Origin of the sequence: Bacillus bruguierae (assembly GCF_037104725.1) — a bacterium.
Lineage (GTDB): Bacteria > Bacillota > Bacilli > Bacillales > Bacillaceae_G > Bacillus_A > Bacillus_A bruguierae.
This window is the reverse complement of record NZ_JBAWSX010000015.1, coordinates 1-57,671: the sequence shown is the minus strand read 5'-3', so window position 1 is coordinate 57,671 and position 57,671 is coordinate 1. Positions and strand designations below refer to the sequence as shown.

Annotated in this window: 47 protein-coding genes, 9 tRNA genes, 2 rRNA genes and 3 pseudogenes (1 of these 61 running past the window's edge); 8 read left to right on the top strand and 53 right to left on the bottom strand. The window is 37.6% G+C overall.

Annotation, left to right across the window (positions count from 1 at the left end; all coding sequences use genetic code 11):
- From WAZ07_RS20400 to WAZ07_RS20385, 4 genes are all read right to left on the bottom strand, one after another.
- On the bottom strand, positions 1 to 887 hold the 5' portion of the coding sequence (locus tag WAZ07_RS20400; RefSeq protein ID WP_336473900.1) for a YhgE/Pip domain-containing protein. The gene continues 259 nt to the left of window position 1, outside the view; 887 of the gene's 1,146 nt are visible here — the first part of the coding sequence; its start codon is at positions 885 to 887; its stop codon lies beyond the left edge, outside the window.
- Positions 888 to 940: 53 nt separating this feature from the next.
- Positions 941 to 1,522, bottom strand: a complete 582-nt coding sequence (locus WAZ07_RS20395) for a TetR/AcrR family transcriptional regulator (protein WP_336473899.1) — start codon at positions 1,520 to 1,522, stop codon at positions 941 to 943.
- An 87-nt stretch (positions 1,523 to 1,609) separates the two neighbouring features.
- Complete coding sequence (locus tag WAZ07_RS20390; RefSeq protein WP_336473898.1) at positions 1,610 to 2,140, bottom strand: hypothetical protein; 531 nt, start codon at positions 2,138 to 2,140, stop codon at positions 1,610 to 1,612.
- Between the two features lie 20 nt (positions 2,141 to 2,160).
- Positions 2,161 to 3,015 (bottom strand): helix-turn-helix transcriptional regulator, encoded by an 855-nt coding sequence (locus WAZ07_RS20385; protein ID WP_336473931.1) that lies wholly within the window; start codon positions 3,013 to 3,015, stop codon positions 2,161 to 2,163.
- A gap of 355 nt (positions 3,016 to 3,370) precedes the next feature.
- Between WAZ07_RS20385 and WAZ07_RS20380 the strand changes: the two genes are divergently transcribed.
- A complete protein-coding gene (locus WAZ07_RS20380) occupies positions 3,371 to 3,832 on the top strand; it encodes a YusW family protein (protein WP_336473897.1) in 462 nt (153 codons plus the stop codon).
- A gap of 163 nt (positions 3,833 to 3,995) precedes the next feature.
- Here the strand turns inward: WAZ07_RS20380 and WAZ07_RS20375 are convergent, their stop codons facing one another.
- Positions 3,996 to 4,520: a hypothetical protein gene (locus WAZ07_RS20375; protein ID WP_090917193.1), complete on the bottom strand. Its 525-nt coding sequence runs from the start codon at positions 4,518 to 4,520 to the stop codon at positions 3,996 to 3,998.
- A gap of 229 nt (positions 4,521 to 4,749) precedes the next feature.
- Between WAZ07_RS20375 and WAZ07_RS20370 the strand changes: the two genes are divergently transcribed.
- Complete coding sequence (locus tag WAZ07_RS20370; RefSeq protein ID WP_336473896.1) at positions 4,750 to 5,397, top strand: glycosyltransferase; 648 nt, start codon at positions 4,750 to 4,752, stop codon at positions 5,395 to 5,397.
- 407 nt (positions 5,398 to 5,804) lie between these two features.
- Here WAZ07_RS20370 and dctP read toward each other — a convergent pair whose 3' ends face one another.
- From dctP to WAZ07_RS20355, 3 genes are all read right to left on the bottom strand, one after another.
- Positions 5,805 to 7,082: a C4-dicarboxylate transporter DctP gene (dctP, locus tag WAZ07_RS20365; protein WP_336473895.1), complete on the bottom strand. Its 1,278-nt coding sequence runs from the start codon at positions 7,080 to 7,082 to the stop codon at positions 5,805 to 5,807.
- 120 nt (positions 7,083 to 7,202) lie between these two features.
- Positions 7,203 to 7,901, bottom strand: coding sequence for a response regulator (locus WAZ07_RS20360; protein WP_336473894.1), 699 nt, complete (start codon positions 7,899 to 7,901; stop codon positions 7,203 to 7,205).
- Complete coding sequence (locus WAZ07_RS20355) at positions 7,891 to 9,492, bottom strand: sensor histidine kinase (protein WP_336473893.1); 1,602 nt, start codon at positions 9,490 to 9,492, stop codon at positions 7,891 to 7,893. Before WAZ07_RS20355 ends, WAZ07_RS20360 begins: the two co-directional genes overlap by 11 nt.
- A 233-nt stretch (positions 9,493 to 9,725) precedes the next feature.
- Here WAZ07_RS20355 and WAZ07_RS20350 point away from each other — a divergent pair, with 233 nt between their 5' ends.
- Entirely contained in the window at positions 9,726 to 10,796 is a 1,071-nt protein-coding gene (locus WAZ07_RS20350; RefSeq protein WP_336473892.1) for a TRAP transporter substrate-binding protein, read from the top strand.
- A 152-nt stretch (positions 10,797 to 10,948) separates the two neighbouring features.
- Here WAZ07_RS20350 and WAZ07_RS20345 read toward each other — a convergent pair whose 3' ends face one another.
- The 19 genes from WAZ07_RS20345 to WAZ07_RS20255 form a co-directional block, all read right to left on the bottom strand.
- Positions 10,949 to 12,061 (bottom strand): cupin domain-containing protein, encoded by a 1,113-nt coding sequence (locus WAZ07_RS20345; RefSeq protein ID WP_336473891.1) that lies wholly within the window; start codon positions 12,059 to 12,061, stop codon positions 10,949 to 10,951.
- Positions 12,062 to 12,075: 14 nt separating this feature from the next.
- Positions 12,076 to 12,576, bottom strand: coding sequence for a DinB family protein (locus tag WAZ07_RS20340; RefSeq protein ID WP_413788930.1), 501 nt, complete (start codon positions 12,574 to 12,576; stop codon positions 12,076 to 12,078).
- A complete protein-coding gene (locus tag WAZ07_RS20335; RefSeq protein WP_336473889.1) occupies positions 12,573 to 13,517 on the bottom strand; it encodes a fumarylacetoacetate hydrolase family protein in 945 nt (314 codons plus the stop codon). The genes WAZ07_RS20340 and WAZ07_RS20335 overlap by 4 nt, the downstream gene beginning before the upstream one ends.
- 245 nt (positions 13,518 to 13,762) lie before the next feature.
- Entirely contained in the window at positions 13,763 to 14,320 is a 558-nt protein-coding gene (locus WAZ07_RS20330) for a hypothetical protein (protein WP_336473888.1), read from the bottom strand.
- A gap of 68 nt (positions 14,321 to 14,388) precedes the next feature.
- Positions 14,389 to 15,618 (bottom strand): FAD-dependent oxidoreductase, encoded by a 1,230-nt coding sequence (locus WAZ07_RS20325; protein WP_336473887.1) that lies wholly within the window; start codon positions 15,616 to 15,618, stop codon positions 14,389 to 14,391.
- 69 nt (positions 15,619 to 15,687) lie between these two features.
- Positions 15,688 to 16,104, bottom strand: a complete 417-nt coding sequence (locus WAZ07_RS20320) for an acyl-CoA thioesterase (RefSeq protein ID WP_336473930.1) — start codon at positions 16,102 to 16,104, stop codon at positions 15,688 to 15,690.
- Between the two features lie 26 nt (positions 16,105 to 16,130).
- On the bottom strand, positions 16,131 to 17,687 hold the full coding sequence (locus WAZ07_RS20315) for a class I adenylate-forming enzyme family protein (protein ID WP_336473886.1): 1,557 nt from the start codon (positions 17,685 to 17,687) through the stop codon (positions 16,131 to 16,133).
- Positions 17,688 to 17,821: 134 nt separating this feature from the next.
- Positions 17,822 to 19,000, bottom strand: coding sequence for an acetyl-CoA C-acetyltransferase (locus WAZ07_RS20310; RefSeq protein WP_336473885.1), 1,179 nt, complete (start codon positions 18,998 to 19,000; stop codon positions 17,822 to 17,824).
- Between the two features lie 15 nt (positions 19,001 to 19,015).
- Positions 19,016 to 19,795, bottom strand: coding sequence for an enoyl-CoA hydratase/isomerase family protein (locus WAZ07_RS20305; protein WP_336473884.1), 780 nt, complete (start codon positions 19,793 to 19,795; stop codon positions 19,016 to 19,018).
- A gap of 18 nt (positions 19,796 to 19,813) precedes the next feature.
- A complete protein-coding gene (locus WAZ07_RS20300) occupies positions 19,814 to 20,668 on the bottom strand; it encodes a 3-hydroxyacyl-CoA dehydrogenase family protein (protein WP_336473883.1) in 855 nt (284 codons plus the stop codon).
- Between the two features lie 259 nt (positions 20,669 to 20,927).
- Positions 20,928 to 22,313, bottom strand: coding sequence for a glycoside hydrolase family 1 protein (locus WAZ07_RS20295; RefSeq protein ID WP_336473882.1), 1,386 nt, complete (start codon positions 22,311 to 22,313; stop codon positions 20,928 to 20,930).
- A 73-nt stretch (positions 22,314 to 22,386) separates the two neighbouring features.
- Positions 22,387 to 22,707, bottom strand: a complete 321-nt coding sequence (locus WAZ07_RS20290) for a PTS lactose/cellobiose transporter subunit IIA (RefSeq protein ID WP_336473881.1) — start codon at positions 22,705 to 22,707, stop codon at positions 22,387 to 22,389.
- A 41-nt stretch (positions 22,708 to 22,748) separates the two neighbouring features.
- The gene (locus WAZ07_RS20285; RefSeq protein WP_336473880.1) at positions 22,749 to 24,050 is read right to left on the bottom strand and encodes a PTS sugar transporter subunit IIC; all 1,302 of its coding nucleotides are present in this window, start codon (positions 24,048 to 24,050) and stop codon (positions 22,749 to 22,751) included.
- A gap of 28 nt (positions 24,051 to 24,078) precedes the next feature.
- Positions 24,079 to 24,867, bottom strand: coding sequence for a histidine phosphatase family protein (locus WAZ07_RS20280; RefSeq protein ID WP_336473879.1), 789 nt, complete (start codon positions 24,865 to 24,867; stop codon positions 24,079 to 24,081).
- Positions 24,868 to 24,955: 88 nt separating this feature from the next.
- Positions 24,956 to 26,173 (bottom strand): prolyl oligopeptidase family serine peptidase, encoded by a 1,218-nt coding sequence (locus tag WAZ07_RS20275; RefSeq protein WP_336473878.1) that lies wholly within the window; start codon positions 26,171 to 26,173, stop codon positions 24,956 to 24,958.
- Positions 26,174 to 26,380: 207 nt separating this feature from the next.
- On the bottom strand, positions 26,381 to 26,683 hold the full coding sequence (locus tag WAZ07_RS20270; RefSeq protein WP_336473877.1) for a PTS sugar transporter subunit IIB: 303 nt from the start codon (positions 26,681 to 26,683) through the stop codon (positions 26,381 to 26,383).
- 267 nt (positions 26,684 to 26,950) lie between these two features.
- Positions 26,951 to 27,772, bottom strand: a complete 822-nt coding sequence (locus WAZ07_RS20265; protein ID WP_336473876.1) for a MerR family transcriptional regulator — start codon at positions 27,770 to 27,772, stop codon at positions 26,951 to 26,953.
- Between the two features lie 477 nt (positions 27,773 to 28,249).
- The gene (locus tag WAZ07_RS20260; protein ID WP_336473875.1) at positions 28,250 to 30,463 is read right to left on the bottom strand and encodes a helix-turn-helix domain-containing protein; all 2,214 of its coding nucleotides are present in this window, start codon (positions 30,461 to 30,463) and stop codon (positions 28,250 to 28,252) included.
- A 134-nt stretch (positions 30,464 to 30,597) separates the two neighbouring features.
- On the bottom strand, positions 30,598 to 31,956 hold the full coding sequence (locus WAZ07_RS20255; RefSeq protein WP_336473874.1) for an MFS transporter: 1,359 nt from the start codon (positions 31,954 to 31,956) through the stop codon (positions 30,598 to 30,600).
- A gap of 338 nt (positions 31,957 to 32,294) precedes the next feature.
- On the opposite strand from WAZ07_RS20255, the gene WAZ07_RS20250 reads away from it, so the two are divergent.
- The 3 genes from WAZ07_RS20250 to scfB all read left to right on the top strand — a co-directional run bounded on the left by WAZ07_RS20250 (position 32,295) and on the right by scfB (position 35,957).
- Positions 32,295 to 33,974, top strand: a complete 1,680-nt coding sequence (locus tag WAZ07_RS20250) for an amidohydrolase (RefSeq protein WP_336473929.1) — start codon at positions 32,295 to 32,297, stop codon at positions 33,972 to 33,974.
- A 311-nt stretch (positions 33,975 to 34,285) separates the two neighbouring features.
- Positions 34,286 to 34,435 carry a six-cysteine ranthipeptide SCIFF gene (scfA, locus tag WAZ07_RS20245; RefSeq protein WP_081625642.1) on the top strand — a complete coding sequence of 50 codons (150 nt, stop codon included), beginning with the start codon at positions 34,286 to 34,288 and terminating at the stop codon, positions 34,433 to 34,435.
- A gap of 130 nt (positions 34,436 to 34,565) precedes the next feature.
- Entirely contained in the window at positions 34,566 to 35,957 is a 1,392-nt protein-coding gene (gene scfB / locus WAZ07_RS20240; RefSeq protein ID WP_336473873.1) for a thioether cross-link-forming SCIFF peptide maturase, read from the top strand.
- A gap of 67 nt (positions 35,958 to 36,024) precedes the next feature.
- Here scfB and WAZ07_RS20235 read toward each other — a convergent pair whose 3' ends face one another.
- Complete coding sequence (locus WAZ07_RS20235; protein WP_336473872.1) at positions 36,025 to 36,624, bottom strand: undecaprenyl-diphosphatase; 600 nt, start codon at positions 36,622 to 36,624, stop codon at positions 36,025 to 36,027.
- Between the two features lie 421 nt (positions 36,625 to 37,045).
- On the opposite strand from WAZ07_RS20235, the gene WAZ07_RS20230 reads away from it, so the two are divergent.
- The gene (locus tag WAZ07_RS20230) at positions 37,046 to 37,546 is read left to right on the top strand and encodes a mismatch-specific DNA-glycosylase (RefSeq protein WP_336473871.1); all 501 of its coding nucleotides are present in this window, start codon (positions 37,046 to 37,048) and stop codon (positions 37,544 to 37,546) included.
- Between the two features lie 28 nt (positions 37,547 to 37,574).
- Here WAZ07_RS20230 and WAZ07_RS20225 read toward each other — a convergent pair whose 3' ends face one another.
- Positions 37,575 to 38,420, bottom strand: a complete 846-nt coding sequence (locus WAZ07_RS20225; protein ID WP_336473870.1) for a putative protein N(5)-glutamine methyltransferase — start codon at positions 38,418 to 38,420, stop codon at positions 37,575 to 37,577.
- A 284-nt stretch (positions 38,421 to 38,704) separates the two neighbouring features.
- Entirely contained in the window at positions 38,705 to 39,901 is a 1,197-nt protein-coding gene (locus tag WAZ07_RS20220) for an FAD-dependent monooxygenase (protein WP_336473928.1), read from the bottom strand.
- Positions 39,902 to 40,013: 112 nt separating this feature from the next.
- Between WAZ07_RS20220 and WAZ07_RS20215 the strand changes: the two are divergent.
- Positions 40,014 to 40,229 (top strand): annotated as a pseudogene (locus WAZ07_RS20215) (DUF2314 domain-containing protein); the annotation flags it as partial.
- Positions 40,230 to 40,262: 33 nt separating this feature from the next.
- Here WAZ07_RS20215 and WAZ07_RS20210 read toward each other — a convergent pair.
- From WAZ07_RS20210 to WAZ07_RS20100, 23 genes and pseudogenes are all read right to left on the bottom strand, one after another.
- Positions 40,263 to 40,952 carry an MBL fold metallo-hydrolase gene (locus WAZ07_RS20210; RefSeq protein WP_336473869.1) on the bottom strand — a complete coding sequence of 230 codons (690 nt, stop codon included), beginning with the start codon at positions 40,950 to 40,952 and terminating at the stop codon, positions 40,263 to 40,265.
- A gap of 192 nt (positions 40,953 to 41,144) precedes the next feature.
- Entirely contained in the window at positions 41,145 to 42,647 is a 1,503-nt protein-coding gene (locus tag WAZ07_RS20205) for a malate:quinone oxidoreductase (RefSeq protein WP_336473868.1), read from the bottom strand.
- An 868-nt stretch (positions 42,648 to 43,515) separates the two neighbouring features.
- Positions 43,516 to 44,361 carry a DUF2785 domain-containing protein gene (locus WAZ07_RS20200; protein ID WP_336473867.1) on the bottom strand — a complete coding sequence of 282 codons (846 nt, stop codon included), beginning with the start codon at positions 44,359 to 44,361 and terminating at the stop codon, positions 43,516 to 43,518.
- 540 nt (positions 44,362 to 44,901) lie between these two features.
- Entirely contained in the window at positions 44,902 to 46,875 is a 1,974-nt protein-coding gene (locus tag WAZ07_RS20190) for a S9 family peptidase (RefSeq protein ID WP_336473866.1), read from the bottom strand.
- Positions 46,862 to 47,065, bottom strand: a pseudogene (locus WAZ07_RS26310) (hypothetical protein); the annotation flags it as partial. The pseudogene WAZ07_RS26310 and the gene WAZ07_RS20190, both read right to left, overlap by 14 nt.
- Before the next feature lie 42 nt (positions 47,066 to 47,107).
- Positions 47,108 to 47,493: pseudogene (locus WAZ07_RS20185) on the bottom strand (TnsA endonuclease N-terminal domain-containing protein); the annotation flags it as partial.
- A gap of 167 nt (positions 47,494 to 47,660) precedes the next feature.
- On the bottom strand, positions 47,661 to 49,463 hold the full coding sequence (gene glmS / locus WAZ07_RS20180) for a glutamine--fructose-6-phosphate transaminase (isomerizing) (protein WP_336473865.1): 1,803 nt from the start codon (positions 49,461 to 49,463) through the stop codon (positions 47,661 to 47,663).
- 480 nt (positions 49,464 to 49,943) lie between these two features.
- Positions 49,944 to 51,290 (bottom strand): phosphoglucosamine mutase, encoded by a 1,347-nt coding sequence (glmM, locus tag WAZ07_RS20175; protein WP_336473864.1) that lies wholly within the window; start codon positions 51,288 to 51,290, stop codon positions 49,944 to 49,946.
- A 2-nt stretch (positions 51,291 to 51,292) separates the two neighbouring features.
- Positions 51,293 to 52,606, bottom strand: coding sequence for a CdaR family protein (locus tag WAZ07_RS20170; RefSeq protein WP_336473863.1), 1,314 nt, complete (start codon positions 52,604 to 52,606; stop codon positions 51,293 to 51,295).
- A complete protein-coding gene (gene cdaA / locus WAZ07_RS20165) occupies positions 52,599 to 53,423 on the bottom strand; it encodes a diadenylate cyclase CdaA (protein ID WP_090917155.1) in 825 nt (274 codons plus the stop codon). The genes WAZ07_RS20170 and cdaA overlap by 8 nt, the downstream gene beginning before the upstream one ends.
- Positions 53,424 to 53,841: 418 nt before the next feature.
- Complete coding sequence (gene rocF, locus WAZ07_RS20160) at positions 53,842 to 54,735, bottom strand: arginase (protein ID WP_336473862.1); 894 nt, start codon at positions 54,733 to 54,735, stop codon at positions 53,842 to 53,844.
- Positions 54,736 to 55,043: 308 nt separating this feature from the next.
- Positions 55,044 to 56,195, bottom strand: a complete 1,152-nt coding sequence (locus tag WAZ07_RS20155; RefSeq protein WP_336473861.1) for a glycerate kinase — start codon at positions 56,193 to 56,195, stop codon at positions 55,044 to 55,046.
- Positions 56,196 to 56,467: 272 nt separating this feature from the next.
- Positions 56,468 to 56,540 (bottom strand) — tRNA-Ala (locus tag WAZ07_RS20150).
- A gap of 4 nt (positions 56,541 to 56,544) precedes the next feature.
- Positions 56,545 to 56,619, bottom strand: a tRNA-Gly gene (locus tag WAZ07_RS20145).
- A 6-nt stretch (positions 56,620 to 56,625) separates the two neighbouring features.
- Positions 56,626 to 56,701 (bottom strand) — tRNA-Lys (locus tag WAZ07_RS20140).
- A 5-nt stretch (positions 56,702 to 56,706) separates the two neighbouring features.
- Positions 56,707 to 56,781: transfer RNA gene (locus WAZ07_RS20135), tRNA-Gln, on the bottom strand.
- A 63-nt stretch (positions 56,782 to 56,844) separates the two neighbouring features.
- A tRNA-Tyr gene (locus WAZ07_RS20130) sits at positions 56,845 to 56,928 on the bottom strand.
- A 16-nt stretch (positions 56,929 to 56,944) separates the two neighbouring features.
- Positions 56,945 to 57,020 (bottom strand) — tRNA-Val (locus WAZ07_RS20125).
- Positions 57,021 to 57,025: 5 nt separating this feature from the next.
- Positions 57,026 to 57,100: transfer RNA gene (locus WAZ07_RS20120), tRNA-Glu, on the bottom strand.
- Between the two features lie 23 nt (positions 57,101 to 57,123).
- Positions 57,124 to 57,196 (bottom strand) — tRNA-Thr (locus WAZ07_RS20115).
- Positions 57,197 to 57,199: 3 nt separating this feature from the next.
- A tRNA-Asn gene (locus WAZ07_RS20110) sits at positions 57,200 to 57,274 on the bottom strand.
- 9 nt (positions 57,275 to 57,283) lie between these two features.
- Positions 57,284 to 57,399, bottom strand: a 5S ribosomal RNA gene (gene rrf, locus WAZ07_RS20105).
- Positions 57,400 to 57,491: 92 nt separating this feature from the next.
- Positions 57,492 to 57,671, bottom strand: a 23S ribosomal RNA gene (locus WAZ07_RS20100); the annotation flags it as partial.

Genomic DNA, 57,671 nt, shown 5'->3' with positions numbered 1-57,671 from the left:
GATAACGTAAGAATATTAAATAGCATCCCCGCATTTCCAAATAAATTAAGAAACATTTGCGTTAAGGAAAGAAAAGCAAAAAAGACAATGGTTTGAAACAACCAAACCGTAAATATCGGTTCCTGTATTGGAATCTGAAAGAACTTCATCAAAACAATTGTAATAATTGCCAATACTACAGCAACAGCCATATTAATAAGTTGCCTTGAAAAGAAATTCCCCAAACCTCTTTCAACAAGTTGCGATACTTTATATAACTCCATGCTCATAATCATCGCTCCTACAAATGAAGCTAACACGATCATAAGCGGTACCATGTTGACAGAAAATCCTTTCGCATCATTTACTTTATAAATCGTAAATCCAACTGAGTCTTCAGTTAAGCCTTTTATTGCTTCTACACTTCCTGGTCCCATGGCTTGTAATTTTCCAGCAACTGCTTGCTGCTTATAATTTGATATTTCTTTATTTACATTGTCACGAACTTGTTTCGCAACTCCTTCCATCATCTGCTTTGCCATCATAGCGTTTGCTTGGTTAATATGAAAGATTAAATCTGTTTTTCCTTTTTCACTTACATCCTTTGAAAAAGAAGTCGGAATTTCAATAATCATATCGTATGCATGTGCATTCATTTCTTCTTTTGCTTCTTCCATAGATTTTTCTTTTGTTACTTGAAAAGGTAAGTTCTTCTGTAAACCTTCTGTTACTTTACTTCCCATGTTCGTATCCTGATTCACAATAGCAATGTGCATTTGATCCGCTCTTTCATTTACTCCATCATACGCTGTCAGCCAAACGCAAAAGAAAATAAGTTGAAACGCTAACGCTACTACACCCCCTACATACGTACCCGGTATTTTTAAAAATTGTTTTAATGTATTCATCTTCTCACCCTTCCGCAAGCAAGTGCATGCTTGCATTTAATTTTAAATAAATACTAGGGTCTTAATGCCCTAGCATATAAGGTTATATTATTTTCAATAAAATTTTCATCATTTATCTCTATAAGTCGATTTTCAAAACGTAATTTAGATAGAAAATAACCAAAATTAATCCATATAAAGTTCATGACTTGTGCTTCAATATTTGTATGAATAATTTTCCCGTCTTGCTGCATCTTTTCAAAATAAATCATCAATTCTTCTTTTAGGCCTTTTGGTATCTTAGCGATTTCATCATCTAATTCAGGAAATTCACCTGTTTCACGTATACCAATAGAAATCATGTCTTTCACTTCATTCAAAAATTTATGATAATGCCTTGCTAAATTCTTCAAATCCGTTTCTAATTCCCACACAATTTCTGTTTGTAAAAACTGTTTTAAATGCGGTACGTATGAAAATTCATAAACGGCTGCTTCAATGATACCCTTTTTGTTTTTGAAATTACGAAATATTGTTACTTCATTGACGCCAGCACGCATTGCGATTTCTTTCGTTGTTGCTGATTTATATCCTCTTTCTTTCACTAACTCAATTGTTGCTTGAATAATTTTCTCTGCTGTCTTTGAGCGCGCCATATAATCCTCTCTTCCCAATGCAAGTGATTACTTACATTTAGATTATATAACTTTTCTAATTATTGTCAATCTGTTATTTGTAAATACTTAAGAACGATACTCGTATAAACAACCAAGAAACTGGAATACAGTTAATATAGAACTAAATAAAAGTATGACTAGCAGACTCATATGTAAAGATGGCTGAAAAATAGTAATTGCTCCCCAAACACTTATACTAAACAGGAAAAATTGAGCAATGACTCCCGTTGGTTTCAACCATATCCTTGTTTTTTGTTTTGTAATCTTCACTAAAAATCCGATAACTGAAAATAAGGTTAATGCAATAAATGCTAGCCACCTTCCATAAGCAACATCATAAGGTTCAATTTGACCCGGGCATATGAAATGAATAATACGAAATAATAGAATACCAATACCGATACAAATAATTAATCCAAGTAAACATTCTATACTAGCCTTAAATAGAGATTTTAAAATTGGCTTGTTTTTCCCTATTACTTCTAATATTTCACTCAACACGCCAAGTATAAATAGTGCAAAAAACCATATAAAGAAGTAAAAAGGGGTTTCTAATTTCAATAATTCTGATATTGAGTAGAATAACATTTTCCACATGTGTTCTTTCTCACCCTTTCTTATTCTTCTATGTCTTCAAGCTGCAAATTCGTAGGTTCTTCAGAAAGAGTATCATAAAAATTTTCCGCTAAGTCCGTTGACGGCACCTTTTCATCGACTTCATCCAATCGAAAACTATCCGCCCATATGCAGCCTTCTCCTGATAATAAAATGCCAAATGCAATTCCGAGCGCCTCTTCTTTTATATCCAGCACAACTGAATAAGGTTCCCAGTTTTTCGTATTTTTAATTGGACGATTTTGCATATTATCCATAGCTAATGGCTCTGTATCTTTTCCGTCCACACGCATCCACAGTCCTGCCCAATCTTTCACACTTTTACTTTTAATAAATGCCGTTAGGCGCAAACGCTTTCCCCTGTATTTATCTGCTTTAAACATTTGCATAAGCGTTGTGAATCCACCATGAGTAACATCTTCTTTCGCTTTTATATAAGCTGACACTTTTCCTTGATGAACAACCTCATAATCTAAGCCCATCTCATATTCTGCTGGATGGCTTCCGCTTAATACCCAGCCTTTCGGTAATCCTTTTTGCATTGAAACGCCCTCCCTTTCTATATAAAAAGCTTGGAAATATGTCCGATACCTTTTCGGTGGTAAGTGAAACATACCTTTAAACGCTCTCGTAAATGCTTCTTGTGAAGAAAACCCGTACTGCACTGCAATATCTAATACAGGTCGATTTGTCATCACCAATGCCTGCGCTGCATATGTTAATCGTCTCTTCCGAATGTATGAGTTGACGCTCATTCCAATATTATCTTGAAAAACCCGGTGAAAATGATACATAGACATAGCACAATAAGAAGCTACTTCTTCTAAAGTCAGTTCTTCCTCAATATGCTTTTCCATATAATCAATTGCACGTTTTAATAGATCACCATACCTCTGCACACTCATCATTCCTCCTTACATTTCCAATTTAACACAAATATTCTATCTATTTTTTGATTTAAATTGCGATATTTCTCTCTTCGACACATAGAAATTAGAAAACTTTTTCGTACTCATGCCGTTCCCTGCAATAACAGGTGTCTAGCAAAAAAGAAGTGATTGCTCCCAAAAGCATGACATTTGTCAGCCTTTTGGAACAACCACTTTTTCTTTATATTTCATTTTCCTATTATAAAAAATTATTCCTTTCCCTTACATAAAAAGATAAAAATTGGAAAAGCTTTTATTGAAAACTACTAAGGAGGCACACAAAATGAAAATTTTATTTTCAATCCTTTTAGCATTTATGCTATTACCTGCAATGACAGGGTGTACACCTAAAAAACAGGATACAACTACTAACAAGAAGACAACAGAAGAAACAAAAAAGGAAGTAAATCAAGATTTAAAACTAAGTTTTAATGAATTCGATTTAAGGGCAAATTATCAAGATACAAAGAAGGACTACGAAGCAGACTATAAACATAAAAAAGCAAATGAAAAACCAGAAGCAAAACTAGACGATAGTAAAACAAATGAAAAGTTGGCTGGAAATGAAGCAATGAATAAATTGGCTCCACTCTTACAGCAACTAAAATTTGATAAAGACACAAAAGATGAAGATGTCATAAATCAAGTAGTAGATATATTCCAACTAGATAAAGACTATGAAAAATTCGACTTAAAAGTTGTCTTTACAGATGGAACGAAAAAAGAATATAAAGTACCAAAGTAAAAAGCAAACTCTAAAAGTACACCTATATTTATCATGAAGATCCAAACAACTAAAAATAAAGTAGCCCTTTTAACTTTCGTCTAAAAGGGCTACTTTATAATTTTTTTTATTTTTCATTAAAACATTTTTTATGAAATAAAAATAACTTTGTTTAAAAACAAAGTTATTTCGCTGATTTCTCTTCTTTTTTAAACCGGTCATAATAGTTAACGGCTGTAGACAGGTGTACCTCAATATCGCGAATGAATGAAGAATTTTCTTCTTTCGCTACTCGTTCTAATTTTTTCATCGCTTGTTCTGTTTCGTTTAAAAAACCTGCGTATAATTCATTTTCTCTTTCTTTTGACTTTGGAACCCGAATTTCTTTACGCACATTCTCAATATCTGCTAACGTATTATCCGTTAACTTTTGGACCTCTTCTTTAAATCTCGGAAGTTTCATTGCCTTTCCAGATTTCTCTTCCGCTTCTTTCCAAAGCTTCATAGCCTCATTTACTTCTTTATTAATTTTTTCTTCATACTGACTATGTACAGATTGGTACACTTTCAGATCTTCGGGATTGTCTTCTTTATGATTTGTTTGCTCTACTTTTTCTTTCGTTTCTTGTTTTGTTTCTTTATTACTAGTACATCCTGTTAATAGTAATGCACTACTAAGCAGAATCGCACCCCAAGCTTTTTGCTTCATTTCAAACTGCTCCTTTTATTCACTGTATGTTTTCTATCATTATTATAACGATAACGAGTAAAAATTCACACGTATCTGCTCTCATTTATACTTACAGCCATATTCTGTTCACAATATCGTCACTTTATCCACTACATGCTAAAACGATTAAATTAACCAGAATAAAATGAACGAAATAATACAAACTAACAATGGAACATTTATGTAAATCAAAAAGGAGAAGATACCCATGAAAAAGCTACTCTTGAAACTCACACTGCTCGTTATGTCTTGTACTTTCCTCTTGTCACCAATAAAAGTAGGCGCAGAAGAAAACGTACGTATCCAAAATCCTTGTCCTAGCCAATCAGCAATACAACTGAAAGATGATTTAAGAAGACTTTGGATTGACCATACAATATGGACAAGGAATTATATTATAAGCGCCTTAGCAGGGCTGAAAGATCAAGATAAGGTATTAGCAAGACTGTTAAAAAACCAAGATGATATCGGGAATGCAATAAAGCCATATTATGGGGAAGCAGCTGGCAATAAACTTACCAAACTATTAAGAGAACATATTCTCCTTGCAGGAAAAGTAGTAGTTGCAGCAAAAAGCGGTAATCAAGCAAATTTAAAAAAGTTTAACAAACAGTGGTATAAAAATGCCGATGATATCGCTCAGTTTCTTAGCAGCGCCAATCCAAATTGGTCAAATGATGCATTAAAAGACCTATTGTATACCCATTTAAAATTCGTTGCAGATGAAGCTGTAGCGAGAATTAAAAAAGATTGGGATGCAGATATTCTTGCTTTCGATAAAGGGGAAGACCATATTATTAAAATGGCCGACACACTTGCAGAAGGTATTATAAAGCAATTTCCAAATAAATTTTAATAGGAAAAGCTCCTTCCTAAGTATGAAGGAGCTTTACTTACAACATGACCTGTACTCGCTTTCTCCCTTTGTTTTAAACTTCGCATGTGGCAGAAAAAGGCCCTGACCGCTTATATGCACGGCCAGATGCTCTCGTCCTCCCCTGAAATGTCGTTTTTTACTTATGTATATAGCAAAGAATTCTCTCCATGAAACACTACTAAAAAATACGTCTACAGATTGTGTTTCAGAATTCCAGTCTAATATTAAAAATGGGGCATTTCATGTAATGATGTTGTGACTGGTGAGGTCTTACTTCCCCAAAATAACAGGTTAAAAAACTATCCACCTATTCTAGTGGATAGTTCCTTTTCCCATCAAACTCTTCATTCCTTTGAAAACAAATGATCCTTCTTACTACTTATGCATTATACAGCTTCCTTCGCCTCTGTTAATGCTTTTGTACCAGAAAGGGCTTCTGCATGCTTTGCTTCATCAAATTCATTTTCACTCTTTGCGACAACGATTGTCGCAATCCCATTTCCAATTAAGTTTACAATGGCTCTTCCTTCACTCATAAAGCGATCGACTCCAAGAAGTAACGCTAATCCTTCTAAAGGAATAACCTTTAACGCAGCTAACGTCGAAGCTAATACAATAAATCCACTTCCTGTGACGCCTGCCGCACCTTTAGACGTTAACATAAGCACTAAAATAATGGTAACTTGCTGCCCAATTGTTAGATCAATACCAAATACTTGCGCTAAAAAGACAACTGCCATGGATAAATAAATAGACGTACCATCAAGATTAAAGGAATAACCTGTTGGAATCACGAGACCAACAACAGATTTTGAACATCCAAATTGCTCCATCTTATTCATCATTCTTGGCAGTACAGATTCAGAAGAACTTGTTCCTAATACAATTAATATCTCATCTCGAATAAACTTTAAATAATTCCATAAACTGAATCCATACATCTTACAAATAATATTTAAAACTACAAAAACGAATAAGAACATCGTTATATATACTGACATCATTAATTTTCCAAGTGGTACAAGCGACGCAAGTCCAAAGTGACCAATTGTATATGCCATAGCACCAAATGCCCCGATCGGTGCAGCTTTCATTACATAGCCAATAATTTTAAAGAATACGTGTGAAAGTTTGTCTAAGAAATCAATTACTGAGTTTCCTTTTTCTCCAAGAGCCGCCAACCCTACACCAAATAAAATCGAAAAGAATAATACTTGTAAAATATCACCTTTCGCAAACGCATCAACCATATTAGACGGAACGATATGGGTTACAAACTCAATCCAGTTCATGCCATGTCCACCGTTTTGGGTATACTTTGATACGTCTCCTTTTGCAAGTTCATTAAAGTTAAGGCCTTCTCCTGGCTTCATAACATTTACAACAACTAAACCAACAATAAGGGCAAATGTCGTTACTACCTCAAAATAAATAAGAGCTTTTCCACCGACCTTGCCAACCTTTTTCATATCTCCCATTTTGGCAATACCGAGTACAATTGTTAAGAAAATAATCGGTGCAATTACCATTTTTACAGCATTGATAAAAGTGTCACCTAAAGGCTTCATTTCTTTACCAACACTTGGCCAAAGTATTCCAACTAACACCCCAAGTACAATAGCCGTTAATACTTGAAAGGTTAAATTTTTAAAAAGTCGTTTCACCTTTCTTCTCCCCTTTGATTTTTCTAAATTTTCTATCTGTTAGTTTATAACATAATGATAGCGTTTACATCAAAAAGAGAGAAGTTTATGGTCATAACGGATATTTTGTTCATTTTGGTCTTAACTTTTTGTTTCTCGAAACACATAACGATTAATCGGTCTTCCAACTCCGCCATACTGAACTGCCAAATGAATAACACCTCTTTTTTCTAAATAGTCTAAGTAACGACGAGCCGTCACTCTAGCTATCCCAATGGCACGCGCCACATCTTCAGCGGAGCGGGGTTCTTCTTGCTGTTTTACATACGTTACAATTTCATTTAGTGTAAACTCGTTCAAACCTTTTGGTAAATTACTCACCGTCCTCTCAGAGCGCCCAGAATATAATAATAAATCCAGCTGCTCCTGTGAAATAGACCCAGAGTCTCTCAAACTTATTCTATATTGGCGATACTTCTCTAATGCTTGCTGAATGCGGTGCAACTTAAAAGGTTTAATAATATAATCTATTGCTCCATTTTGCAGCATGAGTTTAATTGTTTCCCTATCTTTAGCAGCAGAAACAACAATTACATCCGTTTCTAATTGTTGTTTTCGAAATTCCTGCAATACCTGAATACCATCCTTTTTAGGCATAAAGATGTCCAAAATAACAAGATCTGGCTTCATTTTTTTAACAAAGCTAATCCCCTCCTCACCATTGCTGGCGATAGCGATTACTTGAAATCCTTTTACACTTTTTATAAACTCCTTATTTACTTCCTGAACCATTGGATCATCTTCTATTAACACTACTTTAAATTCCTCTTTATACGCCATACAATTCCGCCTCCATCTCCATTGGAAAAGTAATGATAAAGCTAGTTCCTTCACCTTCAAAAGATGAAATTCGAATTTCTCCTCTCCCCTTCTCAACAATTTGTTTTACTAGAAAAAGACCATAACCTGTCCCATCACGTTTATTTACAGTAAAGCCTTTCTCATATAACCTTGGTAAATATTCTTCTTTTATCCCGCATCCATTATCTTCGATTAATATTGCACACACGTCCTCTGACTGCTCAATACTAATATCAATTCTTTTATTGGTGACCTCAATTCGTTCAAATGATCCAAATGCATTTTCTATTAAGTTCCCTAATAATACAACGAAATCATGTTGATCTACTTGGTACGGAAATGCCTCCAAATAACTATTTTGATCAATACTCACTTGAATTCCAAGCTCTTTCCCTCTACTTACTTTACTTAAAAGAAGCCCTGCAACGGCATCATTTTTAATGGTCTCATTTAAATAATTAGTTACACTCTCCTGCTCCTCTGAAGTGTTATAAGCAAGTTGTAATGCCTTATCAGCTTTACCGAGCTGAATTAGTCCTGCTATTGTATGAAGTTTATTCATATGCTCATGACTTTGTACACGCAGTGCTTCAACAAAGTTCTTCACTCCAGTTAATTCTTCCGCAAGCTTTGTTACCTCTGTACGATCTTGGAAAATTGCCACCGCTCCAATTAATTCATTATCTTTCTTAATAGGTATACGGTTACTTAAAATGACCTTTCCGCTTACTTTTATTTCTTCATTGTATACTGCTTGATTTTTCTCCACGATTTCCGGAAGCCTTGTATCCTGTAATATTTTACGAATAGGCTGTCCGACAACATCTCCAGTTACATGAAAAACTTGCTTCGCTTTCTCATTAAAAACCGTAATCATTTCTTGATTATCGATCGCAATCACTCCCTCATTCATTGAATGAAAGGTTGCTGTTCTTTCTTCGAGTATTCTTTTAATCTCATAGGGCTCTAACTGAAACATCTGTTTTTTTATATGATTAGCGAGCATTAATGATCCTATCAATCCAAGTATTAAAGTTAAGATAACTATAAAAAGAATTTCTCCTCTTAATTCGCTCATAATCTCAAAAAAGTTTGGTATTTTATTTCCAACAACAACAACACCAATTTGGTTTAAATTTTGATCTTTAATGGGCATAAAAGCACGAATAACAGTACCTATTTCTCCCTTTGCTTTTGAAAAATAAATATGCTCTGCAAATGCTGCTTTTTCATCTACTCCTTTCGAACGTTTTCCAATCATCTCCTTCACGGGATGCGAATACCGAACTCGTTCCATATTCATGACAACAATATAATCTGTTTCATTAATGACTCTAATATTTTCAATAACAGAATTTAATGTAACCCATCCATTTGTTTCTTGAAGGGACTTCTTTACATCTGACATTTCCGCTACCGTTCGCGCTGTATTCATAGATCTAATTCTTAATTCTTTTTCTTCTTTTTGTTGAATATTTGCGACTATAATCCCTCCACCAATCATGAGGGAAACGATAACAACTGCATAAGAAAGAATCGTAATCTTCCAACGGATTGGTAAATTCCTCACACTTGGCCCTCCTCTCCCCTAAAAGCATCTTTACGAATAGAAATCTTCTCGGTATGCTTACAATAAAGTGAAACTTCCATCAGTGACGCATTTCTCACTGATGGTTAGTTAAACCAATCGGGCTTTTACGGGCAGTTTTCCCCCACCTAACTTCCTTGCTTCTCTCTGAATCTTGAGGTGGGGGCTTTACTGCCCGTTAATAGCGGGATAACAACTTCAAAAGGAGAACGACGATGAAAAAAGCAGCTACTTTTATACTCCTTTTTACCACTTTCATTGCAAGCGCTTTACTTATTAATTATCAGAGGCATTCTCCTCAAAATGAACTCTCATATGACGATGACCAAGAAGGACTAAAAGACCAGATCGTCTTTAAATTTAGCCATGTTGTTGCAGAAAACACACCGAAAGGACTTGCTGCCAACAAATTTGCGGAACTCGTGAATGAAAAATCAAATGGTAAAATAAAAATAGAGGTCTTTCCTAACGGAAGTTTATATTCTGATATAGAAGAATTTCGTGCTTTAAAATCTGGACAAGTACAAATGATTGCTCCTTCCACATCAAACCTTGGAACGTTCTCCCCTGAATGGGGTGTACTTGATTTGCCATTTGCTTTTTCAAATTATGAAGCCTTACAAGAAGGCTTAAACGGAAAAATTGGGGAACAATTACTTCAATCCTTACAAAAAGATGGAATACAAGGGCTTGCCCACTGGTCCAACGGCTTTAAACAAATTACTTCAAACAAAGGACCCATTTATACACCAAAAGATATACAAGGACAATCTTTTCGCATTATGCAAAGTAATGTCATCCAATCCCAATTCGATTTATTAAAAGTTAACGCGCATCAAGATTCATTTAATTCTACATATCAATTAATTGAATCAGGAAAAGTTGACGGTGAAGAAAATACCATTTCAAATATCTACTCTAAAAAATTCTATAACGTTCAAAACTATTTGACAATTAGTAACCATGGATATTTAGGATATGTTGTCATGATGAATCAAAAAACTTGGAACCAGCAAACCCCAAAAACGAAGCAAATATTAACGGAAGCAATGGAAGAAGCTACCGCTTGGAATAATCAACAAGCCGAGCAAATAAATAAAGAACAACTTGAACTTATTAAACAAAATTCATCGATTCAAATTCATGAACTAAACAATGAACAACGAAAAGATTGGGAAACAGCACTATTACCCATATATGATAAACTTGCGCCTACGATTGGAGAAGATTTGGTAGAAGAGTTGAAGGAATTACAAAGGAAGTATCACGCACAAGCACCGCAATAGCAAAACCTATGAAATAAAAAAATCCGTCCGTTCTTAAGATCATACTTAAGAATGGACGGATTTACTATTATAACTTAGGATTATAAGTGTTATCTGTTCAGAAGAACAAATTGTTTATGCAGCACCACCGCTATCAGCCACATACTACAAAATCAAGGCAGTGCTGGCTCAAATTCTCCTATTATCGTTTGATTTCCATTATTGTTCTCATATTCCTGTTTACGTTCTAACCCGAACTTTTCTAAAATCGGAAGGTCATTTGTCGAAAATAAATAGCTGTTTTCTAGCGCTCCGTGTTCGTGCCATGCCCAGTTTGGTATAACGAAGAAGTCACCTTTAGACCAATTAAAGCGAATGCCATTAATAATCGTGTAGCCTGCCCCCTCATGAACATGGTAAATGGATGCATGTGTATGGCGATGCGCTTTTCCTCTGAATCCTTCCGGTAATTTTTGCATCCAAGCTGCAATAGTTGAGCATGCTGTCTCTCCGTTCGATGGGTTTATGTATTCAACAGCATAACCATCGTAAGGATCTGGCTCAAAACGACTTAAGCCGTTAAGCGCTGCTTCTGTTCCTGCCCACTTGTAGGAACTAAGAGGAGCTTTTTTTGTATATCGGTCTGAAATAGGACGAACCATTCCACCTTGATAGCGCTGTGCAGTATAATTGTCTGGAACCTTTGACTGCTCAATTTTTTCTGGATGTGGCTCAAAGAACGTCCCGCCGAGGTAATAAATTGTCGGAATATCAAGGCAATCCATCCAAATCATAGGTTTATCACCAGGGTGGCCGTGGCCGTGCCAAAGTCCATTTGGAGTCGTTAGGAAATCTCCTCGTTCCATGAAAATACGCTCTCCTTGAACAATCGAGTAAGCACCTTCTCCTTCCATGACGAAACGCAAAGCATTCTGAACATGCCGATGAGATGGAGCTGTTTCTCCAGGTTGTATTAATTGAACGGCAGCATATAACGTTTGTGTGGTCGACGCCCAGCCCCACGGTTTTCTATAATTCAGTCCAGGGTTTTGTAAATAGATGGCCCGACGTTCTCCCCCGCGGTCCGGTGTAAATATTTGCGTCGCCTCCATCAACTTCTTATGAAGTAATTCAGATTTCCAAAGGTATGCTTGTGCATGTGGTTCAGGTGTATGTTTCATTAAATCCGGAATCGCGTTCCACAATGGACCGAGATGGTATCGCTCGATATCACGATTAAAATCTTGTACGAGTGTACTTTCATAAAAAGCATTTTTTTCTGCCATTTTATTTTCCTCCTTTATCGCTCGTTATATAAAGATAAATTTCGTTGAATTTGGTTGTAATGTTTTTCTGCATGCTCTACGATGAGGTGATTAACAATGAATTCAATTGGCTTGTTGTCGAAACGAGGGTTGCGGCTTGGAGCCTTAATAGCTAAATCTTCGTCTGTTAATGTCTTGAGCACATTTTCTATTATGGAAGGGATGGAAGATAGTTGTTGAATGACTTCGTCTACAGATAGGTTATTTATATTCTCTTCTGACACTGTCTGTAGTCGCACTTCATCTGTCAAGCCGCGGCCCCATGGGTTTTCAGGTTGTCCTTTAATATTGTTAATCTCTTTTGCCCAATAAGGAATTGCTTCCACTATATGTGTAATAATTTGCATGATAGACCATTCGTCTTTCGAAGATTTCCAACGAATCGTTTCCTCCGACAGAGATTTAACAAGAGTTTCTATTTTATCGATCGATTCACGGATAGATTCGACGGCATTAACCTGCAAGTTTTTACTCATAGCGCCGGCACCTCTGATGTTTGTTTTACTCTATTTTCGAGTACACCTACTTGATCCACCTCGATGCGCACGATATCTCCATCTTTAAGAAATGCTTGCGGATTACGCGCTACGCCTACACCACCTGGAGTACCTGTTAAGATGACATCACCTGGCTCTAGCGTCATTAAATCAGATAAGAATGCAACAAGATATTGAACAGAGAATACGAGATTTGCGGTATTAGACTGTTGACGTTTCTCTCCATTGACTGTTAAGACAATATCCAAACCAGATGGATCTGTTAATTCATCCGATGTAATTAACCAAGGACCCATTGGAGCACTTCCTTCAACCGTTTTACCTTGAAGCCACTGAATTGTACGGCGTTGAATGTCACGGTAAGTAACATCATTAGCAATCGTGTACCCCGCCACATACTCAAGGGCGTCTGCTTTTGAAACATTCCGGGCACGCTTCCCGATCACAAAAGCAAATTCCGCTTCGTAATCTAGCTGTTCAGAAATTGGATAAAACGGAATATTATCTTGCGGGCCAACTACAGTATTAGCAAACTTTGCAAAGATGACTGGATATGGAGGTAACTCCCGTTTCATTTCCAAAATATGCTCACGATAATTGTGACCTACACAAATAATTTTCCCTGGGGAAGGGACTGGAGCTTCAATTTTGACTTCATCTTCTTCAAATATCAATTTAGCTTCACTTTTATTCGTAAGTGCATAAGCAATAGCATCTTTTACTAGATTCATACTTTCTGTTCCGCCTTGCAAGAAACCATTCATATCCTTTGGGATATAGGCTTCAGCAATTTGAGCGGCGCGAAGTTTCCCCTCTGACGTCAGTTTCGCTTTAAAGGCTGCATGTAGATCAATCAATTTTCGATTTTCTAAAGCTGCAATTCTGGATTCTCCGTTATGAGTAAAAGTAACAAGTTTCATATTGATCTTCCTTTCCTAAAAATGTTTATTAGCGAATTAGATTCGTAAATATATAACCCTAACATAAAAAACCTCTTTCTTTTTAGGCGGGCAAGAGCATCAGGGCCTGTTTCTACCACATGCAACGTTTAAAAAAAGGAGAAAGTAAGTAGCAATCATGTTGTATTCTGAATGCATATATAGAGAAAGAAGAACTCTCGCTAATAACCTTGTCCGTGCATTTTTATCTACTCTTATCTTTTAACTTATAGAAGATAAAAGGTATTACCTCTTGGACCAAGAGGTAAATGCCCCGCTTCAAGTAACTCTACAACTGAAAGAAAAGCGTTATCCCCTTCAGCTAATTCAGCCGCACACGCAAGAACACTGACGTACATCGCATGTCCTATGAGAAATCTGATCGCCTTCTCATCACCAAATATATGGAATGCTTGTTTATAAACTCCGTGGAATATTACTTCTGGCACTTTATCTACTACATCCGCTAGAAGTTTTTCGTTTCCTGCACGTACAATTTGCTCTTTTAACTGATCTGGTACTTCCTTTAGTGCTTCCCAAAAAGCACTTCCTTCAAATGAGAGCCGTTCGATTGTTTCTGATAATTGTTTTCTTGAAATCCACCTTATATCATATTCGCTAATGTTAAGAGAACTCATGAATCGATCTACTTTCTTCTCGGCTTCTATATTCTGCTGTCCAACGTTCTCGTACCAGTCCATAGTCGTTAATCGTTTAATCATTTCATTAGCAGAACGAGCACCTGAACCATACTTTTCTTCATTAATTAATTGAGATAAAGCCATTCCATTCCGCTCCTTTCATTTTGTCCACGCTACTAATCTAGGTGTTTTTTCTTACGATTCCACCAAGATTAATATTTCGTTGTCAGTTCAGGAGGTCCGAATTTTGGTCCGTACGGTCCTTCATCAAGCCATCTTCCCAATCTTGGAACGATAGACACCATTGAAGCTGCAATTTCTCGTTTCATGTTCATTTCAGGAGAATTCCCCTGAAGGTGATGCAGCGCAGTGGTTGAAGCGTCGCGGTTCCATTTAGCTGCAATTCGACGTTCCTTTGCCGCTGTTTCAATAGCTTCTATCCGCTCATCCTCAGAATGAGATTGTAATGCTTTCTCGATACCTCGCACGGCAATAACGGCATCTGGCACCCCAGAATTTAATCCGCGCGCACCGAATGGAGCAAATAAATGTGCAGCTTCCCCAGCAATAAAAATGCGGCGTTTTACGTCAGTAAACGAATTTGCCACTACTTGATGGAAACGGTATGAAGACACCCATGTAATCCGCTCAGCATACTTAGCATCCATCACTTTTGGCAACCACGACTTAGCACTTTCAATATTTGTATAATCCTCTGGGTTGTCTGACTCAAGCAACTGTAGATCAATACGCCAGCCTCCTTTAAATGGAACAAACATTACGTTTCTTCCCCCCATAGCTGGATGTTGATAATGGAATATCCTCTCTAAAGGAAGTGGATTCTCTTCATCTTCCTTTGCATCCACAACGATAAAAGTGTCTGCGGTGCGCGGACCTTCGAATTTTAATCCGGCCTGCTCTCTTACGACTGAACGCGCTCCATCACAACCAATCACATACTGTGCCTTCAAGGTTTCGCCAGATGAAGTAGTTAATTGCACTCCGGAGTCTGTAACATCTAACTTCTCTACCGCAGCATTCCAGAGGAATTCAACCCCTGCTTCCATGCAAGCTTCATACATATACTTTTCAATCTTATCCTGATGGAGAGCTGTAAAATGAGGCAATTTGTTTGATTCAAGATTGTTGTCTTTGCCGTAATTGCGCACATATACTTCTTTTCCCTTGTAGAATGTTCGTTTGACCGGCCAGATGATTCCGTTTCTAGCAAGTGTAAAACCAAGGCCTTCAGCAGTTTCCTCAAGAAGATTCAATGAGGCACTGTGCAAATAAATAGCTCTACTTCCTGGGCGCGGCCGGTCGAATGGATCTGCTTCCATTACTAAAGTTGATATCCCCTTTTTTCGTAATGCAAGTCCCGCTACAAGGCCTACTGGACCGGCGCCAACGACAATCACATCATATTTCTTTTCTTTTGCCATGGATAACTCCCCTTTATCAATAAATTTCTATTCGTTGAAACGACATGCCCTATCATTGTTCGTACGTCTTCATCCCTCCACTTCCTCTATCTGTGGCATCATCTTCTGCCTGATGTCCTCAGGGATTGGATGCGCTTTCACTTTTCCTTTAAAAGAAGTCCATGCACGAATTTCATAGCCTTCTGCCACCGCCAGTTCCCCTTTTACAAAAACATGCTGAATTTTAAAGACTTTATTATGCAATTCTTTGACCGTGCTTTGCACAACTACATGATCTTCAAAACAAAGCGGCGATATGAATTTGCATTTTGCCTCGAGTAACGGCAAACCAATCTGTTGTTCTGTGTAAAGTTTGGAAGAAGGAGAACCAATTTTTTTAAAATATTCATGAGTTGCTTCATCCATCCATTTATAAAAATTGGGATAAAATACAATGCCAGCTGCATCTGTATCCCCCCATCTTACCTGAAATGTATATTCTTCCATCATCTCTTTCACTCCTATGCTATCTTTCAAACCGTTGGACTAATGTTTGAGGCTACTTGCTCTCGCAATTTCAACTTCTGAATTTTCCCGCTGGCTGTTACAGGAAATTCATCTGTGAATACAACTTTTGCTGGTATTTTGTAAATCGCCATTTGCTCTTTGAGATACGATTTCATTTCTTCTTCCGAACTTACGTCTCCATTTTTAAGTCGAATGACTGCACATACCACTTCTCCGAGGACCTTATCGGGAATACCGACGACCGCTGCTTCCATCACTTTCGGATGTTTCATCAGCACCGCTTCAATTTCTTGAGGATAAACGTTTAAACCTCCGCGTATAATCATTTCCTTTTTTCGTCCTACGAATCTTAAATATCCCTCATGATCGAGAGTGCCTAAGTCTCCTGTGTAATACCAGTTTTCATTATCCAGAACCTGCTTTGTCTGTTCGGACATATTATAATAACCTTTCATCACACCAAAGCCCTTCACTGCGATTTCTCCTACTTCCCCGGGAGGAAGTACAGTTCTATTTTCATCTACAATTTTTATCGTTACCCCTGGAATTGCCCTTCCGAGAGTTTCTGTTATGTTCTGTTCCGTATCACCGTAAGAAGTCATCGTCACAGAAACCGTTTCTGTTATCCCGAATGACTGACAGAGATTGATGCCCATGCGTTCTCGTATCTCTTTCACCTTTTTCGCTGAAATAGGAGCAGCACCAACAAGTCCAGCACGCAATGTAGATAAATCATAATGATCAAAATCCTCTAATTCTAGTTCTTTTATAAACATCGTTGGCACGCCTTGCTGGATGGTCGCTTTTTCTTGTTCAATTAACTCTAGGGTTTCTCGTGGATGAAATTTTTCCTGTAAGATCATTCGGGCACCGACAGCTACTGCACAAAGCATGTTAATTGCCATACCAAAAATATGGAAAAGAGGAGCAGAAATAATGAACACATCGTCTTGCGTGCAAAGTAACTCTCTCCCTATTGTTTGTGCAGATTGTACAACAGCGCGGTGTGTAACCATTACCCCTTTAGGAGTACCCGTTGTCCCTGAGGTATACAATATACAAAACAAATCGTTGTTTACATCTATATAAGCCGTTTCCGTTTCATTTATCCCAGAACAGATTAGCTCCTCATACGAGTAGAGATCTGCTTGCTGAAACCTTACAGTAACAGCTTTTTGCACCATATGAAGCGCTTTTTCAAAACCAAAATTTTGTTCAAATTCTTCTGCGGCTATCAATAGCTTTGGCGCGGAATTTTTCAGTATATATTCAATTTCATGTGACTTATATTTTGGATTAAAAGGAATGACTACCGCTCCTACTTTAGCTGCTGCAAAGTATATAACTACTGTCTCGTACCAGTTTGGTAAAGAAACAGCGATGCGGTCTGCTTTCCTTATACCTAGCCTCTTCAGTCCCGCAGCCAAACAATCTGCATCGTCTTTCAATTGTTGATATGTGGTTCGTTTACTTAAATCATATATTGCTTCTTTTTCACCATAAGCTGAAACAACATGTTCTAACAACTCATACACCGCCAATAGATTTTGATCCTTTTCCATTCTCTCACTCACTTTCTATGGTCTTACTAACCGGATCGATCCTATCTTATAGATAAAGTGAAACTTCCCTCTATTGGAGGGATAAACGATGAAGGAAAACCAGGAAGACCTCTCCCTGGTTTCCTATTCTCTATTTAGTGCAACGCTTCCCATATTGCTGCAATCCCTTGGCCTCCACCAATACAAACAGCCGATACACCATACCTCTTATTCCGTCTTCTTAATTCATAAACCAGAGATATAGAAATTCTTGTTCCGCTCGCAGCAAGTGGATGCCCTATTGCAATTGCTCCCCCGTTTACATTCGCCTTGTCAAGATCGAACCCTAATTCCTTCTGACAAGCTAAGTACTGGGCGGAAAATGCTTCGTTAATTTCAATCAAGTCTAAATCTGCCAAGGTTAGATTCGCTTTTTTTAATGCACTTTGAATAGCAGGAACCGGACCGATTCCCATATACTTTGGTTCTACTCCAATAACACTCCAAGAAACTAGGCGGGCAATCGGTTTTAATCCTCTATCATTGGCGTAATCACTTGATGCCAAAACAACGGCTGCTGCACCGTCCACCATGCCGCTTGCACTACCAGGAGTCACAACGCCATTTTCAACAAATCGGGGCTTTAACTTTGCTAGTTGTTCCAAACTTGTATGGCGGATATGTTCGTCTTCTTCAATAATCTTTCCACCTTTTTTCCCTGTCACTGTAACAGGAACGATCTCCTCTTTTAAATACCCTTTTTCCCGTGCTAAAAGAGCTCGTTCATGGCTAGAAAGCGCATGCTGGTCTACTTCTTCTCTTGTTACATTATATTTTGCGGCCAAGTTCTCAGCAGTCTCTCCCATTGTGCATTTACCGTACGTGTCGTAAAGGCCATCCCATAGCCAATCTTCCACAACTGGCCCGCCAAGCGGACTGCCCCACCTCATTCCACGTATCACGTGTGGCACTTGACTCATGTTCTCAGTTCCTCCTGCAAGCGCGATATCTGCTTCCCCGCTTAGAATATAGCGAGCCGCCGTTAAAATAGATTCGACACCAGTGCCGCATAGACGATTAATCGTCAACGCAGGGACATTGATAGGGGCACCAGTTTTTAGACCGACATGCCTTGCCAATAAATGGGCATCTTTACTAGACTGCTGTACATTTCCAAAGACAACTTGATTGATATCTTCCGCTGAAATATTAGCTTTCCGCACGGCTTCCTTAGCGGCTATGGCTCCTAAATCCGTTGCATTGATATGCCGAAATGATCCGGAAATTTCAGCAAATGGGGTCCTTGCTCCCTCCAATAAAACAACTTCTTTCATATACTTTTCACCTCATTATCTTCCCGAATAAACTGGCTTCCTTTTTTCAACGAATGCTTGAAGACCTTCCTTTCGATCATCTGTTGCGAAGGCATTGCCAAAGCAAGTGCTTTCGATCATTAGACCTGATTCAAGGTCGGTATTACTTCCCACGTTCACCGCAGTTTTTAGCATTTGAAGCGCTACCGGTGGTTTCTGTGCCAATTTATGCGCCCATTCCTTCGCCGCCTCAAGCAATTCTTCAGCAGATACTACTTTGTTGACAATATGCAAATCCAATGCACGCCCTGCGTCAAACATGTCTCCGAAATAAAGCAATTCTTTAGCTACACCTTGACCAACAATCTTTTGTAGGCGCTGCGTACCTCCACCTCCAGGAATAATCCCTAATCCAACTTCCGGGAAAGAGAACTTTGCCTGATCAGAACTAATACGCAAGTCACAAGCGAGCGCAAGTTCAAAGCCTCCGCCAAGAGCCAGTCCGTTCACCGCAGCAATGACCGGTTTTGTTATATTTTCGATTTTTGTAAATACCATTCGTGAAGTCTTGTTCATTTTATTAACACCGACAAGATCAAGCGTTGCCATTTCATTAATGTCAGCACCAGCAACAAACGCCTTCCTTCCGTTTCCTGTAAGAACGATTACTCGCACTTCGTCATTAGCTTCTAATTCATCAAACAGACTGGAAAGCTCATTAAACACTTGTGTATTCAATGGATTAACAGGTGGCCGGTTAATAGTCACGACTGCAACTCTATTTTCGATGTCACATAATAAAAACTCATAGTTCATTGCTTTATCCCCCATTCTTTATTCATAATCATAAAAGCCCGCACCTGTTTTTTTCCCATGTCTACCTGCCCTAACTAGCTGTTTTAAAAGAAGCGGCGGAGCATATTGATCATTATTTAATTCTTCTTTGAAATACTCCATCACATGGTGACCAATGTCTACACCTGCAAAATCCTGAAGTGCAAACGGCCCCATTGGGTAATTCAGACCAAGCGTAACCGCCTTGTCAATATCCTCCGCAGAAGCAACACCATCTTCAAGCAATTTGATTGCCTCGATAAACTGCGGAATCATGATTCGGTTAACAATAAATCCTGGGGAATCCTTCTTTACTTCCACCGGCTCTTTAGAAAGCCCCTTAGATAGCGCTTTCAATTCTTCAACTGTTTCATCACTTGTCCGATACCCGCGTACTACCTCTACAAGTTTCATGAGCTGTGCAGGATTAAAGAAATGCATGCCTGCCACGCGTTCTGGACGATTCGTTGCTGATGCAATCTCTGTTATTGACATAGATGATGTATTTGTTGCAAGTATAACCCCTTCAGGAGCGATTCGGTCGAGCGCAGCAAACACTTCCTTCTTCAGTTCTAACTTTTCTAGCACTGCTTCAATGATTACATTTGCATCTTTCATATCTTCCAAACTAGTAGTCATTCGAATACGGCCGAGCGCCTCTTGTCTATCCTCTTCTGTCATTTTCCCTTTGGTCACACTCTTAGTCATAAACCCATTCATACGTTGCATAGCACTATCTAAAAAACGTTCCTCAATATCATGTAAAATGACTGTAAATCCATGTAATGCAGCTAAATTCGCAATTCCCGAACCCATAGATCCTGCACCGACAATACCAATTGTTTGAATAGCCATTCTTCATCCCCTGCCCAACTTTTTAAATTTTCTGTAAATAAATTATATCTCTATCCACAAAGTATTTGTACCTACATACTGTAGGAAAAACACATATTTCTTTCATACATTTTTAGGGGTTGTTCATACGGTTTGAAGTGCTATACATTCTAATTGGAGAGAATTACAACCATTTTTAATACAAAAAAGTGCCTGCCTCTAAATATATAAATTTTCTCTTGAGGCAAGCACTCTATGATGAAACCATTGCGACTATGTGTTAACGTTCTTTACCATTAGATGAGATAACCGTTTTATACCAATAGAAGCTCTGTTTCTTTATTCTTTTTAAATCTTTTAAATCGTTTTCATCACGATTTACATATATAAAACCATATCTTTTTCTAAAACCTTGATGCGTAGAAATTAAATCAATTGCTGCCCAAGGACAATAACCAATGACATCCACACCATCCGCAATTGCCAATTCCATTTGCTCGATATGTTTTCTTAAGTAATCAATTCGATAGTTATCATGAATTGAGCCATCTTCATTGACCTTATCGTATGCACCTATTCCGTTCTCTGTAACAATAATAGGTAGATTGTAACGATCACTAACTTCTCTTAATGTAGCCCGAAAACCAATTGGGTCGATCTCCCACCCAAAATCTGTTAATTCGAGATATTCATTGTCATCACCCATAAAGAATCCTTCTTCGCCCACTTCAATTTGTTGGTCACCAGTATTATCAATTACAAAGTTCTCATCATACTCACTAACGGTTATAGAAGAATAATAGTTAAAAGCGATATAATCCGGTTTTGAGCTAGATAAAATCTCCATATCTCCTGGTAATATGACTGGTTCGATATTTTTGCTCTTCATAAAATTCCAAGCTATATTGTTATAGCGTCCATATACAGCCATATCTAGATATAACCAATTTCGAATTGCGTTACAGTTTTGAGCTGCAATCATATCATTGGGCTTGCAGGTTTTTGGATAAACATAGCTAATATTTGGTGCTGGACCAATTTTAGCGTCTTGTATCATCTCATGACATAAATTCGTAACTTTAGCCTCTGCTAAAAGCATATGATGGTTTTGTTGATATAGCTCTTTTTGAGATAATACAGATGTACCAATCGCCCCGCCATGTAAAATCATCATATTTTGCTCATTAATTGTTAACCAACGCTTAACCCGATTACCAAAACGGTCAAAGAGGATTTTACAATAATCAACAAAGGCATCGATGGTAGCACGATTACTCCATCCACCCTTTTTCTCTAATTCATAAGGTAAATCAAAATGATACATCGTTACTAACGGTACTATGTTATGTTTTAGTAATTCATCAATGAGATTACTATAGAACATAATACCTTTTTCATTTACTTCTCCAACACCATTTGGAAGAATACGTGTCCAAGCTATGGAAAAACGATAAACTTTTAGTCCTAATTCAGAAAAAAGCTTTATATCTTCTTTAAAATGATGATAATGATCACTACAAACTTTAAAATCCGACGTGCCTTCGGGAATAACTTTCACATCTTGAACAGAAAGGCCTTTTCCATCTTCGTTATAGGCGCCTTCTACTTGATAGGCACTTGTGGAAGCTCCCCATAAAAAGTCTTTTTTAAATGTACGATTGAGCATATTCTTACCTTTCCTTTTCAAAATTAGTATTATTATAGTTTATTAATTACTCTATTGAGATTAATAGTTAGCATTAATCCCTTTTATCCGAAAATGTTTCATAAACACTAATAAACTCTTCTGCTATTATCTTAAATCCTTCCGCACTCATCAGTTGATCTTCTCCATGCGCCAACAATAAACTTACTTCTACTTTTTCTCCACTTGCTTCTTTACTAATCAATTCAGCGTGCGCTCTATGTCCCTGGATAAAAGTTTCAGCACCTTCTTTTATTAATTGTCTTGCCTGTTCGAAGTTACCTTTTTTCGCTTCTTGTATTGCTTCAATATATGATGAGCGGGCGCTGCCCACTGCAGATATAATCTGAAATACTACATATTCATTTTGTTCCATAACTCTTCTCCTAACACATTTTTTTTACAATACACATACGATTAATTATCTGTTGCTACCTTTTGCTCTGCCTCATAAGCTTTCTTATCCCCAATTTTAAAGAACGGATAATATAATAGAATTTGAGCAATAATGATTAAAACGGTCATTAAAAGAAGGAGCCATCCACCAGAAATATAAGCCGAAAATGGTGCTGGTGTTACCCATGGTAATTCAATGAGCGGGTTAAATTTAGACAGCATTCCAGTAATACTAAGGAATACAATGCAGATTAATCCACCAACTATTGAAGACATTACCAATGGAATAAAATATATTGGATTTAAAACAAGCGGTAATCCAAAGACAATCGGTTCGTTTATATTAAAGATATTTGGGATGATCCCGATTTTCCCAAGTGATTTATATTGTTCTGATTTTGCAAATAATAAATTTATAGCTAAACCTAACGTATTTCCTGTTCCACCAACGACAACTGCAAAGTGCATAAGACTAAATCCTAAATAAGGGATTTCTGAAGCAGGTGCTCCTGAAGCAAAAGCTGTAATTGCTGCCGTAAATAGAGGAGCCGTCGCACTATACCATACATTTATGATTGGCGCTGGATGCAAACCAAAGAACCAACATAGATTCATAAAAGTAAAGATTGCAATAACTGACCAAACAGAAGATCCGATTACCTTTACAGGTAACGCTATAACTTGATTAACAAAATTAAAGATATTTTCATATGGAGTGTAGCCAAATATTACTCTGATAAAGAAAATAATCGTAAAGATAATGATTGAAATAAACACCGGATTAATGGCATCAGCTACCATAGGTGGTACCGATTCCGGTAAATTTACTCCAATATTTTTTCTTTTTAATGCACAGTAAAGTTTAGCCGTAAAAACACCAACAAACATCGCTACGAATATTCCGTCACTCCCTAGATATTGAGTGAGAATAGCTGGAATATGTTCCTCTCCTACCTTTATAGACATTGGCATTAAACATAAGAAACTACCTAATGCAATGACGCCAGCTGTCATTCCATTCATGCCTTCTTCTTTCGCATAGGAATAAGCAATAATGACAACCATATAAATAGCTAGCAGGCTTAACGTTGCACTGATCATGTCTTGCATATGTGTATATAAACCAGCTTTATGAATTAAATCATTCCACCATTTAAATGGCAGGTTACCTAAAATAGCAAATAATGTAACACCGATCGTAACAGGAATTGTCATCATCATCCCTGATGTAATTGCATTCACTACTTTACTATTTCCGAGATAATTTGTTAGTGGTGTGATTATTCGTTCCAGTCCGTTTCTCATCACTTCTAAAAGTTTCATAATTACCTCCAACATTTCTGGACTTTAATTAGTTTGCTTTTTTTCCTTTTTCCACATAGCTCATATCATTTACAGATTGAACTGTATATTTCCCATTTTTATACACAACTTTTGAAACGCTCGCATTGTTTAGCCCCTTCTCAACCTCATTGAGGGATTCAGGTGATATTGTGTATAACAATCCCATTAATGATGTTCCATGTGATACAACAAGTACTTTACCGCCTCCATTTCCAGCTACTTCTTCTGCAATTTTATCGACTTCTTTTCTTAATCTCTTTGAAACTGTTTCAGTACTTTCAGCCTGTTTACTTTTATCAATCTTAGCTGCAGTATTAAGCATAATATCAACATCGAAATTATTCATAAATTCTTCTAATGTCATATTATTAGCTTTTGCAAGTTTCTCTCGAAAAGTATGATTCAACTCTCCTTCAAACTCACCGAAACATGCTTCTCGCAAATTCTTCCGTTGGATAATATCCATGTCTTTATTTTCACTTTGATCTAATACAATTCTTGCCGTTTCTATAGCACGTCCACTATCACTGCTATATGCTTTTTCAAATTGTACTCCCTTCAAACCTTTACCAAGGTACTCTGCTACTTCAACGCCATCTTTAGTAAGGGGCGAGTCTGCCCACCCCTGCACTCTATCAGTCGTATTTAACATTGTTTGTCCGTGTCTTACCAAATAAAGCTCAACAGGTTTTTCTTCTTTTTTCCCTCCAACTTGTTGATCTTTGTTTGGTGAACATCCAAATAGAGAGATTGTTAAAGAAGCTAACAAGCAAAACGATAATATTTTTTTATTCATCGTATAATCTCCTTATACACTTATAAAAATATCAATGCGGCATATTCATTAGTAAAATGATATTTTTCTAATGAATCTGTTTGAAAGACTATTTTGACTGATTAAATAACCAATTTACCATCTCTTTATCCTGCAAGGCTGGTATCCAAGAGGAATGCCCCATTGGTTTAACTGTTCCTTTTGGATATTCTGTATACTTAATTGAAGAACCACCCAGTTCTTTAATAGCGTTTACAGCGTCTCTGCTATATCTCACATCGACAAGTGGATCATCTTCTGCATGGAAGGCCCAAATTGGCATATCTTTAATCTCTTTAAATACGGAAGCATCTTTTAATGGTTCATATTCACCAACTAGATTACTCCCGTTAAAATCTCCTATTCCACAGATTGGAACAGCAGCTGCAAAAAGATCCGGGTTCTTCTTAATAATATTCCATGTCCCAATTCCACCATTGGACATACCGACAACATAAATACGATTTTTATCAACATCATATTTATCAATGGTCTCTTTTAATAAATTAAACATGGTAGTATAGTTTGGTTCCTCTGTCCAATATGCTGTAAGTTTTTCAGCTGCCTTGACTTGAGGAGCTAGTACGTATGCAGGGTTTTTCTTTTGCTGCTGTGGATTAGCCCATGCTACAGCTCCCTCATTTCCTACCACTTGCATATAATTGTCATTACCTCGTTCACCTGATCCATGTAAAAATAATACTAGAGGATACTTTTTATTAGGCTCCTTTTTAGGTTCAAAAAGCCTATATTGCATTTTGCTTCCAGAAGCATCTTGGTATACTCCCTTTTTAAAATCATCTACAACAGGAGTAACTACATTTGAAATTTTATTTTTCTTTTCTGATGCTTTATAAGCGATCCCCTCTTTTGTTTTAACTTCTTTCGTAAGGGTTACCGTATAATCCAAATTATCTCTTGTACTTAAAAACTTTTCTTCATTAAATGTCGAAGTAGATGCATACTCATCTTTTGTATCTAATTCAATCACAACATATTGTCCTTCTTTTGAAGACTCTGATACTGCGACTTTATTATTTGTATAGACTTTAGAAATCGTTCTCTTTTTAGGTTTCCCATTCACTTCTACTTCCACTTTAAAACTATCTTTTGTTAGTTTTGAACTATCTATCGTATCTCCAAAATCACAAATGACAGCAGCGCCTACTTCTCCATCTGGAAGAACATTAGTTATAAGCGTTACATCTGATTCTTTCAAAGCCTTATCTTTACTTTCTGATGAACATCCAGAAAGTGCTAAACCACCTACAAAAATCCCTAAAACCATACATGCAATCGGAAATTTCCTTCTCTGTTTCAGACGATCACCACCCTAAGAATATGTATCTTTTCACTTTATGTTAGTCGAACCAATCGGGCTTTTGCGGGCAGTTATCCACCACCTACCTTCTCTCAATCCTGAGGCGGAGTCTTGCTGCCCGTTAGCGCGGGATAAATCATATACAGCACTTTAATCATTCACAAAATATAAATTTTAATCTCCTAATACTTTTTTCACTTGTTCAATTACTTTTTTCCCATCTAACATGCCATAAGCTGCCATATCAATAACTTCAATATGCTTTCCTGGCAATTGACCTTTCACAGTATTTAAGGCATATCGAACTTGTGGCCCTAATAAAATAATGTCTGCTGATTGTCCAACATTTTGTGCTTCAGCTAATGCATAGGCGTTAATTTCACAGTTATAGTTTGCTGTTTCTGCATACCCTCTCATTTTGTTCATCAACATACTCGTAGACATACCTGCATTACATAAAAGAACAATATTTTTCATATTTACGACCTCCAATATTTGTTTTAAACATTTCAGATATTCCTTATTTCTGAAAGCGCTTTCTGCATGAGTTCACTATAAACTATGGTCTAAGACTAGGGTCAATATCTTTATTTCATTTATTCATAAATTTTGTATAAACCTTAATTAATAATGAGTAAAAGTCCCTGCTTTTCGGTTATCAAAAAAACTGCATTCCAATTGTAGAAGATGTCTAACAATTGGAATGCAGTTTTTATTCATATCTTTCACACATCAATTATGATATTACTTATTATCTTTAGACATAATAACAGGGATCATAATAATATAATGTTCAACTGTCCTCTCTTGACCTTTTGTCTCACAAACGTACCGACATAAAATATCCCCGTTAAGAACGTAACCAAATTCCTCTATAATATGTAACGGCTCATCTAAAATTAATTCTGACAAAGGTTCATTCGCATCTTTTTCATATAAATAATGCAAACACTCCCCCATATCTACTTGTAAAACCGATCCATCAATAGGTAGCTGGTGTTCTTTCATTTTCAATTCAGAGATAGCCATTACCCAATAACTATCATTCATATTTTTCATTTTATATTGTTCAAGTGGAATGTATAATGCTGGATACACAGTTGGCAAAAAGGCCAACCATTTTTTTAATAGAGGATTTACACACATCGTTCCTTCATCTAAATGAACATGTTTAAGAAAATAATAAGTTCCAGCTGGCTTGATAAACCATTGCCTATCTTCTTGTTTATATTCTTCTAATAAGCTCATAAACTCAGTAATTTGTTTTGTTTCTAATTCTAACTTTTTTATTGTTTCGTTTTTTTCAGCTATTTTATCATTACATTTTTTTATTATGGCATCTAATTCTAAACCGTTAAAAATAGATCCAATTTCTTTAACATGAAATCCCATTTGGCGGAAATTTTTAATTGCTAAAAACAGCCCAAAATCCTCATATGTATAAAATCTAAAACCAGTGTCTTTATCTTTTTGTGGTTTGAGGAATCCTTTCTTTTCATAAAATCTTAAAGCATCTATTGAAACCCCAAATTCCTTTCCGACTTCTCCTATTTTATATTTCCTCATACATATCACTTCCAAATCTATAGTTCCTTAACAAATACCCTTATAAATAGTGTAACAAGTTTTAAAAAACAATTACATAAAAAATACGTAACTACTTAGCCGCTATATATAAATCCAAATTGAAAAAATTACATAAAAATCCTTTTCTTTTTAAGGAAGGGCGAGAGCGTCTGGCCACGCATAGCAGCGGTCAGGCCCTTTTCCTACCACATGCGAGGTTTTAAACAAAAGGAGCAGGTTAGTAGCTAACATGTTGTATTCTGCATAGCAACGACTTATGTGTCGAAAAATCAAAGTGGATTTATATATAAACCAAAGATCAAAAGAGATTTCACATCAAGTGAAACCTCCTTTGATCTAATTGAACGTACTTCTGTATATCAAAAGAATGTATGTGGTAAATAAAACACGGACCTCCTTCATTTTTTGATTATTCGAATTATTTTTCCAGCACGTAAGTTACGAAGGAGACCGATGTCATCCCATTGCATCCCCATACATATCGTAAAGCTTAAGCGCCATCATTAAATTGAATCTTACTTCGGCATGATTTAAATCAACTGATATGAGCGACTCAATTTTTTCAAGCCTGTACAAAAGTGAACTCCTATGAATATAGAGTTCTTCTGCAGCGCTTTTTACATTTCCATTGTTTTGTAAGAAGACATGAAGTGTATGGTATAAATCAATATTTTTCCCTTCTGAATATTTAAGAAGAGGGCCAATCTGTTTATGAATAAATAGATCTACGGCAGGGGAATGATTCAAATGATGTAAGATTACATAAGATCCTAAATCTTCAAATCGTGCAAACCCATTTTTTCGGAAACGACTGTCCAAGATGTTTAGAGCCTGTATAGCCTGCTGATAACTAATATAATAGTCTTCTAGTTTATGCGTGATCCCACCAATCCCTATTAACACTCTACAGGCAATAGGTGATGAGCCTATCCATTTTCTGATGCTATGATATAGCGATTCCCAAAATTTATTTGAGTCGTTTCTCTCTTTTTCAATAGGTACAATCAAAAGTTGCTCCTCATTATGGGCGGCAGATAGAATACCAGTGCCTAGCTCCGGGAGACGCGACTTAATTAAATCCCATATAAGTGATTTTTTCGCCTGTTGTTCGAGTAGATTACCGTTTTTTAATTCTTTCTCTTCCAGAGAAATTGATAATACAGCAATTCGATGTTTTTTGAAAAGATCCCATTGATACAAGTTTGCATACTGTAGAATGCTATCTCGATTTTCTATTTTTTCAATTAGCAATTTACTAATAAAGCTGTCTTTCATCTGCTCTTTTGTATCTAGAACCAACTTTTGTTTAATAAACTGAATGGAGCAAATATTTCGGGCTAAATCAACCATCAATTGATCAAATTCATCCATTTCCCAACTAGGCCTTCGTACTGCTAAATAACCTAGTAAATTGCCGCCACCATTGATCATCCAAAAGGAAAAACAATAACCAACATGTTTCGGGTCACTAACATTGAAAGCATCGGTGACTCTTTGTTTTCCTCGCTCTTCTCTTGCCAATTCAGCTAGTTGTTCTATCAATTGACTACCGTTCTCAGTTTTTTCAGTGTTAAATGAAATAGGTTGCATAAACCTGTCAAAAATGATAACAGAATCCTGAAACAGATTGCCAAGCATTGTCGTAATCCCTTCAAAGTTGTTATCCTCGACAGTTTCTTTTAACAAAGCTTGTTGATAATCTAAAAGAAAATGGAGACGTTGCTTATGTTCTTTCTCGCCATTATACAGCCTTGCATTATCGAGTATAGTAGCCAAGTGGTTAGCAAGCATTTCCAGTGCTTTTAAATCTTCTTTCGTAAAGACCCCTTCACGTTTATTCTCAATATGTAGAACCCCAATGGGTTTCATATCAATAACCAATGGAACAGTCAACTGACTACCGCCAATTGTCTCAAAAAATGGAAAGTGCTCCTTGAGTACATATTTGTCCTCAACCATAATTTTCTGTGGACGCTCCATTTCCCCATACGAGGGCGGCTGAAAAACAAAACAGTTTTCCTCCTCGTTATAAAGATAAATACACGAAAAGTTCGCATCTGTTCCAATTCCGGCCTTAGAAGTTAACTCAGCTATATGCTGCTCTAATGGTACATCAAGCGAAAGATTCTTACTAATCCATCCAAATCCTTCGATTTTTTTTAACTGTGCTTCCTTCTGTCTAGCCACTGCCATAGCCACAGCTATGTCCTTTCCAAACTCTTCAAACGATATCTCCATATCCAAAAGAGGAACATAACTTAAAAACGCAACGATACAAAAACCAAAATGCTGGATATCATCTTTTAACGGGACGGTAAACCAAGTCTTCACACCAGCGTGTTTCAATGTTTCTGCCAGGATACACACCTCTGGAGAATCTGCAGTTTGATCCGTTATGCTTTGATATAGAAATTTCGGAGAGCATTCATCAGAATGAAGAGGAAAGGCTGAAGCTAAGGAAGATAAATTTCCACTCCATGCTTTGGGCAGAAACTCCCCTCCTTCATTTAAAATTACGGCTACGAAGTCACAATATAGTTCAGAACAAAAAGAATCGGTTAAATACTGAAGCGCTTCTTCTTCAGTGTCAATTTTAATAAGCTGACGCGATGTAGTACGCAAATGGTATTCTACTTTTTTCATTAACTTCTCTCTCTTGTTGTCAGACATGAACCATCTCCTCCATTTCACCTTTTCTATCTATTGTAAAAGAAGAGATACATAATAAGAAAGGAAATACACGAAGATTCTTCTCCAAACATTTTTAAATCCCGAAGAAATTAATCCCCGGGATTCTTTATAGACTATTTAGCTGAAGTTAAATTGCTATTTCCCCCTTCTATCTGTTTCTTCTCTTTATAATAGACTCCATGTTGTTCTTTGACGAATAGCATTGCTATACCGCCAAGCACAGCTGCACTCGCAATCGCCGCAAAGTTATATTGAGGCATGAAATGCATAGAAAGAAGAACGCCGACGAAGGTAGGAGCCACGACACCGCCAAGACGACCAAAAGCCATTGTGCTGCCGATCGCTGTTGACCGCATACTGCTAGGATAATATTGAGAAACAAATGCGTTGGACATGTTCTGTAGCCCAACAGATGAAGCACCAATCACTGAGATTAACAGGAATCCAACAAACATATTGTTCGCAAATCCGATTAACGATAATGCAATTGCTCCACAGAAAAACAATGGTACGAGTACCTTTTTAAAGCCGAGCTTATCCACTATTGGACCAAAAATAACCGTTCCAACAATAGCACCAATCTGCATGACGGCTGTAAACGAAAGACTTGATTTGAGATCATAACCAGACTGCATCATAAGTCGTGGTAACCATGTATTCATGGAGTAAATTAATACAAAAGCACTAAAACATGAAATCCAAAACATAATTGTACTTACCGCGCGTTTTTCTTCAAATAACTTAATAACAGGAGAACCAGCCTCTTTAGCTGGGGGCTTTACAAATTCGATTGTCACTTCTTTTGCTAATTTCGGATCCACCTTAAAAATAACCTTTTTGGCTTCTTCTTCCTTACCTTTCTCCAAAAGGAAACCAACGGACTCTGGAATATTTTTCATTAAAAATGGGATAAACAATAACGGAATACCAGCTAACCAAAAGACAGGTTTCCACCCTGCCGTCAGAAGCAGCGAACGACTGATAAGCGCTGCAGCCATAGCCCCTACTGAATATCCACAAAAAATAAACGAGACAATAGCAGTTCGAACCCGTTTCGGAGAGAATTCTGTTGCTAAAGCAATTACATTCGGCATAACTCCACCGAGCCCAATACCAGCGATAACACGGAAGATCGTAAACATGAAGGGACCATTCGCAAAACCAGATAAGAGTGTAAAAAGACTAAATAAGAGTGTAGTTAATAATATGATGTTCTTGCGACCAATCTTATCAGCCAACAATCCGAAGACAGCAGCACCTATCGCTGTCCCTATGACTGTATAACTACCAATTGCTCCTGCTGTAACGTCCGATATCCCCCATTCCTTAATAAGAGAAGGAACAGCTGCCCCGTAGATAACAACATCATATCCATCAAATGCAATCACAATGAACAACCAAAATATTAACCAGATATGCAATGAATGAATACGACTCTCGTCAATCACATTCATTGGGTTGATTAATTTCATCTTAATAGCCTCCTTTATTGGGGAATTTTAGATTTCATGCGGGTTAATTTAAGTAAACGCTCTCAAATACCACCCTCTCTTTTTTCTAAAAAACTTTCTGAATTTTCCGTATTTAAATTGTAATAACTACTATCAGAAATTGTTAGCCGCTTATTGTAGGAAAAAGAAAGTGAATTTTCCTTTATAATGTGGACTTCATTCTATAGGAATTGATTTTATCATCAGCGAACTTCTGTAATTGAAGTAGCGAAATAAGGAACAAATAAAAATAACAAAGAATTGGAGTTGATACATTGAAAAAGTTAATTTCTTTTTTCATTAGTCTAACTGTGATTTGTATGTTAGTAGGATTTGGGCCAGCAATGAAACCAACAGGAGAGATAGCAGACACCATTTTTATAAACGGAAATGTCTATACGGTAGAAGCAAAACAACCTTGGGCAGAAGCCGTTGCGATTGCACATGGGAAAATTGTATATGTTGGTGATACAAAAGGTGTAAAGAAGTATAAGAAAAAGAATACAAAAATTATTGATTTAAAGGGGAAAATGTTACTTCCAGGTTTTGTTGATAGTCATCTTCATGCTTCCGAAACAGTGAACTCTCTTTATTCTGTCAATTTAGTAAATGTTAGAACAATTGAAGAATATATTCAAACTGTGGACAAATATGCTAAAGAACACAGCGATTTAGAAGTGATACACGGTGCTGGTTGGAGCAATACCCTTTTCCCGCCAACGGGTCCGACAAAAGAATTATTAGATGCTGTTGTCAAAGATATTCCCGTCGCTTTAATTTCAGAGGATTATCATTCGGTTTGGGTAAACTCTAAAGCTCTTGAAATAGCAAGGGTTACAAAGGATACTCAAAATCCTGATGGAGGAGTAATTGAACGTGATGGAAACGGGGAACCGTCCGGTACTCTTCGTGATACAGCAACAGATCTTGTCTTAAACAAATTACCGAAATTTAATACGGAACAATATAAAGAAGCATTAAAAACTTTCCAGCAGCTGGCGGCAAGTAATGGGTACACACAAGTGAATGATGTCGTTGTCCCGCAACAGGACGCTGTTATTGAGGCCTTAACAACGCTTGAAAAGGAACAATCATTATCTGTTCGGCATAACCTTGCACTTACAATTCAACCAAGTGAAGGCGAGGATCGTATTCCATATGTAAAGAAACAGCGTGAAAAATTACAAGGTCCATTAGTAAAAATGAATACTGTTAAACTATTTATGGACGGTGTCATCGAAGGAGGAACGGCCTATTTACATGAGCCGTATAACAATAAACCAAATTATTATGGTGTTCCAGTTTGGGAGAAAACAGCATATACACATATGATTCAGACGCTAGATCAAGAGAACTTCCAAATTCATATTCACTCTATAGGTGATGCTGCAACAACAGAAACGTTAGATGCCTTCGCAGCTGCCCAGCAACAGAATGGAAAACGTGATAGTCGTCATAAGATTACACACCTACAATTAGTAAAAGAAAATGACATCAAGCGCTTTAAAGACCTAGGAATCATTGGAGTTCCCCAACCAACATGGTTTCTCAAAGATGAGGGATACTTTTCACTAGCTGTCGATTTGTTAGGAGAAGAGCGTGCAAATAAACAATATCCTATGAAAAGTTTCATAAAAAAAGGCGTCTTAATGGCTTCTTCTAGTGATTATCCGATTACACAAGGAGCATACTTTTCTCCTTTAGCTGGCATTCAGATGGGGATAACTCGTACAGATTTACAAAATACAAATTCAAAACATGTTCTGAATCCAAAGGAAAAAGTAAGCTTAGAGGATATAATTAAGAGTTATACAATAAATGGAGCGTATGCAAACTTTTTAGAGAAAGAAACTGGATCTATTAAAGTTGGCAAAAAAGCAGACCTTGTTGTATTAGATAAAAACTTATTTGAAGTTTCAAAACATGATATTTATAAAACAAAAATTTTACTTACTCTTTTGGAAGGAAAAGAAACGTATCGTCATACAGATTTCCATTAGCCCTCTTCCCCACTGACTAGCTGGCACCGCTTGAAGTGGGGATTACATTCCCTATTACTTATTTGACAAAAAAGTGGCGAAGAAAAAGCAGAAGCACAATCAAGTGGAATTTCTGCAGTATCAAAAGACTGCGAATGATTGACGTGAACCAAAGGTGTTGTTAAAATTATTACTGGAATTAATGTGAAAGTACTCACAAAATTTAACTATCAATGTGAAACATTTCACAAAAAGTGATTTTAAATGTGAAAACATTCACAAATATTGAGCTTGTTTCTTAAAAAAATATTTTTAAAAAGGAGTGATACGCTATGAAAAGAATCGTAACACTAAGCACTCGTAAACTGATGGATACGGTAAAACATGGTGGATGTGGTGCATGCCAAACATCTTGCCAATCAGCTTGCAAAACGTCTTGCGGAGTTGCAAATCAAAAGTGTGAAAACACAATGAACAGATAGAAAACAAAAAACGGACCGCCCAACTGCTTTCCAGATGGGCGGCCATTTTTATCCCGTATTAACAGGCAGTAAAAGAAGCCCTATTGAGGGAAGTTTTACTTTATAGATAAAAGGAGCTTGATTATCAAGTATGATTCATCAATATAAACTAAACGGATACAACATCGTACTCGATACCTACAGTGGATCGGTACATGTTGTCGACGATCTCACCTATGGAATCATCGCGCTTTATGAGACTACTTCTGCGGAAGAAATCGTAACAATGATGCTAGAAAAATACGCATATGATTCCGCTATCTCTGAGAAGGACATTCGAGAAACAATCGCAGATCTCGAAGAGTTGAAAAATGATGGGCAACTCTTTACTGAGGATGAATATAAAGACCTTTCAATTGATTTAAGAAATCGCCAAACTTATGTAAAGGCCCTCTGCCTCAATGTCGCACATACATGTAACCTGTCATGTGAATACTGCTTCGCCAGCCAAGGAAAATACAATGGAAGCAGAGCGATTATGAGCTATGAGGTTGGCAAAAGAGCTATTGATTACTTATTGGAAAACTCCGGTCACCACCGAAACCTCGACGTCGATTTCTTCGGCGGAGAACCGCTCATGGCCTGGAAAGTTGTTAAACAGATTGTCACTTACGCAAGAAGCAAAGAAAAAGAGTACAAAAAAACTTTCCGCTTCACCTTCACTACAAATGGCATGCTCTTAAACGATGAGGTCACCGATTTCTTGAATAAGGAAATGTACAATGTCGTATTAAGCCTTGATGGTAGAAAAGAAGTCCACGATCACCTGCGTAAAACAGTAACTGGAAAAGGAAGCTACGATTATATCGTTCCAAAGTTCCAAGAATTCGTCGAAAAGCGTGGAGATCAAGAATACTATGTGCGTGGAACCTACACTCGCAACAACGTCGACTTCACCAATGACATTTTTCATATCGCAGATCTCGGTTTCGACAAACTCTCGATGGAACCGGTCATCTGTGATCCCCGGGAACCATACGCACTGACCGAGGAGGACCTCCCTGAGATTTACAACCAGTATGAAATTCTCGCCAAGGAAATGCTAAAGCGTGGGGAAGAAGGCAATGGCTTCACCTTCTACCATTACATGCTTGATCTTTCTGAAGGCCCTTGCATTCAAAAGAGAATTTCCGGATGCGGCTCAGGAACCGAATATCTCGCTGTCACACCATGGGGCGAGCTCTTCCCTTGCCACCAATTCGTCGGGGACCAAGAATACAGTATGGGAAACATCTGGGATGGAATCACAAAACAAGAGACGCAGTGCCAATTTAAAGAAAACAATTGCTATTCAAAGCCAGAATGTCAGGATTGCTGGGCGAAGCTTTACTGCAGTGGCGGTTGCCCTGCCAACGCACTGCATGCAACCGGCTCCATCAATGGAATCTACGATTTCAGTTGTGACATCTTCCGTAAGAGAGTCGAATGTTCCATGATGGTTAAAGTGGCTGAATCTATGAGAGCTATGAAAAAAGCTGAATAAGTACAACAATATACTAAGAGGCTGAGATTTATGCTCAGCCTCTTTAAAGGTTTTTATACTTGTATACTCAAAATCCCTTTGATTTGTTTTTGGATGGTAAAACATGTTTCTCTACTCTTTCATATAGAGTAAGCAATTGCTTGATAAAAGAAAATTTCGGTACTAACCAATACGAAAATAACGCTGAAGCACATCCTATTAAAGCCCCTATTGCAACATCAAAAGGATAATGAACCCCTACCCAAATACGAGAGATCGCTACACAAAATGCAAGTATAATCCATAACCACCCCGTCTTTTTACGAACAAGCCAAAACGAAAAACAAATTGAAAAAAAGAGAATCGTATGGTCACTAGGAAATGAATTATCTACAGCATGGTCGACAAGTTTATTAACATCAGGCAATACTGCAAACGGTTGATAATTCAAATGAAATTTCCCTGCTATTTTTCCAATCACCTCAGCAATCACAAAAGCAACCATCGCTTGAATAACCATCATCCTACTTTTTCTGGACCCGGTAAACCAATAAGCTATAATAATTAAACCAAAAATATATACCATATATTCTGCCAAAAATACCATGGCTGAGTTTAGGAATGAATATTGTTTACCTAAATCATTAATTGCTCGAAAAATATCAATATTGAATTGGGAAAAAGACATTTTCAAATCCCTCCTTTATAGTAAGGTGTTTAACTGATTGCCATATACCTTCATTACATTCATAGTTTTGATTATTGTACTCATCTAAAAATACCAACCTTCTTGTACGCTTATAATTTTATTATGGGAAAAAAGGTTTAAATGGGACTTAACTACTTCTTAACTATTTCTTAATTAAGAAGTAGAAGATACAATTGTTCCTCATAAGAAATAAAAAAACACGAGGAGAAGTAGATGTAGAATCCACTCTCACTCGTGCGAAAACGCCTTTCAGATAGCAACCGGAACATTATGAGTTTTTCCGTATTATATTCACTTAAACTTCCCTCTTACATCTTTTAATAGGAAGTGTATTCCAGAAATTGTGGTAAACTAAAAAAAACTTTATACGTTTAAATTTCATAAAAGAGGAGGTTTAATCTTGAACCCCGTTAATGATTATGTTAAAGAAGATTTAAACATTTTATTTGTCGGCTTTAATCCAAGCATTCGCTCAAGTGAGACAGGACATCACTTCGCCAATCCCAATAATCGCTTTTGGAAAATTCTCTATGAAGCAGGATTAACCCCCAAAAAATATGAGGCTTCGGAAGATTATAAACTGTTGAATCTGGATATGGGGCTTACAAACATAGTAGCAAGACCAACTAAGGCAGCGGATGAAATTACAAAGGAAGAGTACAAAGAAGGAAAAGAAATTTTAAAACAAAAAATTATACGGTTAAAACCAAAAGTAGTTTGTTTTGTTGGGAAAGGTGTTTATCTAGAATATAGCGGACAAAAAGTAGCTCCGTGGGGACAGCAGCCTGGGCCCGTTACACCTGGAACAATTGATTTTGTTGCTCCATCCTCAAGCGGGTTAGTAAGAATGAGGCTTGAAGAAATTGTAGAGATTTATAAGCAACTTGCTAAATTTGTATAATCCTCCCCTCCACGTTTTCATTGGATGACTATGTACTTTTATTTTGCATCTTCGTTCCAATGACCACGGTAGCATCCAACTCTTCCGAATGAGCCACTTGCGGTATCAACCCATTGTGAGTGAATATCTCGACGGTATGCGGCGCCTGCTGCTCACTCGTCTCGATGAGCAAATGACCGCCAGGTGCCAACCAAAGTGGCGCCTCAGCTGCCACCCGCCGCTGTATATCAAGCCCGTCCGTTCCCCCGTCGAGCGCCACACGCGCTTCGTGTATACGCGCCTCCGGGGGGAGCAACCCGATTGCCTCGGTGGGTACATAAGGTACGTTCGCAACCAGGACATCGATGTGGCCCTGCAGTATGACGGGCAACGGTTCATAGAGGTCACCTTCATACACATAACCACCAGCTGCAGTGACGTTGCGCAAAGCACACCGCACCGCAGCAGGATCAATGTCAGATGCGTATAATTCAATCCGTTCCTGCATTGCGGCTAGTACAGCGCCCAACGCCCCCGAACCACAGCATAGGTCAACTACGACAGATCCTGGCCGGGTAAGAGCGGCAGCCTGGCGGACGAGAAACTCAGTGCGGTTACGGGGTACGAAGATTCCCGGGTCCACCGCTATCCGCAAACCACAGAACTTCGTCCAGCCGATAACGTGTTCGAGGGGCAAACCAGCTACTCGTCGGTCCACCATAGCGGTGAGATCCTTCGGCGTCCTGGCCGCAGAAATGAGCAACTGAGCTTCATCTTCAGCGAAAACACAACCAGCAGCCCGAAGCCTGTTGACGATAATTGTATAAATGGCGCCTCCATGAAAACCACCACAATTGGCTTTCTCGAAGCTCAAAGATGCTTTCCTTGAATCCATAAGTTCCCCTCATTCCCATCTTCATAATCTGTCCGTTAGCTTAATCAATCAAATTACAGTTCAGTCTACAACTTTATTTTCATCGGGCACTTAGAGTTGAAATTTTTTCTTATTACACATTACAAAAAACACACTAAAAGAGGTGTCATCATGATATCTCTCTTGGTGTGTTTTTAAATGGATTTATTGCCGATTAACATGATTGTGTAGCTTCGAAATAAAGTTTGATTAAAAACAGACAGTATTAGAAATACTTTATTATCACTCAGCAGTAAATATCCATATCAATAATCTTTCAGTTCAATCGCATTGGAAGCTTTCGTCATCATTTTCGTAACCATCTTAAACATTCCACCCATAAGGATAGGTACACGCAACATGAAATTGCGCAGCAAGATTTTGGATTTTGATGTTTCGATCATACTTCCAGCAGCTATCAACCCTATTTTTTGGTTTTCCTCAACAAACTTTCTCATCTCTTTTTCGTAGGCAACAAAGGCACGTTCGTAATTGCCATGCGCAGCTTTGAGTTCACCAGCTAGTACATAAGCTCCAACAAGTGCCAGGCTAGAGCCTTGACCCGAAAGTGGTGATGGGCCATACGCCGCATCACCTACCAATGTAATCCGACCTTTTGACCATGTTGGCATATCAATCTGGCAAATCTCATCAAAGTAAAAGTCTGTTGCCTCTTTCATAGTTTTGAGTAGATGCGGAGTTTCCCAACCCGTATGACCTTGGAAAGCATTGTCTACAAGTTTCTTTTGGGCTTCCACATCATAGCGGTCGTACTTCAGTTCCTCTGATTTGAACAAGAACATACCCTTTGCTTCAGTATTATCACGGGCACTATACATACCTACAGTTTTGCCTGGCATCGTATAAAGTAGCTGGCGGTGATCAAGGTTAAGATAATTCTCGAGGGTAAAAATCGAGATATAACAGCCAAGAGTACGCTTAAATTGTTCTTTGTCACCAAAAATTAAGTTGCGCACATTGGAATGGAGCCCGTCCGCCCCGATGATCAAATCGAATGTCTGCGGCTTGCCACGAATAAATTGGACTTCTGCACCGGCTTCGGTCTCATGTATAGCGGTAATCGAATCGTCCCAAATATATTCGATCGTATCCTTGGTCAAGTCGTACAAAATATGACTAAGGTCCTCGCGCATGATTTCGATATCCAGCCCCTGCTGGTTCCCCATACTCGCTTCGCTTATTTGACCTTCGATTTTACCTTTGCTGTTCACGAAGTAAACACCAGTCATGTGCGTGTCAGCTGCACGAACTTGATCGAGAATCCCCATCCGTTTAAGCACCGTAATGGCTACACCACGGATATCAACACCATATCCACCTGGGCGCAATGCGGGCGCCCGTTCTATTACAGTCACGTCGAAACCGTAGCGGTGAAGCCAATATGCTAGTGCCGGCCCAGCAATGCTCGCACCGGAAATAAGAACGCGTATCTTTTGTTTTATAATTGCTTATTCACTCCTATCCTTATTAAAGTCATACAACATATCCACAGTATATTCACGGCCTATTTTATTTATGTACTGCAGTAAAATATAAGACTCTAATTATTCAACAAATTACGAAGAAGACAAAAGTGAACACATGTGGTTTGAAATGAAGAACATTACAGAAGATAACATCCACGGAGTACTCATTAACCATCCATATTTTATCAAATATATGACTGAAGGAACTTCATACAATCTAGATTTCGAGCACTTAACGGACTGGATCATTTATGCAGGAGATGAAGTCATAAAACCAAGCAACTTATATCTATTTTTTGAATAAACGGCTCTCCAAAGCACTGGTGCTTTGGAGACTTCAATAATTAGAAAATTTCCCGCCATGATAACAATAGTAAGTTTCAACTTTAAGGTTTCTAATCTTTCTCAAAGACCATTCTGCTTTCTCAACACTTAAACAAAAGTGTGGATTAGCAATGACCAATTCATGCCCCTCATTAACAGCTGCATCACCTGTAATTACACTTTTTAAACTTGGAAAATATAATGAAATATGACCTGAGGTATGCCCTGGTGTTGCTACTACTCTACATTTGTTATCTAAAATCATATCACCATCATGTACCTTTTCATCAATTGAAACATGCTTCAAATTCTTTAATTGCTGTATAAACCATTTACCAAATTCGATTTCTTCATTTGGCATACTTTCTAGCATTTCTTCGGCTTGAACCAATCTCTCTGACTTCATTTCACCACTAATGTATTTGGATTCAATTTCACTAGCTATAATGTTAATCCAAGGATACTTTTCTTTGAAATCATATAAGGAACCTATATGATCATCATCATAATGAGTAATGATTATATTCTTTAAATCCTTCATTTCATATCCATTTTTTAAAATTTCATTTTCAATTAAAGTTAAAAAATTTGCATACCCTGTATCGACCAAGGTTAGTTCATTATTCAATATAATTAAGCTAGGATAAATGTAATTTTTTGGTCCATTACATTCACATTCAATTGGTAGCTCTATTATCTTCATTTTTCTTCCTCCATACTGCTCGTTTGTAAAACATCAAATAACTGAATATTCTATGCGTTTATTATATAATATGGAAAAAGACGATATGAAATCTTTCATATCGCCTCAATTTTTAAATAACTATTTTATTTTCAAACAACTTTTGTTACTTAAAGTTTTTCATTAAATACCTTTGTTTCTACATCCAAAGAATTAACAATAGACCGTTTCTTTCTCGTGTAGACCCAGCGTCTGCGCTGTTGAATGATGAACTTCTTGGAAAATCTCAGGGTTTTCCACTAGTGACACACCATAAGAAGGAATCATTTCTTTTATTTTCGTTTCCCACTCTTTCATATGTTGTGGGAAACATTTTTCTAATACCTCAAGCATAACGTGAACGGCAGTAGAAGCACCTGGAGAAGCGCCGAGCAATGCAGCTACCGAGCCATCAGCAGCACTAACAACTTCTGTACCAAATTGAAGTGTTCCTTTACCACCAGCATCAGTATCTTTGATAACTTGCACACGTTGGCCGGCTACCACTATATCCCAATCCTTGCTTTTGGCATTCGGAATAAACTCGCGTAATTCTTCCATGCGCTTTTCATTCGATAACATAACTTGCTGGATTAAATATTTTGTCAATGCCATCTCTTTTACGCCTGCAGCCAACATAGTGAAAACATTATTCGGTTTTACGGAACCTATCAAATCAAAATTTGAACCAGTTTTTAAGAACTTTGGTGAGAAGCCGGCAAACGGTCCAAACAGCAATGTTTTTTTGTTATCGATATATCTTGTATCAAGATGCGGAACAGACATTGGAGGAGCGCCAACCTTAGCTTTACCGTATACTTTTGCATGATGCTGCGCTGCAACTTCCGGATTGTTACATACCATAAATAGTCCGCTTACCGGGAATCCTCCAATATGTTTTGACTCAGGAATACCGGTTTTTTGTAGTAAAGGCAGACTTCCGCCCCCACCACCGATAAAGACAAATTTTGCAGTATGGTATTCGATTTTACCGCTATCGATATCATGCACTTTCACTTCCCACGAGCCACCGCTAGTACGTTTAATATCCTTAACACTATGCTTGTAGTTTACCTCGACGTTCTTACTCTGTAAGTGGTCAAACAACATACGTGTTAAAGCACCAAAGTTGACATCCGTTCCAGAGTCGATTTTTGTTGCCGCCATCGGTTCATTCGATGTACGACCTTCCATGATCAGCGGAATCCATTCCTTCAGCCTTTCAGGGTCATCAGAAAATTCCATCCCTTGAAACAGCGGATTGTTTGAAAGCGCTTCAAAACGTTTTTTCAAAAACGATACATTTTTTTCCCCTTGTACTAAACTCATATGAGGTATTGGCATGATAAAGTCCTGTGGATTACGAATCAGATTGCTGTTTACAAGATAAGACCAAAACTGTCTTGAAAGCTGAAACTGTTCATTAATTTTTATAGCTTTGCTAATATCTATAGATCCATCAGATTTTTCGGATGTATAGTTAAGCTCGCATAGTGCAGCATGGCCCGTACCTGCATTATTCCATTCGTTAGAGCTTTCTTCTCCTGCATTTGCGAGTTTTTCAAAGACTTTGATTTCCCATTCAGGTGCTAACTCTTTCAGTAATGATCCCAAAGTCGCGCTCATGACCCCGGCACCAATTAAGATAACGTCTGTTTTTTTCTGCATTTTGCTCATGATAACCTTCCTCATCCCCCATATTTACAAAAAAGAGTAGGCACTCCTGCTTAGATGTCACAAAAAGCAAGGCGCCACCTAGACCCCCCCTAGGAACACACCTTTTCTGTCTCAACTATAACCATATCATATTCTATTATAATTATTTATAGAGTAAAATATCTAGTATTATCTGATAATTATAAACTATTTAAAGCTAATAAAAAAGTAATAAGTCCTTCCACTAGGCCCTAAGAATACACAAAAACTAAAGCCTTAACTCAGCTTCTTGCAAGGGTTAAGGCTTTGGTTTGCCGTTACTTGTGGTATATTTCTCCGCACTTAATAGAGAGTAAAACGTTTTTAAAAAAACTTTAGTTAGTTTAAATGTGTATTCCTCAAAAAATATCCATATCATCTATAAGCTCACTCTTCCACAATCTGGCCCTTTAATGAAACAACATATTTGATATTTTTAAACAACTTCATTGTACAAACCAATATTTTGATTAACCTTTTTATAAACGAGGTAATTTTATTACAAACGGTTAAACTTTGTTTTAAATCTACAATAGTACTTTTTTATTTCAGATATTCTTTTCCTTTTTACCATAAAAAATACCCCTTTAGATAATCATATCTAAAGGGGGGAGACATTGTGACTTTATTTCAAATCCACATGTAGCTTTAGAATAAAGATTGATCAAATTAATACTAATAGCCTTGATAAACAAGCAAAAAGAAAGAGCGTGTTTTGAAAAAAGATTAATCAAAACACGCTCTTAATATATTTTATTGAATCATTCTTTTATAAAAAAGTTTGATCATTTCTATAATATGTCCTCCATTTGTTTTTCTTGACATAAAAAGGGGCAATCCCTCTAATCCTTTAACTGATAGAAAACCTGTTCAATTTTGCCTCAGTACCAAGCATGACAGTGTTAAGCTCATTCCCTCGGCTATCTTGTCCCCTTCTGAAATAGAGACTGCGTAAAAAATTCTTGCTGTTCACGCGAGCAATCACCTGACTGCGACTTCTCGGCAAATTGCAGCATTCCGCTAAGCCGCTAATCCAATCAGCGATTTCTTGATGTGAAAGTAACTCTTTGTCAATCATCGTATCCACGATGTTGACCAACCGCTCATCATCCTCATCGCTAAAAATGTGTCTACCATTATGAAGCATGCCAGAAATAGCGACAAGAACCTCACGCAGCATTACAACGCTGCTCTCCTCGCACTGCACCAGCTCGACAAAAACATCCGCACCGTGAGACGCGCTGTGAGCCCAGCCTCCTACTGAAAGGTAACCTCGCAGATCCTTCTCCTCTTTATAATAACGGAGCATTGCATGCATTAATTGCTCAATTTCCGCTTGATTGAGAAATGGATTCTGTCTATGGCGTTGCACAATCAAAACGATAGGCAAGGCAGAGAACGTCCTTGTAAAAACTGACTGATCATCCTCGCTGCCAATATTATAGAACAAATGGTTCTCATCAGTCAGAACAGTTAAGAGGCTACGCAACTCCTCTTCACTGAACCTATTCTCTTCCTTAATCCACATATAAAACATCGGATAAATCAGGTTATCCCGTAATTCTGGCTGAGGATCGCCAATATATTGAAGTAACAAAGGTAGGAAATCTTGATGCTGCTCACCTTCGCGTAACTGATACTCATCCTTCTCAATTCTTTGCAAATCCATCATCAATTTGGTCCTTGTATCGCTCATTTTCCCATCCCTCTCATCATTCGTTCTATTCGGTCGATTGTTTTTTCAAATACTCTTAAACCTACGTTGTTATATTTTAAAATTTTTGCAACCTTATTTTTACTCCCGATTCATGAGCTGTAATTAACCTGTGACTCTGCTTTAAGTCATCAATAAGAATTATTTCTGATAATATCCAAAGTGAAATCATATAAATTATCATAGTGTAATAGTTCAATTGCTTTATCTCTTTTCATTTCAAGCCTTACTGCATATGTAGTTTCTCTATTTTTTCGAAATCTGTTCTGCGGCCAGCAATAATATAATTCGAATACTCAGTTAAATAAAAATAATTGCGTTCTAAATCCGACAGAAATTCATGCTGTCTGTTTGTTTTTATTCTGGTACAGGGAGCTTAATGCCATAACGTTGCTATACAATTGTAAGTCAATCTAGTTGCTAGAGTATTATACAGTGGAAATTCACATGGAAATCATAGAGCTACAATCACAGGCTAAATAAGAAAAAAAAGCTTCCTTATGTATCCTGTGAGGATATCCATTATAAAACCCTAAAATCTTTCATACTTTCTCCAAGAATATAGTGTGAAAACCACATCAAATTCTGCTTCATAATAGCTACATTAATTCCTGGCTGGTCAGAACTATATGCCATTCCTTTAAATATAATTAATTCTGTATCAACTTCCATATCCTTTAACCCTTGATATAGGTCATATGCATTTGGAGTTGGAATTCTTGCATCCTTTTCGCCATGTTGGATTAAAGTGGGAGTACAGGCTGATTTAATATATGTCATTACTGATGTTTTAGTATATATCTCTGGATCATTCCATGGATTATTTCCTAAATACATCCTAATAAAGTAAGGTATATCTGTATTTACATAATGGGTACTCCAATTAGTAATTCCACCTCCAACTGAAATAGCTTTAAATCTACTACTAAACGTAGAACAGAAAGCTGATATATATCCCCCGTTGCTCCATCCCATAACCCCTACTCTATCTTTATCTGCTATCCCTTTGTCAACTAGTTTATCCACTCCAGATATAACATCATCGTAGTCAGCAATTCCCAGTTTTCTATAGTTTGCTTTTAAGAATTCATTACCATAACCAGAACTTCCCCTGTAGTTTGGCTCTAGAACTATAAAGCCTTTTTCGATAAACTGTTCAATAGGATATTTCTCATTAAAACAGTCTGAAAATATTGGAAAGGATGCCCAAGCCGGACCACCATGGATTACCACTAATAAGGGATATTTTTTATTTGCATCAAACTCTACTGGGGTTGATAAAACACCCTCTATTTCAAGACCATCACTACTTTGCCATGAAATTATTTCCCTGTTACTTTTAAGCTTTCCTTTGAAAAAGCTATTTTCATTCGTTATTTTTTTATCGTCTAAATAGATTTCAAAGGTTTCATTTGTTATAGCCTTATTATAGGATATATGATTTCCATCCCTTGTTATAGAAGCATCCATTATAAAGCTATCTACTTTTTCACTTAATATTTCCACAGTGCCATCCTCAGATAGCAACCCAATAAGATAATTAGTTTTATTCTGCCATCTAATTAAAATTCCTTTAGCTGTCCACCGTAATGGAATAACCGTACTATCAAAATCTGTTAAAGGTTGAATTAGCTCTCCATTATTAATATCATATATCTCTAATGTACTATCTTGTATATGGGTCTTATAGTAATCCTTCTCCCTTATACTTGCTGAGTAACATATTTTGCTGCCTTCAGGAGAAAAGCAAACGCTCCCTCCCAACAACTTATCTATATTCATCTTTTGTAGCTCTCCAGCTTTAATATCTAGTATGTATAGATCTCCATTAATATAATCTCTCATATTTGGGCTTGGTGTAGCCATAAATACAAGCTTTTTCCCATCATTTGAAATATCAAATTCATGGATATGAAAATCCTTCCCATCAGTTAGTTGATAAACAACGCTATTTTCGTGTTCATATTTATCATTTTGTATTACTTTTTCTATTTCAATGTAATATAAACAATTATTCTGGTATTCCTTACCTATATGATGGAAATTTCCATATAGTTCCTTACGTTTCTTTATCACCTCAGATTCTTTTGACTGTGCAACATAATAAAAACCCTTTCCAGTAGGCTCCCATTTAAATTTACTGACCCCTTCTTTTTCATCAGTAATTTGAACCCCACTATAACCATCTATTGAATTAACAAAGATCTGATTTTTCTTATTATCCCCGTCACCAACCGGGCTAAGGTATGCGATATTCCTAGAATCTGGAGACCATAATGGGTATGTACTATCTATATCCCTAGTTGTTAATGGGTAACTCTGCCCCTTATCTTTTTCATATATCCATACATGATTCCTATATTTATTGTCTTTCCAGTTAGCCGTCTTCTTGACAAATGCTACGTTTTTGCCATCATCACTTATGTTTGTACCTGATAAGGTTGGTAATGAAATAATCTCTTCTATACTTAGATATGTTTTTTCATTCATTTTCACTAATAACCCCCCTCGTAATGTCTAGGTTCAATAAAACCTCTGCCCTATGCTGAACCCCTTTAGAACTGTGTTTAGCTTTCACCACTGTAATACCTTGACCTTCAATGCTTTTCAATGACTTACTTGTCCAAGTTCCACTATCATTCACAAGATTTATAAGCAGTCGATCATAAATAGTTTTCCATTCACGAATTTCAAACAATGATAATATTAACATCGACAAAGAGCGATTTTCCCGTTCAATTTCAAACTTCTCTAACACACGTTCTTCTAACAGTTTATCTTTCATTTTGATAGTATGAGCGACTTCAAATACACCTTGTCCTTTATCAACTGTTAATAAAAAGTCCGTTGTCATAACAATTGGATCAGCTGGGTGTTTAATCCCAAGCTCTTCAGCAATGACAATCGTCTCTTCTTGGTAATAAAGGAAATTGTTCACGAATACCTAAAATAAAATCTAAAAATTCAGTTAAATAAAAGTAGTTCCGTTCCAAATCCGATAAAAACTCATGTTGTCTGGCGTTCTTTATACCTTTTAATCTTTTTGACCGCCCTCCCTAATGAGGAAACATCTTAAATTTTAAGCCAAGGCTGATAATCTGCCCCACTACCCATTCCTCTACCCTCTTTAATCCACTTATCGATTTTAGATGTTCTTTTCTTTTCGGCACAAAAACACCCCTTCAGATAATCATATCCAAAGGGGTAAAGCTTCGCAACTTTTTTATAAACATCGCGACTTTATTTTAAATCTACACAGCTTGTTCCAAATCTATAAACTCTTACTCAACAGTCACCGACTTAGCCAAGTTACGTGGTTTATCAACGTCACACTCGCGGTGAAGTGCTGCATAGTATGAGATTAACTGTAATGGAACTACTACTGCAAGCGGCGCTAGTGCCTCGTGTACAGCTGGTACGATGAAGCGGTCGCCTTCCATTTCTAAGCCTTTCATTGCGATAATGCAAGGGTTTGCTCCGCGTGCTGCTACTTCTTTTACGTTACCGCGAATTCCAAGGTTTACGTGCTCTTGCGTCGCAAGTGCGATAACTGGTGTACCTTTTTCAATTAACGCGATTGTACCGTGTTTTAACTCTCCTCCAGCAAAGCCCTCTGCTTGGATGTAAGAGATTTCTTTTAGCTTTAATGCACCTTCTAAACCTACGTAGAAGTCAACGCTGCGGCCAATGAAGAAACAGTTACGTGTTGTTGCTAAGTATTCTTTTGCAATTGCATCCATTTCATCTTTTTGATCGCAAAGTACTTCCATTGCGTTTGCAACAAGACCTAGTTCTTTGATTAAATCAAAACCAATTGTTAAACCTTTTGCTTTTGCAATGTCAGCTGCTAAGATTGCAAGTACTGCAAGCTGTGCTGTATATGCTTTCGTAGAAGCTACAGCAATTTCAGGGCCAGCATGTAATGGCAATGTGTAATTCGCTTCACGAGATAGTGTAGAGCCTGGTACGTTTGTAATTGTTAATGCTTTATGTCCCATTTCATTTGTTTGCACAAGTACTGCGCGGCTATCTGCAGTTTCACCACTTTGTGAAATGTAAATGAAGAATGGTTTTTCTGTTAATAATGGCATGTTGTAAGAGAATTCACTTGCTACATGTACTTCTACTGGTACCTTTGCAAAACGTTCCATGAATTGTTTTCCAACAAGACCTGCATGATAACTTGTTCCGCACGCGATGATATACACACGATCGCTTTCTAAAATTGCATTGCGAATTTCTGCATCAAGTTCGATCTCACCAGCTTCATTTTGATACTTTTGAATAATATTACGAATTACAAGTGGTTGCTCATCGATTTCTTTTAGCATGAAATGAGGATATGTTCCTTTTTCAATGTCACTTGCATCTAATTCTGCTGTATATGGTGCACGATCAATCGTTTCACCTTGTAAATTTTGAATTGTAATCTTTTCTTTTGTTACAAGAACCATTTCTTTATCCATTAGTTCGATAAATTGATCTGTAACTTGTAGCATTGCCATCGCATCACTTGCAACAACATTAAAGTTATCTCCAGTACCCACTAATAGTGGGCTTTTGTTTTTAGCAACATAAATCATGTCTGGGTTTTCTGCATCAAGTAATGCTAATGCATATGAACCGTGTAATAGTGTTAATGTTTTACGGAATGCTTCTTCTACCGTCAAACCTGTTTTCACTTGTTTTTCTACAAGCTGAACGATTACTTCTGTATCTGTTTCACTTACAAAGTTTACATCTTGAAGATATTCATTCTTTAATAACTCATAGTTTTCAATTACACCGTTATGCACAAGGGTAAAGCGCTCTGAAGTACTTTGATGCGGATGTGCGTTCACCTGACTTGGAACGCCATGAGTTGCCCAACGTGTATGACCGATTCCCACGTTAGCTGCTACATTTTCATCCACGATTTCGCGAAGTTTTGCAATGCGGCCTTTTTCTTTAAATACAACAACACCGTTCGCTGCTTGCACTGCAATACCAGCTGAATCATATCCGCGGTATTCTAACTTCTCTAACCCTTTTAATAAAATTTCCTTTGCATCTTGTTCCCCAATAAATCCTACGATTCCACACATAATTAGTCGCCGTTACAATATGCTTATGCTCTTTCATAAACATATAACGACATAGCCTGATCTTATTTTTGTATACCAAAAACGGATTTATATATCGCTAGCTTTGTAAGCTTGTAACGGCTTTCACCTTCCTCTCATTTTAGTTTCAGCCTGTATACTTCATACTGCTAGTGTAATCCGTTCTTTTTCTCTCATCACACTTTCACCTTTGTCCATTGAGTTACCTCAGTGCTTTAAGTAAAAGCTTTCGGTTGTGATGAACAACCGGGAGCCATCCGCCGAAATCTCGATAAACTCCTCCTCGTCAACTACATCGCAGGTAGTTCTGGCGCTTCTTACTTCAACCTATTTTGCTGAGAAAAAGAACAAAATCATCTTATAACAAATGGAATAAACCGTCAATGAAATTTTTTCATTGTAGATAACAAGTATATGCAAAAGGAGCACCAAATGTGCCCCTTTTTTAATAACATTCGGTTATTATTCAGCTCCAACTTCCGCTTTTACAACTTCTACAATACGACTTACGTATTGATCACAAAGATCTTGTGTTGGCGCCTCTGCCATAACACGAATTAATGGCTCTGTACCAGAAGGACGAACAAGAATACGACCATCTCCATTCATCTCTTCTTCTACAACACGAATGATTTCTTTAATTTTTTCATTTTCTAATGCTTGTTTTTTATCTGTTACGCGAACATTCACAAGTAATTGAGGGAACTTTTTCATTTCACTTGCAAGCTCAGATAATGATTTTTTCGTCATTTTCATAATGTTTACAAGTTGAAGTGCACTTAACATACCATCTCCAGTTGTAATGTAATCTAAGAAAATAATATGACCAGATTGTTCCCCGCCAAGATTATAGCCACCACGTTTCATTTCTTCCATTACGTAACGGTCACCAACAGCTGTTTGATTACTTGTAATGCCATTTGCTTCTACCGCTTTATAGAAGCCTAAATTACTCATAACTGTTGAAACAACTGTGTTATGTTTTAATTTTCCAGATTCGTTCATATATTTCGCGCAAATGTATATAATTTGATCGCCATCTACAACATTTCCCTTTTCGTCAACAGCAATTAAACGGTCACCATCTCCGTCAAATGCTAGACCAATATCGGCACCTTTTTCTTTCACAAACGCTGCTAATACTTCTGGATGTGTAGAACCTACACCATCGTTAATATTCATGCCGTTTGGCGATGTTCCCATTGTAGAAATGTCAGCTTCTAAATCAGCAAACAAATATGGTGCTAGAGAAGATGTTGCACCATGTGCACAATCTAACGCAATATGTAAGCCAGAGAAATCTTCATCCACCGTTTGTTTAATGTATTGTAAGTATTTTTGTCCACCTTCAAAATAGTCATTTACTTGACCTAAAGCTGTACCAACAGGGCGCGGAAGTTCATCTACTTCTTTATCTAATAGTGCTTCAATTTCTTCTTCTTGCTCGTCTGTCAGTTTAAAACCATCTGGACCAAAAAACTTAATTCCATTATCTTGTACAGGATTATGAGATGCAGAAATCATTACACCAGCTTGTGCATCTAACGCTTTCGTTAAATAGGCAACCCCAGGAGTAGAAATAACACCAAGGCGCATTACTTCTGCTCCAATTGATAATAGCCCAGCTACTAAAGCGCCTTCTAACATATGTCCAGACACACGTGTATCACGGCCAATAATAACTTTTGGACGCTCTGTATTTTTTGTTAATACATAGCCACCAAATCGACCGATCTTAAACGCTAATTCAGGCGTTAATTCCTCATTCGCAACGCCTCGTACGCCGTCAGTACCAAAATATTTTCCCATTGCTATTCGCTCCTTTTTTCTTGCTCATTTCCTTTATTTGTTGGCTGCTCTGGCTGTCCTTGCACTTCATGTCCTGTTTCTTGCTTCTTTGCAAGCTCTACCTTCGCATTTTTTTGTTTTAATTCTAGTGTGACATTATTGGGACCACTAATTTGAATCGGAACGTCATGTGTTCCTGCACTCATATTTCCTATATTAATTGATGCTTTAATCTGTTCTGCGCTCATCTTCTCTATAACACTTGCATCCCCAAAAACATCAACACTGATTTTCCCATTTTGTGGATCGGAAAATTTCATTGTTAATAAATCTGATAACCCATTCACCTGTAAAGGAATGTCAGTTATTGTTTTTCGCTGTTGCTTTTGTACTTCAACTGTCACTTTCACTTGGCTAGGTGCCGCTTTTGTAACACCTTTAGGTAAAGAAACAGAGGCATCGAAGGTAGTTGACTCTGTAATTTTACTCAAGTCCACTTCGATGCCCTCAAGAGATGTAATATTATCAAGTACGTCTTTCGAACCATAAATCTCCACTTCACTCGGTTCAACTTTTATACTCGTTACGGTTATACCTTCTTGTAAGCTTCCCGTTTTCGTGACGCCTAGGGAAACTGTTTTTTCAGGTGATGAAACTGGTACAGTGACATTGACAGTAGAAGAACCTGTTTTCAAATCTAACTGATTCCCGTCTTTATCATACAATACAATTTTTGCTTCTTTTGTTACTGTTTTGTTAACACCTTTCAAATCAACATACGCCCGCACAAGGGCAATTTGTGAAAGTTGCTCTGTTGTACCGGCTACTTCTACTGTGCTTGGCTTAACAATCGGTTTATCTATAGCTGTTCCTGCCTGCACTTGATTCTCATTTAAATATTTCACTTCTACAGGAAAAGATTTTACTTCTTTCTTTTTAATGGTGACTTGTATTTTTGCTGGCTGAACTTTTAAATGTAAATTACTTGGAACACCGCTATATTTTAAAGGGATTTCATATGTCCCTGGCGTATAACCACGCAAATTAACAAATACCTCAAACTGCCGTTTTACTTTAGCAGCCGCCACAACATTATTTTGTCCTTCAAGCGTGACACTTACTTTTTCAGGAATTCCGCTTACAATATACTTATCTTCATCATAATATGCAGATACCGGGACTCCAGATATTGTTTCTGTTGTATCCCCTACTGGAAAAGGCGATGGATTAAAATTATCTGATACATTTTTATCTATGTTTGTTGACATGTAGAGCATAATTGCTAATAATAATGCAATTCCTCTTAAAAACCAATGGTTATCCATTAACTTATCCATGACGTTTTCTCCTCCAATTCCACAAAGATGAAGAAGACTGTTTTACGTTTCCGCCTAATTCTTTCATAAGCAATTCCTTTAATTGTTCACTTTTCAAATCACGATGTAATTCGCCGTTTTTTGTTAAAGAAATTTGTCCCGTTTCTTCTGAAACAACAATCGTTAAACTATCTGTTACTTCACTTACGCCCATTGCCGCACGATGACGTGTTCCTAATTCTTTAGAAATAAATGGGCTTTCTGATAATGGTAAATAACAAGCTGCTGCTCTAATAATATTTCCTTGCATAATCACTGCCCCGTCATGTAGCGGTGTATTCGGTATAAAAATATTAATTAATAGCTCTGATGAAATATTTGCATTTAGTGGGATTCCTGTTTCGACATAATCCCCCATACCAGTTTCTCTCGCCATTGTAATAAGTGCACCAATACGACGTTTTCCCATATACTCTGTTGCCTTTACAACAGCATTTACCACTGACTCATGTTCATCTTCCTCTTGATTGCTTCCACGTGAAAATAAACTTCCCCGTCCAAGCTGTTCAAGAGCACGTCTTAACTCTGGTTGAAAAATGATAATAATCGCTAAAAATCCCCAAGTTAACGCTTGATCCATAAGCCATTGCAGCGTATGCAATTCAAAGAAATTACTTAAAATACGAACAATAATGATTACTGTAATTCCTTTTAAAAGCTGGACAGCTTTTGTACCACGGATTACAAGAATCAATTTATATATAACAAACCATACAAGGGCGATATCTACTATAGTGCTGAGATATTTCAAAAGAACATTCATATCTCCAAAAGGCATTCTGACCCTTCCTCCATCTATATGTAATTTACAACAACAAATTAATTATAACATACATTATACGAACCACAATTTCAAACCACATTTCTAAACCTGACATGTAATCGTTAGATGTCAGACTTTAAGAAGAGATTATAAAGTGAAACTTTAATCAGTGGGAATCTTCTTCATCCCCCACTAATTATTGGCCCTCACCAATCGGGCGCATGCCAGCAGTTTATCTCCCACCTAGCTTCTTTAGAAAAGCGGAAGCGGCTCGCCCAGAATCGCAGGACGCCCACGCCTCTGGAACTGGACAATGTTTTTGCTGAATTTTGAGGTGGGAGTATTACTGCCCGCAAATAGCGGGATAAACATAATATGCCACTGTATTTTTATTTTAAAGTAAAAAAAGCAGCTTTTCAGCTGCTTTTTTAAATTATTTCAACTTTTCACCAAATAAAGATCCCATTAACGCTACAGCTGCAATTGCTGTTTTATTTTTTTCATCTAAAATCGGATTTACTTCTACAAATTCAGCAGATGTAATCATACCAGATTCAGCTAACATTTCCATTGCTAAATGACTTTCACGATACGATAAACCACCAGCAACCGGTGTACCTACGCCAGGTGCATCATGTGGGTCAAGGCCATCTAAATCTAAAGATAAATGTACACCGTCTGTATGTGATAAGTATGCGATTGTTTCTTCCATAACCGCTGTCATTCCCATGCGATCAATTTCATGCATAGTGAAAACTTTAATACCCTCTTTACGAATAAATTCTTTCTCTCCATCATCTAAAGAACGAGCACCGATAATAACTACATTTTCTTTTTTCACTTTCGGATACTCACCGTATAAATTAACAAGTGACGGATGACCATGTCCTAAACTTGCAGCTAATGACATACCATGAATGTTCCCAGATGGAGATGTTTCCTCTGTATTTAAATCTCCATGTGCATCGTACCAAATAACACCAAGATTTTTATAATGTTTCGCAATACCAGCAAGCGTTCCAATCGCAATGCTATGATCGCCGCCTAATACAAGTGGAAAGCTTTTCTTCTCAATAATGCTATCAACTTTACTTGCTAGCTCATGACATACTTTTACAACTTGTTCAAGATTTCGTAATTTTTCATTTTCATTTATTTGAACTTCTCTTTCAATACATATATCTCCTAAGTCTTCTACGTTATATCCTATATTTTCAATTCTTTCAATAACTCCAGCATAACGAATCGCGCTCGCACCCATATCAACACCACGGCGCATTTGTCCTAAATCCATCGGTACTCCCACAATTGAAATTTCTTTCTTCATAGATGATTCCCCCTTTTATGCTTTCACTAAATATTTTAAATCTTTTATATTATCTGACTCAACTCGACATTTTTTTGTATTTATATACACTTAATACATTACAAAGAAGCAATACATTAAGACTTTTTCACTAAAATATGCATAAAGTGAAACTTCCGTCAGTGGCGGTTTTCTTCATCCCCACTGACGGAAAGCCCGCCCAATCGGGCTTTTACGGGCAGTTATCCCCCACCTATCTTCTTTGCTTCTCTCTGAATCTTGAGGTGGGGGTCTTACTGCCCGTTAATGCGGGATAAAAAAAGCGCCCCTTACGAGTAGGGACGTTTTTGTAATCCTAGTTTCCATACAGCCGCAATATTTCGCGCTGTTATATAAATATTTTCTTTTCCCATTTCATATGCTTCTTCTAATGTCATTGCTCCTGAAACAATACTAAATACAGCATCAATGCCTTTTTCATAAATAGGGGTATGATTCGGATGAACAGCTCCGGCAATTGCAATAACAGGAAGATTATACTCTTTAGCTCGTTTTGCTACTCCTATAGGCGCTTTTCCATAGATTGTCTGTTCATCAATTCTTCCTTCTCCTGTAATCACTAAATCCGCATCTTGCAGATGAACATTAAAATTCATGTAATCAAGTACAATATCAATCCCTTTTCTGAGCGTACCATGTAAAAAAGCAACAATAGCTGCTCCAAGTCCTCCCGCAGCACCTGCTCCTGGAACAAATTCAATATCAACATGAAGGGTTTGTTTAATTAACCTAGCATAATGCTTCAAATTACAGTCTAATCGCTCTACCATCTCCTCTGTAGCCCCTTTTTGTCTTCCAAATATAAACGACGCCCCTGTCACCCCTGTTAAAGGATTTGCAACGTCACAAGCTGCTTCAATTTTAACATGCGCTAAACGAGAATCTAACTGTGATATATCAAAATAAGTAATACAATCTAAATTTCCTCCACTTGGCTCTATAGCACAATTACTGCTATCAAAAAAACGTACACCTAACGCAGATAACATTCCTGCTCCTCCATCGTTTGTAGCACTTCCTCCAAGCCCTAAAATAATACGATGAACCCCTTGTTCTAATGCATGTAAAATGAGTTCTCCCGTCCCTCTTGTTGTCGTTAAAAGTGGATTCCTTTTCTCAAGTGAAACATGATGTAAACCAGAAGCCGCTGCCATTTCAATAAAAGCAGTCTGTTTATCCGCAGAAAGGCCGTAAAATCCTTCTACTACGTTTCCTAATGGGCCTGTCACAGGGACCTTTACGATTTTCCCTTGCACCGCATCAACAAGTGCTTGTACTGTCCCTTCCCCGCCATCTGCAATAGGAATTCTTATATACTCTGCCTCTGGATATATAGAGCGAAACCCTTTTTCTACTGCTTCACACACTTCTAATGCCGTTAAACTTTCTTTATAAGAATCGGACGCAATAATAATCTTCACATGAAATAACTCCCTTCATCCTCAATATTAAAGTTAGAGTCGTCAAAAATATATACCTTTCTTTTTAGGCGGGCGAGAGCATCTGGCCATGCATAGAAGTGATCAGGGCCCTTTCCTGCCACATATAAGGGTTAAAACAAGTGGAGAAAGCAAGCGTAGGTCATGTTTTATGACGCATCGCAGCATCTTACATGTCAAAAAATTAAAATGGATTTATATAAACAAAAAAAAGCTTGAAGTCTATTATTCGACTTCAAGCTTTTTTAACTGTATGGAGCCTAGCGGGATCGAACCGCTGACCTCCTGCGTGCAAGGCAGGCGCTCTCCCAGCTGAGCTAAGGCCCCAGGTTGGAGCGGAAGACGGGATTCGAACCCGCGACCCCAACCTTGGCAAGGTTGTATTCTACCACTGAACTACTTCCGCAAAAAATGGTGAGCCATGAAGGACTCGAACCTTCGACCCTCTGATTAAAAGTCAGATGCTCTACCAACTGAGCTAATGGCTCTTAAATGGCTGGGCTAGCTGGATTCGAACCAGCGCATGACGGAGTCAAAGTCCGTTGCCTTACCGCTTGGCTATAGCCCATTAATACTTACTAGTATGTTCTTCTCACCAAAAAAATAAACCCTTATAAGGTTGTTTTTTAAATGGTGGAGGGGGGCAGATTCGAACTGCCGAACCCGAAGGAGCGGATTTACAGTCCGCCGCGTTTAGCCACTTCGCTACCCCTCCGACATTGAAATTTATATGGTGGAGGATGACGGGATCGAACCGCCGACCCCCTGCTTGTAAGGCAGGTGCTCTCCCAGCTGAGCTAATCCTCCAAAAGTGGTGACCCGTACGGGATTCGAACCCGTGTTACCGCCGTGAAAGGGCGGTGTCTTAACCACTTGACCAACGGGCCAAAAAGTTTTGATACTTCTCACAAGCTTCCAACCGGGCTTGAACCGGTGACCTCTTCCTTACCATGGAAGTGCTCTACCAGCTGAGCTATGGAAGCATATGGCTCCGCAGGTAGGACTCGAACCTACGACCGATCGGTTAACAGCCGATAGCTCTACCACTGAGCTACTGCGGAATAACATCAGCCTGGCAACGTCCTACTCTCACAGGGACAAAGTCCCAACTACCATCGGCGCTAGAGAGCTTAACTTCCGTGTTCGGTATGGGAACGGGTGTGACCTCTCTGCCATCATTACCAGACTTTTATTATTATACACATTCTTTTCAGAATGTCAAAAGGAATTTTTAAAAATATATTCCTTCAAAACTAGATAACATTTGCTTCATATTATTTGGTTAAGTCCTCGATCTATTAGTATTCGTCAGCTCCACGTGTCACCACGCTTCCACCTCGAACCTATCAACCTGATCATCTTTCAGGGATCTTACTAGCTTAACGCTATGGGAAATCTCATCTTGAGGGGGGCTTCATGCTTAGATGCTTTCAGCACTTATCCCTTCCGCACATAGCT

Coding starts and splice junctions, on each gene's coding strand:
- WAZ07_RS20330 (WP_336473888.1), bottom strand. CDS start 14,320: ATGGCTTTATCTCAATTAATTAATGAAGAAAAGTATGGTTCAGGTGCT.
- WAZ07_RS20290 (WP_336473881.1), bottom strand. CDS start 22,707: ATGGAACAAAATGAATATGTAGTATTTCAGATTATATCTGCAGTGGGC.
- WAZ07_RS20320 (WP_336473930.1), bottom strand. CDS start 16,104: ATGGAAGAATATACATTTCAGGTAAGATGGGGGGATACAGATGCAGCT.
- WAZ07_RS20370 (WP_336473896.1), top strand. CDS start 4,750: ATGAAAAAGCTACTCTTGAAACTCACACTGCTCGTTATGTCTTGTACT.
- WAZ07_RS20310 (WP_336473885.1), bottom strand. CDS start 19,000: ATGAAAGAAGTTGTTTTATTGGAGGGAGCAAGGACCCCATTTGCTGAA.
- WAZ07_RS20300 (WP_336473883.1), bottom strand. CDS start 20,668: ATGGCTATTCAAACAATTGGTATTGTCGGTGCAGGATCTATGGGTTCG.
- WAZ07_RS20295 (WP_336473882.1), bottom strand. CDS start 22,313: ATGCTCAATCGTACATTTAAAAAAGACTTTTTATGGGGAGCTTCCACA.
- WAZ07_RS20260 (WP_336473875.1), bottom strand. CDS start 30,463: ATGTCTGACAACAAGAGAGAGAAGTTAATGAAAAAAGTAGAATACCAT.
- WAZ07_RS20345 (WP_336473891.1), bottom strand. CDS start 12,061: ATGGCAGAAAAAAATGCTTTTTATGAAAGTACACTCGTACAAGATTTT.
- WAZ07_RS20280 (WP_336473879.1), bottom strand. CDS start 24,867: ATGAATAAAAAAATATTATCGTTTTGCTTGTTAGCTTCTTTAACAATC.
- WAZ07_RS20265 (WP_336473876.1), bottom strand. CDS start 27,772: ATGAGGAAATATAAAATAGGAGAAGTCGGAAAGGAATTTGGGGTTTCA.
- WAZ07_RS20360 (WP_336473894.1), bottom strand. CDS start 7,901: ATGGCGTATAAAGAGGAATTTAAAGTAGTGTTAATAGAAGATGATCCA.
- WAZ07_RS20200 (WP_336473867.1), bottom strand. CDS start 44,361: ATGAGCGATACAAGGACCAAATTGATGATGGATTTGCAAAGAATTGAG.
- scfA (WP_081625642.1), top strand. CDS start 34,286: ATGAAAAGAATCGTAACACTAAGCACTCGTAAACTGATGGATACGGTA.
- WAZ07_RS20380 (WP_336473897.1), top strand. CDS start 3,371: ATGAAAATTTTATTTTCAATCCTTTTAGCATTTATGCTATTACCTGCA.
- glmM (WP_336473864.1), bottom strand. CDS start 51,290: ATGGGAAAATATTTTGGTACTGACGGCGTACGAGGCGTTGCGAATGAG.
- WAZ07_RS20170 (WP_336473863.1), bottom strand. CDS start 52,606: ATGGATAAGTTAATGGATAACCATTGGTTTTTAAGAGGAATTGCATTA.
- WAZ07_RS20285 (WP_336473880.1), bottom strand. CDS start 24,050: ATGAAACTTTTAGAAGTGATGAGAAACGGACTGGAACGAATAATCACA.
- rocF (WP_336473862.1), bottom strand. CDS start 54,735: ATGAAGAAAGAAATTTCAATTGTGGGAGTACCGATGGATTTAGGACAA.
- WAZ07_RS20275 (WP_336473878.1), bottom strand. CDS start 26,173: ATGGTTTTAGGGATTTTTGTAGGTGGTTTAGCACTTTCTGGATGTTCA.
- WAZ07_RS20325 (WP_336473887.1), bottom strand. CDS start 15,618: ATGGCAAAAGAAAAGAAATATGATGTGATTGTCGTTGGCGCCGGTCCA.
- WAZ07_RS20255 (WP_336473874.1), bottom strand. CDS start 31,956: ATGAAATTAATCAACCCAATGAATGTGATTGACGAGAGTCGTATTCAT.
- WAZ07_RS20225 (WP_336473870.1), bottom strand. CDS start 38,420: ATGGATTCAAGGAAAGCATCTTTGAGCTTCGAGAAAGCCAATTGTGGT.
- WAZ07_RS20335 (WP_336473889.1), bottom strand. CDS start 13,517: ATGAAACTTGTTACTTTTACTCATAACGGAGAATCCAGAATTGCAGCT.
- WAZ07_RS20250 (WP_336473929.1), top strand. CDS start 32,295: ATGTTAGTAGGATTTGGGCCAGCAATGAAACCAACAGGAGAGATAGCA.
- WAZ07_RS20270 (WP_336473877.1), bottom strand. CDS start 26,683: ATGAAAAATATTGTTCTTTTATGTAATGCAGGTATGTCTACGAGTATG.
- WAZ07_RS20375 (WP_090917193.1), bottom strand. CDS start 4,520: ATGAAGCAAAAAGCTTGGGGTGCGATTCTGCTTAGTAGTGCATTACTA.
- WAZ07_RS20205 (WP_336473868.1), bottom strand. CDS start 42,647: ATGAGCAAAATGCAGAAAAAAACAGACGTTATCTTAATTGGTGCCGGG.
- scfB (WP_336473873.1), top strand. CDS start 34,566: ATGATTCATCAATATAAACTAAACGGATACAACATCGTACTCGATACC.
- WAZ07_RS20390 (WP_336473898.1), bottom strand. CDS start 2,140: ATGTGGAAAATGTTATTCTACTCAATATCAGAATTATTGAAATTAGAA.
- WAZ07_RS20315 (WP_336473886.1), bottom strand. CDS start 17,687: ATGGAAAAGGATCAAAATCTATTGGCGGTGTATGAGTTGTTAGAACAT.
- WAZ07_RS20305 (WP_336473884.1), bottom strand. CDS start 19,795: ATGAACTATGAGTTTTTATTATGTGACATCGAAAATAGAGTTGCAGTC.
- cdaA (WP_090917155.1), bottom strand. CDS start 53,423: ATGCCTTTTGGAGATATGAATGTTCTTTTGAAATATCTCAGCACTATA.
- WAZ07_RS20235 (WP_336473872.1), bottom strand. CDS start 36,624: ATGTCTTTTTCCCAATTCAATATTGATATTTTTCGAGCAATTAATGAT.
- WAZ07_RS20340 (WP_413788930.1), bottom strand. CDS start 12,576: ATGAGTAAAAACTTGCAGGTTAATGCCGTCGAATCTATCCGTGAATCG.
- WAZ07_RS20385 (WP_336473931.1), bottom strand. CDS start 3,015: ATGGAAAAGCATATTGAGGAAGAACTGACTTTAGAAGAAGTAGCTTCT.
- WAZ07_RS20350 (WP_336473892.1), top strand. CDS start 9,726: ATGAAAAAAGCAGCTACTTTTATACTCCTTTTTACCACTTTCATTGCA.
- WAZ07_RS20210 (WP_336473869.1), bottom strand. CDS start 40,952: ATGAAGATAATAGAGCTACCAATTGAATGTGAATGTAATGGACCAAAA.
- WAZ07_RS20395 (WP_336473899.1), bottom strand. CDS start 1,522: ATGGCGCGCTCAAAGACAGCAGAGAAAATTATTCAAGCAACAATTGAG.
- glmS (WP_336473865.1), bottom strand. CDS start 49,463: ATGTGTGGAATCGTAGGATTTATTGGGGAACAAGATGCAAAGGAAATT.